Genomic DNA, 45,407 nt, shown 5'->3' on the forward strand with positions numbered 1-45,407 from the left:
GGGCTGCGCAGCAGCCCCTTGGGTTTTCAGGGCTGCTGCGCAGCCCAACGCGGGACAAGCCCGCTCGCCACAACTGTCTATCATTTCCCATAGGATTAGGTCCAACCAGCAATGTTGCGGTTGCGCATGGCCTCTGTGGGAGCCTGCGATGAGGCCAGTACAGGCTTGCTCTGCACCTCGGCCCGCTCCCACCGCAGGAGCGGGCTTGCCCCGCGATTTCTTCTGGCCTTAACGCTTGCCGCTCTTGATCAACTCAAGAAACACCGGCATCGCCGCTTCCTTGTCGGCCACGATCCGCGCCATGTGCGGGTTCTTGCCTAGCAGGTCCAACAGCGCTTTGGCTTCAGGGAAGTCTGCCAACCAGTCGACACCCAGCACCTTCTTGCCCACCAGGCACGCAAGGTCGACCGAGAAGCAGAACATCAAGTCGGCAATCGTCATCTGCTCGCCAGCAACGTAGGGCGCAAAGCGGCCATTGCGCTTGAGCGTGGCAAAGCCTGCCAGCAGGTCCGCCCGCGCCCGTTCCTTGATCAGCGGGTCGACCGCCATACCAAAGAACGCCTCGGCGTAGCAGGTACGCGCTGGCAACTCGATATACAACTCGATTTCCCGCAGCAGCTCGCGCACCTTGGCCTGGCCGAAGGCGTCGGCAGGCAGCAGCGCCTTGCCCGGTTGGGTCTGCTCGATGTAGTCGAGGATCACCCCGGTTTCGCTGAGAAAGCCATGCTCGGTCTCCAGCACCGGCACCTTGCCGCGCGGGCTGAGCGCGACCGACTGCGGCGAAGAGCCGCCGTAGAACAGCACTTCTTCGAAAGGCAGGCCTTTTTCCAGCAGGGCCAACTTGACCATGTTGTAGTAGTTGCTGACCGAGAATCCATGAAGCTTGAGCATTGAACAGCCTCCAGGCCGTGTGGGGATGGCCCGGCTGTTATAGCCGCCTGGCCCGCCGCTGACCAGCACCATGCCCGACGTCAATGGCCAGGCATTGCCGCCACGGGCGTGGCAAACTGTGTGCCTCAACACAGGAGTAGCGCCATGAGCGAGCAGCACGACATCGACGACAACGATGAAGAAGCCTTTACCGAGTCCACCCTGACCCAGGCGATCGAGAACCAGATCGAAAGCGGCGAACCGGCAGCGGCCAAGGCCACTTTCAACAAACTGACCCTGGTCGGCTACGAGCGTGAAGACATCCTCAACCTCATGGCCCACGTGCTGGCCATCGAGATCGACGCCATGCTCGATGAGGACCGTGCGTTCAACACCGCCTGGTACGAGGAGGCCCTGCGAGCCCTGCCCGAACTGCCACCTGAGGCGGATCAAGGCAATATCGAATAAGCATGACTACACTCCTGACTTCCATCCTTGTCTGGAAGTCAGGAGCCGTACCATGTCCTTTACCCCCGAACTGATCGCCGAACTCGAAGTGCTTGCACTGTTCAACCTGGACAGCCACCAGGAAGGCATCAAGGTCCACAGCAACGCCTCCCCTGCCCTGGTCGCCGCAGCCCAGCGCCTGCATGACAAACAACTCACCGATCAGCCCGATGGCGGCTACCTGACCAGCCTGGGGCTGGATGCCGCACAAAACGTCCAACAAGTACTGACCATCCTCAAAGCTGCACAGCCTGCCTGACACTGCCCCACGGCCCCGTCCCTGCGTGCCGGCGATGGGGCCTGTTGCAGCGCTGAAAAAATGACGTCAAAAACCCTCGCGCTACTTATCCGACCTGTCCACTCAGGCTAAACTCGCCACAGCTTCCCGGCCTGCCTGAGTGCGCAATGAACCACCCCCACGAAATCCGTCCCGATATCGAGCAGGGCATCGACCGCAAGGAGCTGTCGCGCCTGCGTGCGCGCTTTCTCAAGCTTAACCAGGGGCGTTTGCAGCGGGCCATGGGCGGGTTGTCAACGCGCCAGCAACAGGTACTGACCCTGTTGCCGCTGTGCCTTCACGTCAACCACCCGCTGCTGCCGGGCTATGTCTCCGGCAGCACCCCCGCCGGGGTCGCGGGTTTCGAGCCGGATGCCGAGCTGCTGGCCGAAGCCCAGCGCCTGACCCGTTCGTTCACCTACAAACCGCGCCACGGCAACCCACCACAACCCATCCACGGGCTGTTCCTGATGGGCAGCATGGGCACCCTGGCGCAGGCCGAACAGAGCGACATGGACCTGTGGGTGTGCCACGCCCCCGACCTTGGCGAACAAGCGCTGAACGAGCTGCGCCGCAAGTGCCAACTGCTCGAAGCCTGGGCAGCCAGCCAGGGCGCCGAGGCGCACCTGTTCCTGATCGAGCCGCGCAGTTTTGTGCAGGGTGAGCGCGACAGCCAGCTCAGCTCCGATGACTGCGGCACCACACAACACTATCTGCTGCTCGATGAGTTCTACCGCACCGCACTGTGGCTGGCCGGGCGCACGCCGCTGTGGTGGCTGGTGCCGGTGTACCAGGAGCACAACTACCACGCCTACACCCAGACCCTGCAGGCCAAGCGTTTCATCCGCGCCCGCGACGACCTCGACCTGGGCCACCTGGCGCACATCCCGCCCGGTGAATACGTAGGCGCAGGGCTGTGGCAACTGTTCAAAGGGCTGGACTCGCCCTACAAATCGCTGCTCAAGCTGCTGCTGACCGAAGCTTATGCCAGCGAACACCCCGCCGTTCGCTGCCTGAGCCTTGACTACAAGCAGGCGGTATTTGCCAACCAGCTCGACCTCGATGCGCTGGACCCTTACGTGATGGTGTACCGGCGCATCGAGCACTACCTGCAGCAGCGCGGCGAACACGCCCGCCTGGAACTGGTGCGCCGCAGCCTGTACCTGAAGGTCAACAAGAAACTCAGCGGCCTGGGCCGTGGGCGAAGCGGCAGTTGGCAACATCGCCTGCTCGGGCGACTGGTCGATGAATGGGGCTGGGACGAGCGCCAGCTGGCGCTGCTCGACAGCCGCAGCCAGTGGAAGGTACGCCACGTCACCGCCGAACGCCGCGAGCTGGTCGCCGAGCTGAACCAGAGCTACCGCTTTCTGGCGCAGTTTGCCCGTCGCCTGAACGCCAACAGCCGCGCCGATCAACGCGACCTCAACGTACTGGGCAGGCGCCTTTACGCCGCCTTCGAACGGCGCGCCGGCAAAATCGAGGTGATCAACCCAGGCATTGCCCCGGACCTGGCCGAAGACACCCTGACACTGGTGCAGTCGCCCAATCGCAAAGAGCCTGGCACCCACTACTGGAGCCTTTACAACGGCAACCTCGGGGTCACTGAGCTGGAATACACCAGCCCGCTCAAGCGCTGCCGCGAACTGTTGGAACTGCTGGCCTGGGCGCATCGCAATGGCGTGATCGACAACAGCACCCGCATCGCCCTGCACCCTGGCAGCAGCGACCTTGGCGAATTAGAGCTGTTCAACTTGATCGGCAGCCTGCAACAGGTCATTGCGCTGCCGCTGGGGCCCGTCAGCGAGGTCCGCCTGCTGCAACCCAGCGTGGCGGACGACATCCTGTTGCTGGTCAACGTTGGCATCGACCCGCTGCGCCATCACCGTGACCTGAACATCCTGATGACCACCGAGCGCACCGACTCGCTGAGCTATGCCGGCGTGCGCGAGAACCTGGTGCTCACCCTCGACCAGGTCACCGTCAACAGCTGGAACGAAGTGCTGGTGCAGCGCTTCGACGGCGAGCACGCGCTGGTGCGCTGCCTGCGCGACTTCCTCAACAGCCTGGGCACCCGCAGCCACCGCCCACGGGTCAGCGTGCGGTGCTACTGCCATAACCGCGCACCGGCCATCAGCCAACGGGTTGAGGACATCTTTGCCACGGCGCAGTCGCTGCTCGATCAGAATCTTGACCATCGCTACCTGCTGCAGGTAGCGCAGCACACCCATGTGCTCGAATTGCTGCAGGGCCAGGTCACCCTGACCACGCTGGCCAGCCACGACGAAACCGTTGCTGCACTTGGCGAGGAGCGCAATACCTACAGCCCGCTGCATCTGGATGGCAATGCCCTGCAGGACTACGACTTGCCGCTGGTTCTGGAGCAGGGCCAGCCGGGGTGCATCCAGGTGTTCTACCGCCTGCTCGATGGCTGGGCCGACCTGTACGTGCTCGATGAACACAACACGTTATGGCAGCAACGCCTGCCCCTGCAGGACGAGCAGCACCTGCTGCTGCCACTGCAGCGTTTCTTGCAGTCGACCGTGATGCGCCGTGACGCCCAGCTACCGCTTGATAGCCTGCAACAGGCTGCGCTGCAGATTACCTATCAGCAGTTGCTGCCCAACGGCATCGGCAAGGCGCGCAGCCTGGAGCCGCGCCCAGTCCCCCAGGAAAGCCCCAGCCAACCGTACTACGAGGTGCAGGCGATTCTGCAGATGGGCGCCGCAGAGGCGGTGCATGTCACGCTGTACTGCGACCAACAGGAATATTCCCAGCTCGAACACGGCGACCAGCTTTACCGCCTGGTCGCGCGGCAGATTCTCGACCAGCGTCGCAGCGCTGGCAGCTACCGCTGTTACATCACCGACCTCGACCTGTCCGAGTTGCTCGGTGACGAGGTGGGCTCTACCAGCCTGTATCTGCGCTACAAGCGCGAACTGGAGCAGGCCCTGAACGATGCCGTCGACCAGGCCGAGCGCCTTTGAGCCCGCGGGGCGAGCCTTCCAGGTTCATTACCCCGCCCCAACCCCGCACCCTCGCACCTCCTAACCAAAAGGAGTGTGCAACATGAATAAAGCGAACTGGATGGGCAGCATCCCGGACCTGGGCCGCCTGAAGATCCATGAACTGATTCTGCCCGGCAGCCACAACGCGGGGATGGACACGCAGGTCAACGGCGTGATCGCTCAGGAGCTGACCCAGGACGTCCCGTGTATCGAGCAGATCCGCGGCGGCGTGCGGGTACTGGACCTGCGCGTGCGGGCCTATACCGAGTACACCCCGGATCAGCCTTACCGCTACCAGCTTTACCACCTGAGCAGCTCGGGGCGGACATTGTTTGGCGACGTGCTCAACGAGCTGAAAGCGTTCTACCAGGACCCGGCCAACGCCAAAGAAATCGTGATCCTCGACCTGCAATTATTTGACCGCTTCTGGAAAGCGGAGCATGGCTGGCTCAGGGACGCCATGGAGAAGTACTTTGGCCATATGTTCATCCCCCTGTCGCTGTGCGAGCTGACCCTCACTGAGTTGTGGAGCCAACACCCTGGCAGGAACATCGTGGTGGCATACAACCACTATGACCGCGGCATCCACTGGCCAGGCGTGCGCCAGGTGTGGATCGGCGAAAACACCCCGTCGACCGCCGCGCTCAAAGCCTACCTGGACAAACAGCTGCCGGTGGCCACCGAGGCGGGTGAGCTCAGCGCGATCCAGTGCGCCAAATACAACATTGCCGAGCTGGGCCGGGCCGACGACTTCAGCGACAAGATCGATGAGTGGTTCCACTCGCAGGACCTGAACAGCTATATCCAGCGTTTTCGAATCATCCACACCGACTGGACGCTGCGCAGCCGTATCGTCGACAACTGCATCCATGCCTGCCAACTCAAGGCCGAAGACGCCGCGCCGGAGGCCTGACTGGGTCAGAGGTCGAAGTCGCCTGCGGCTTCTGGCTGATACTCGACAGCAAGCAGTTGCAACTTCAGGGTCTTGCCCCCTGGCGCCGGCCAGTCGATCTGTTCACCGACCGATAGCCCGAGCAGTGCGCAGCCGATCGGCGCCAGTACCGACACCTTGCCTTCAGCGCCTGCGTCTTTGGGGTAAACCAGGGTCAAGTGGTAGTCCTTGCCGCTGGCGATTTCGCGGCAGTGCACGCGCGAATTCATGGTTACCACGCCTGCTGGTACCTCTTCGTGGCCGACGACCTGCTCGGCACGATCCAGCTCCTCCTGCAAGGCGAGCACACCCGGCGTGCTTTCATCGAGACGGTCGAGCAACTGCTCGAGACGCTGTACATCCAGGCGGGTGAGGATGAGGGAAGGCTTGGTGCTCATGGTCCAGTCAGACTCCTTAGAACGTGCGGTTTTCCTGAGGCAGATAAAGCAAAACCCCGCCCAAGGGCGGGGTTTGTGAATGCTTTGGCGTCGACGACGCAGAACCCGACACTACCACAGCGGGGCAAATACTCAAGCCCACACGGTATTTGTGGCTAAGCCTGCGAGCGCGCCTGCAACGCCTGGGCCTCGCGGCAGATCTGCCGCCGCCGCTCGTCGTCGGCCGCCCGCCATTCGCGGATATGCTCGACATGCCGGTGGCAACCGGTGCACACCTTGTGTTCATCGAGCCGGCAGATGCTGATGCACGGTGATGGCACCGCAGGGCTGACATTGCTGTAGAGCGGCTTGGCTGGCCGAGGGGCGGTGGTCATCTCAGATCTCGTCGAAGTCCAGCTTTTCGCCGGCACGTTCCCAGACGATGCGCTCAAGCATCTCGCCCAGCAGCTCATCGCTCTTCTCGCAGGTCCACTTGCCGCTTTCTTCGTCGTAGTCGAAGTGGAAGCCGCCGGAGCGGTCGGCCAGCCACAGCTGACGCAGCGGCTCCTGGCGGCTGAAAATAAGCTGGCTGCCGTTCTCGAACTTGATGGTCAGGACACCCGCCGAGTTCTCCATGTCCAGGTCCATGCCGCTCTCGTCGAACAGGTCTTCAAGGGCCTGTTGGGTCGCGTCGACCAGGTCATGGAACCGCGCTTCACTCAAACTCATTGCTGGGGACCTCGAATAATGACTGCACACATGCAAGCCAGGCACGATAAGGGCGAAACCACAAAGCCACAAGTCTTGAGCTGCACGCCGCCCGACGGGGCGGCCCTCGCATAGGCAATCGGGTGGTCGCTCGGTATACTCCGGCGTAATACTGCATATTTCTAAGGATTTCACCCATGAAGCGCCTGATTTCCTCCCTCGCGGCGCTGGTCGCGGTTGCCTGCCTCGTTTCGGCCTGCGGTCAGAAAGGCCCGTTGTACCTGCCAGAAGACGGCAAGGACGGCAAAGGCCCGAGCTCCTCGCGTCAGCACCAGCATGCGCACCCCGCCGCTGCCCAACCGCAGGACGATGCGGAACAAGAGCAGCCCGAGGAATAAGGAAGTCCAATGGACGCATTCAACTACCGCGGCGGCGAGCTGTTCGCGGAAGGGGTGGGCCTGGCGGCCATTGCCGAGCGCTTCGGCACCCCCACTTACGTGTACTCGCGCGCCCACATCGAGGCGCAGTACCGCAGCTACACCGACGCACTGCAAGGCAGCGAGCATCTGGTGTGCTTCGCGGTCAAGGCCAACTCCAACCTCGGCGTGCTGAACCTGCTGGCCCGCCTGGGCGCAGGGTTCGATATCGTTTCCGGGGGTGAGCTGGAGCGGGTGCTGGCCGCCGGTGGCCGCGCTGACCGCGTGGTGTTCTCAGGCGTCGGCAAAACCCGTGAAGACATGCGCCGCGCGCTGCAAGTGGGCGTGCACTGCTTCAACGTCGAGTCCACCGACGAGCTCGAACGCCTGCAAGTGGTCGCCGCCGAAATGGGCAAGGTGGCCCCAGTGTCGCTGCGGGTGAACCCGGACGTCGATGCCGGTACCCATCCGTACATTTCCACCGGGCTCAAAGAGAACAAATTCGGTATCGCCATCGCCGATGCCGAAGACATCTACGTGCGCGCCGCGCAGTTGCCGAACCTTGAAGTGGTCGGCGTGGACTGCCACATCGGCTCGCAACTGACCACCGTCGAGCCGTTCCTCGATGCCCTGGACCGCCTGCTGGACCTGATCGACCGCCTTGGCGAATGTGGCATTCACCTGCGCCACCTCGACCTCGGCGGCGGCGTGGGCGTGCGCTATCGCGACGAACAACCGCCGCTGCTGGCCGACTACATCCAGGCCATCCGCGAGCGCGTGGGTGATCGCGACCTGGCGCTGGTCTTCGAGCCAGGGCGCTACATCGTCGCCAATGCCGGCGTGCTGCTGACCCGCGTCGAGTACCTCAAGCACACCGAACACAAAGACTTTGCCGTGGTTGACGCAGCCATGAACGACCTGATCCGCCCGGCCCTGTACCAGGCCTGGATGGGTGTCAGTGCCGTGCAGCCGCGCGAAGGCGAAGGCCGCAGCTACGACATCGTCGGGCCGATCTGCGAAACCGGCGATTTCCTCGCCAAGGAGCGCACGCTGAACCTGGCCGAGGGCGACCTGCTCGCCGTGCAGTCGGCGGGCGCCTATGGTTTTGTCATGAGCTCGAACTACAACACCCGTGGCCGCTGCGCCGAAGTGCTGGTCGATGGCGACCAGGCCTTCGAAGTGCGCCGCCGCGAAACCATTGCCGAACTGTTCGCCGGCGAAAGCCTGCTGCCGGAGTGAACCCATGCTGCTGCGTTTCACCAAGATGCACGGGCTGGGCAACGATTTCATGGTCCTCGACCTGGTCAGCCAGCACGCGCACATCCAGCCCAAGCATGCCAAGCAATGGGGTGACCGCCATACCGGTATCGGCTTCGATCAGCTGCTGATCGTCGAAGCGCCGAACAACCCGGAAGTCGACTTCCGCTACCGCATCTTCAACGCCGACGGATCTGAAGTGGAGCAGTGCGGCAACGGCGCGCGCTGCTTCGCCCGCTTCGTGCTGGACAAGCGCCTGACCGCGAAAAAACGCATCCGCGTTGAAACCAAAAGCGGCATCATCGAGCTGGATGTACGCAACGACGGGCAGATTTGCGTCGACATGGGGCCGCCGCGCTTCGTGCCGGCCGACATTCCGTTCGTGGCCGATGAACAGGCCCTGAGCTACCCGCTTGAAGTGGACGGCAAGGTCTACCCGATTGCCGCAGTCTCCATGGGCAACCCCCACTCGGTGCTGCGCGTGGATGACATCCACACAGCGCCAGTGCATGAGCTGGGGCCGAAGATCGAGCACCACCCGCGCTTCGCGCAGCGGGTCAACGCCGGCTTCATCCAGGTAGTCGACCGCCATCGCGCCAACCTGCGGGTGTGGGAACGTGGTGCGGGTGAAACCCAGGCCTGCGGCACCGGCGCCTGCGCCGCTGCGGTGGCGGCCATCGCCCAAGGCTGGATGGATTCACCCGTGACCATCGACCTGCCAGGCGGGCGCCTGAGCATCGAATGGGCTGGCCCCGGCCATTCGGTATTGATGACCGGCCCGGCTGTCCGCGTTTTCGAAGGACAGGTTCGTCTTTAAGCGAGTATCTGCCATGACCGATCAGCCCAAGGTTGTACCCGAGCTCGACGCCGATGCGGTGGTCGCCTACCTGCGCGCCCACCCACGTTTTTTTGCCGAGCATGACGAGCTGCTGCTGGAGCAGCGCATCCCCCACCAGCGCGGCGACAGCGTCTCGCTGGTGGAGCGCCAGCTGACACTGCTGCGTGAGCGCAACATCGAGATGCGCCATCGCCTGTCGCAACTGATGGACGTGGCCCGCGACAACGACCGGCTGTTCGACAAGACCCGCAGGCTGATCCTTGACCTGCTCGACGCCAGCAGCCTCGAAGAAGTGGTCATGGCCGTCGAAGACAGCCTGCGCCAGGAATTCCAGGTGCCCTTCGTCAGCCTGATCCTGTTCGGCGAAAACGCAGCGCCAGTCGGGCGCTGGGTGCCCGGCAGCGAAGCGCAGCAAGCCATCGGCGGGCTGATTGGCGGCGGCAAGACTGTCAGCGGCAGCCTGCGCGAGCATGAGCTGGCGTTCCTGTTCGGCGACGGGCAGCACAAGGAAGTGGGCTCCAGCGCCGTGGCGACCCTTGAATACCAGGGGCTGCATGGCGTGCTGGCGATTGGCAGCCGCGACCCGCAGCACTATAAAAGCAGCGTTGGTACGCTGTTTCTCAGCTATATCGCCGAAGTGCTCGGCCGCGTAGTGCCGCGCTTCACCAACACGCTACGTTCGGTGCGCTGATGGAACGCCAACTGGACGCTTATTGCGCGCACCTGCGCAACGAGCGCCAGGTGTCCGACCATACCTTGCAGGCCTACCGGCGCGATTTGCTCAAGGTCATCGAGTTCTGCACCAGCCAGCACATCGCCGGCTGGGAGGCGCTGCAGGTGCAGCAGTTGCGCCAGCTGGTCGCCCGTCAGCATCATCAAGGCCAGGCATCGCGCAGCCTGGCGCGCATGCTGTCGGCGGTGCGCGGCTTGTACCGCTACCTCAACCGCGAAGGCCTGTGCCAACACGACCCGGCCACGGGTTTGTCGCCGCCCAAGGGTGAGCGGCGCCTGCCCAAGGTGCTCGACACCGACCGCGCCCTGCAACTGCTCGATGGCGGCGTGGACGACGACTTCATTGCCCGGCGCGACCAGGCCATCCTCGAACTTTTCTACTCCTCGGGCCTGCGCTTGTCGGAATTGACCGGCCTTGATCTCGACCAGCTCGACCTTACTGGCGGCCTGGTGCAAGTGGTCGGCAAGGGCAGCAAAAGCCGCGTGCTGCCGGTTGGGCGCAAGGCCCGCGAGGCCCTGCAGGCCTGGCTGCGCCTGCGCGGTATCGCCGCCCCCGTGGACGGCGCGGTGTTCATCACCAGGCAAGGCAAACGCCTCAGCCCACGCGCTATTCAGTTGCGGGTCAAGACTGCCGGTGAGCGCGAGCTGGGCCAGCACCTGCATCCGCACATGCTCCGCCATTCCTTCGCCAGCCACCTGCTCGAGTCGTCCCAGGACTTGCGCGCGGTGCAAGAGATGCTCGGCCATGCCGACATCAGCACCACGCAGATCTACACCCACCTGGACTTCCAGCACCTGGCCGCGGTGTACGACAGCGCCCACCCTCGGGCCAAACGCAGCAAAGGCACCGACTCATGAGCATTCAGCTGATCACCTTCGACCTCGACGACACGCTGTGGGATACCGCACCGGTGATTGCCAGTGCCGAAGTCGTCCTGCGCGACTGGCTTGCCGCCAATGCGCCGGTACTGGGCGGGGTGCCGGTTGAGCACCTGTTCGCTATCCGCGAGCGCCTGGTGCAGGCCGAGCCTGGCCTCAAGCACCGTATCAGCGCGCTGCGTCGGCGCGTGTTGTTCCATGCCCTTGAAGAGGCCGGGTACAGCGAGAAACAGGCGACTGAGCTGGCCAACGAAGGCTTTGAAGTGTTCCTGCATGCCCGCCACCAGGTCGAAGTGTTCCCTGAAGTGCAGCCGGTGCTGGAGGCCCTGCGCCACAGCTACAGCCTGGGTGTGGTCACCAATGGCAACGCCGATGTGCGCCGCCTGGGGCTGGCGGACTACTTCCGCTTTGCCCTCTGCGCCGAAGACCTGGGCGTTGGCAAACCGGACCCTGCGTTGTTCAAAGAGGCGCTCAGGCTTGGCCAGGTGCAGGCCGGCGGCGCGGTGCATATTGGCGACCACCCCGGCGACGATATCGCCGGGGCTCAGCAAGCCGGGCTGCGTGCGGTGTGGTTCAACCCGCAGGGCAAGGCCTGGACCGCTGAACGCGCCCCGGATGCCGAGATCCAGCGCCTGTCGCAATTGCCCGAGCTACTCGCCCGCTGGCACTGAAACGCGAAAGCGGGCTGGCCCAAGCCCGGAAAAGCGCCCACAAAAAAGCCCGCAGCGACGGCGGGCTTTTTTGCATTCAGCCACTTAGATAGGGCGGCTGCCGTACTTGTTGTCAGGCTTCTTGGGCGGGTCAGCGACCACATTGGCCTCGACTTCCTGCACCTTGCCGCCGCGCGAAAGGAATTCCTCCATCGCCCTGGCCAGTGCATCACGCTCTTTCTGCTTGGCTTCGATGCTCGGCATGTCATCTACCGAAACAGCCGCCTTGGACTTGCCCTTGGCCGCAGGAGCCGGGCTGCTGTCGTCATCGCCGGAGTCTTCAGCGCTATCGTCAGCTGCAGCTTCCAGACCGTCATCAGCCTCGTCATCGTCGCCTACTTCGAGGTCGTCGTTTTCCAGATCGTCGTCGCTCATGTTCTACCTCATGACTTGCGAAAGCAGGTTGGTTATAGACCCGTGCAGCCGTAGACCGGCTGCTACTGGTGAAAATTCAACTGGCCGTGGGTTGGCCATTAACTGGGCTGCCCGCCTCGGGATATGAGGCCGGGACCCTACAGGCCCTGCTTCGCACAGGACCTGGCCGTAAATACGCCCTGCTGGCCACAGGCTACTGCAAGCCTAGCAAAGGGTAGCGAAGTGTGTGGCTACGCGTGCAGCACTCTTCGGCGCGCATTCTAGCGCGCCCGCAGAAAAAGCAAAGCACCACAAACGCCCTATTGGTTGTAAGTTTTTGGCCGAGGTTGCGATAAGGCCATAGAAACCGTTTGCCCGCTACGAAACAGTAAATAACAGGCAAAAAAATGCCCGGCGAGCCGGGCAAGTTTTTTTAGCGTGGCAGTTACAAGTTGTAACCGCGCTCGTTGTGCTGAGCCAGGTCGAGGCCGACCGCCTCTTCTTCTTCGTTGACCCGCAGGCCCATCACCACATCCAGCACCTTGAGGATCACGTAGGTGATGATGGCGGTGTAGACCACAGTGAAGATCACGCCCTTGGCCTGAATCCAGAACTGCGCGCCAATATCGGTGACCGCGCCGAAGCCGCCCAAGGCAGGCGCTGCGAACACACCGGTGAGCAGTGCGCCGACGATGCCGCCGATACCGTGCACACCGAAGGCGTCGAGCGAGTCGTCATAGCCCAGCTTGCGCTTGAGGCTGGTGGCGCAGAAGTAGCAGATGATGCCCGAGGCAAGGCCGATCACCAGGGCGCCCATCGGGCCCACGGTGCCAGCTGCCGGGGTGATTGCCACCAGGCCCGCAACCACACCCGAGGCGATGCCCAGGGCGCTGGGTTTGCCGTGGCCGATCCACTCGGCGAACATCCAGCCCAGTGCGGCGGCGGCAGTGGCGATCTGGGTGACCAGCATGGCCATGCCGGCAGTGCCGTTGGCGGCAGCGGCAGAGCCTGCGTTGAAGCCGAACCAGCCGATCCACAGCATCGCGGCGCCAATCAGGGTGTAGCCCAGGTTGTGCGGCGCCATCGGCGTGGTCGGGTAGCCTTTGCGCTTGCCCAGTACCAGGCAGCAGACAAGGCCCGCGATACCAGCGTTGATGTGCACCACGGTGCCACCGGCGAAGTCCAGTACGCCCCAGTCCCACATCAGCGCGCCGTCACCGCTCCAGACCATGTGCGCGATAGGCGCATAGACCAGCACGAACCAGATGCTCATGAAGATCAGCATGGCCGAGAACTTCATGCGCTCGGCGAAGGCGCCGACGATCAGCGCGGGGGTGATGATGGCGAAGGTCATCTGGAAGGTGATGAACACCGCTTCCGGGAACAGCGCCGTGGCGGAGGTCAGGCTGTCAGGCGTGACGCCGTTGAGGAACGCCTTGCTCAGGCCGCCCACGAAGGAATTGAAGTTGAGCACGCCCTTTTCCATACCGGTGGTATCGAAGGCCAGGCTATAGCCGAAAATCACCCACAGGAGGCTCATCAGGCCGGTGATGGCGAAACACTGCATCATCACCGAGAGCACGTTCTTGGAACGCACCATGCCGCCGTAGAACAGGGCAAGGCCCGGGATGGTCATGAACAGCACCAGCGCCGTGGCAGTGAGCATCCAGGCGGTGTCACCGGAGTTCAGCGCCGGGGCAGCTTCCTCGGCCAGGGCCAGCCCTGGCATTGCGAGGGACAATAGGGCTCCTAGCCCTGCGATCTTACGCAGAGTCATGTTGTTTTCTCCTGGGGCGTTGGGGTTTGGTGAGGCTTTTTTTGTTGCGCTTAGATCGCGTCGGTATCGGTTTCGCCGGTACGGATGCGGATCGCCTGCTCCAGATTGACCACGAAGATCTTGCCGTCACCGATCTTGCCGGTGTTGGCCGCCTTGGTGATGGCTTCGATTACCCGATCAAGGTCTTTGTCGTCGATGGCGACATCGATCTTCACCTTGGGCAGGAAATCGACCACGTATTCGGCGCCGCGATACAGCTCGGTGTGACCCTTCTGCCGGCCGAAGCCTTTGACTTCGGTCACGGTGATGCCCTGCACGCCGATTTCCGACAGCGACTCGCGCACGTCGTCCAGCTTGAACGGCTTGATGATGGCAGTGACTAGCTTCATGAAACTCTCTCCCGATTTGGTGGACTTGCCCCAGGAAAACAAACCCGTCTCAAGTCTAAGCGCAGCGCCTGGCTTTGTAACGCATCGTCGGCTCCATCCTCCCCGCCGACATGCATCGCGGCTGTGGCGAAGGGCCTTGCGCACCGCATGCTGTCGATGGACTGCATCAGTGCACGGCTCGAACAGGTCATTGCAGAAACCTTGCCACATCGCGCAAACGCCCCAAAAACAAGTAGTTGCGTAAATCACTCAGGCTTGGCCAGTCGCCATCAGCGAAAACCTGCACCGTTTCGGTGCGCGACCTTTGGCCACGCTGCGCAAAAAGCGTGCAGGCCAAAGCCGCATGGCCTGCGTGTTACACTGCCGGCCTTTCCAACGATCAGCGGATAGCCAGACATGCTCGCGCCCAAAGCCTTTCTCGATGCCCTGAGCGACCAGGCCTCGCGCCTGTTCAACAGCGACACCGCACAGCCCCGCGCCGAACTCGAAAGCCAGTTCAAGGTGTTGATGCAGGGCGCGTTCAGCAAACTCGACCTGGTCAGCCGTGACGAATTCGACAGCCAGATGGTCGTGCTGGCCCGCACCCGCGCGCGCCTTGAAGCGCTGGAAAAACAGTTTGCCGAACTGGAGGCACGGATGGCGCCGCCTGCTGCGGAGTCAGTCCTCGCCGAGCCTCAGGAAGACCGCACCCCTGCAGCTGAATGACACCGGCTGCCTGGGTATCGCAACTCGCGATGTTGCAATGTGCTCCAGGCGCCTGATGCCTTCGTCAACGCGCCGGGCGCGCACGGCGGGTGCCGAAATACACCCCGGCGGCCAGCCCAGCCAACGCCAGAATCGGCAGCGCGATCACAATTAGCCTGATCGAGTCGTTGTTGGCCTGTATTACGCGCTGGTAAAGGCCATCGTCATAAAGCACCTGCCCTTCAAGGGTGGCGAGCTCACGGATGATCACTTGGTCTGCGTGTGGTTCGGCAACCAACCTTACTGGAGTGCCCTTGCGCAGGCCGGCCGCGTGGAAGGCTTGTGTATCGGCGTACACGGGCCTGACCTGGCTGGCTGAGTCACCTGGCAGGGTGAACCGCACGCCAAACTGGGTCAGGGAGCGGTCCGGTTTCCAGGACGAACCATTACTGTTGACCGTTGCGCCCAGCCCGACCCAACTGGCCGGCTCCTGTGCTCGATAGGTCTGCCAGGTCAGCAGGTATACACCCGCAACCAGCAAGGCAGTCAGGGCAAAGGACCAACAGCCAAGGGCCTTTGTTTTGCTGGGGAGGTGCCGGTGGGCACTGAGCAGATGCAGCATGGCATTCCTTGGCTTGGCTGAATGGGCGCACAGGGTTTGAGGTCCGGATTTTGACAAGATTCGCACCTGTCTGCGAGCAAACGCCCAAATCGCCGGTGCCGCAGCACGCTCCGAAAGCGTAAACTAGCCAAAAATTATGATCAGGGCAGAACTTCATCAAAGACCGAGCGTATCACGGCGCTTTCAGAAGTAACCGTCCTGACTACCGGAGCAACAGCCATAGCTATCCTGATTCGCACCCGGGAACTCCAGCGGTCCGATATCCACCCGTCCAATCGGCCCCTCGGGCAACTGCACGATTGCAGGTATCGTACCCCCTCCGCCGTAGTACACAGCGCCCCCTAAGCCGCCCCCAGATCCCGGATCATCGACGATCTGGACGCGGCTGGCAGTCACACTGTTGTTGTCAGGGTTCCAGTGGACAGCCGCGACATTCCCCGAATAAACCCCAGTGATCATTTGAAATGGCACCAACTGAAGATCTGGCGCCAGCCAGTAATCGGGATATGTAGCTTCCGGAGTGTTATTGAAATAGCGCTCGATCACGGGTGAAACCAGACTGGTATACAGGTTTTTCACTGCGTCGGAGCTGAGAATGCTGGCCACGCTTAAAACCGCACCCGCACCGAGCAGTAGCGTCGAGGCAGCACCAGTCCCGACTGCAAGTAGGGTAAAGCCCGCTGCAATACCTACCACGTTGCCTACCAGACTGATGACGTCACCGATCTGAAAGCTCCCGTCCTGTTGATAATCCGCGCTAATTTTGAGGAAGGCCACGGTGCCAGCCAGCGTATTGGTGGGGATGCTCAAAAATGGCACCATCCCCTTAGTTAGTTCCACCACGGAAGTGACTGCTGCGGTCACCGCTACCCCGGTCTGTGTGCTTTGGCTAACCAGACTGAAGCCCGTTTTGTCGGTATTGAATTGGTCAACCAACGACGTACCGGCATAGACCTGCCCAACACCGTTGCTGGCCTTGTCGACAACGCCAACGATTACTTCGAGTTTTCCTGCCATGGATGAGGCTCCTTTCAGATAAGTGTCTTGAACGCCAAGGTCATGCGTAGCCGGTCACACGTTGCGGCAGGAGACCTGGCGCTGTGAGGCACGTGACCGTTAAAGATTACGATTCGCCCAGGCTTGGGCAGCACTGACTTGATGATGTTTTCCTTGCGATGGTCGTAGAACACCAGTTCACCGCCCCATGACGAAGCCCAGTATTCGTTGCAAAACATAACGATGGTCAGGCCGTGTTCGTTGGCTTTGTTGTCACGATGGATGGGTGAGTCCTGACCAAAGGTCTGCCCATTGGCGTAAATACCCAACAATTTCGCCTGGGGCATATGGACGACTTTGACGCGCTTCCAGAAGTCGGCAAGAAAGCGCCACTGTTCGATTGCCAGCAGTTCGTCCTCCGCACAGACCTGCTCCATCCGCTTGCTGCCGACCACGAAGCTATGCCAGCAAGGACGCACATATGGCGCGTCGTTGACCGGCCAACCGTAGCGCCAGCGTGCTCCGTTGAGCTGCTGCAGGATCTTGCTCTGTTCTTCTCCAGTCACTGCATCGTCGATGACGCAGATGTCGTCTTCGCTAAAGACGAGGTCCATTCCTTCACTCCTTTTCCGGTCATGCCCCTAAGGGCAACACATAGACGCATCATGCGCTGATGCACATTTCATCTATATTTTTGTTATTTCAACGCATTAATTTGCATTTATGCATTAAAGAAATTGCATGCTTCGCGTGCCCGGCGCATTCCTGATACGCCTTCGAGAATCGCTTACCGACTGCCGAGTTAAGCATTGCACCTGCCTGCTCTTCCTTGAATAGAGCAGGATTGCCAGGTGGTAAACAGCCTTCAGAAACTTCCTACATATAATTCTCAACATTAAACAAGGTGAAACTTTCTTAAGTAACACCTTGCCTGTTGACTTGCCCGCTATGCTCTCATAAAGTTCACCCGCCCTTGAAACGGGCCTTTATTAATTCCACGAAGAATTCAATGGACACAGTATCTAGTCGCTGCCTGGCCGCTCACTGCTGCCAGGCACCTGAATCAGAACGCCAGGCCCGCCCCCAAGGCCGGTCAAGCCACGCTAGAGCCTGATGCTCCGCCGTAGCTTGCCGCCCCAGGTGCCAGCCCGGCAGGAGGCAAGCTCATGAACTACATCGCAGACATCTGCCGTCGCCTGCACGCCCGCCTAGCGGCGCTGCAGGCCACGCGGCCCAAGGCCTCTGTGCCTAACCCCACACGTCTTCCAGGTGGCTCGCGACTGCGCGCCACCTGGCTGTCGTCGCCTGGCCATCACGGCCCGCGCCTGCACTGGCAGCAAGACGACAGCCAAAAACCACCGAGCCGCTGGGCCGGCCTGTTGTGCTTCGGCTGACCGGTACGGCGCTATTCGAAACCTGACAAACCCACCTTCAAGGCACGGGCTTTTATTATTAAAAGCCTGACGGCAATTTATTACCCATCACTTATCGGGGCAACTAAACCCATGGACTCAGCCAGTAGAAAGTTCGCTGCCGAGAATAACCCCGGCCTTCGCCAGCGAACGGACACTTGCCGGAATAACTTGAATTCAAACCGATCGAAAGATCGCGGTTCGACGCACGTCCATTAATTGGCTTTGTGCGCCGCACCGCCTCCTGCGGCAGGAGCACAGCCAATGACCGTAAAAGAACGCAACACCCACACCACCGAAATGCACGCCGCCCGCGAAGCACGCAACGGCCTGGGCGTGACCTTCGCCAACCTCGACACCAGCGAACGGGGCCTGACCGACCACGAAGCCGCCAAGCGCCTGCTGCGCGACGGCCCAAACGAAGTGGCCCATGACCAGCCGCTGCCCGCTGTCGTGCAACTGTTGAAGGCCCTGCACAACCCCTTCATCTATGTGCTGCTGACGCTCGCGGCCATCAGCTTCGTGACTGACTACTGGCTACCGCGCCGAGCGGGCGAGCTGGACGACATGGACCTGACCAAGGTGATCATCATCCTCAGCATGGTCAGCGTCAGCGGCCTGCTGCGCTTCTGGCAGGAATACCGCTCGGCCAAGGCTGCCGAAGCCCTCAAGGCCATGGTCCGCACCACCGCCACGGTGCTGCGCCGCCAGCGCCACGACTGGCCATCGCGCCTGTGCGAGGTGCCGATGAACCAACTGGTAGCCGGCGATATCGTGCAACTGAGCGCCGGTGACATGATCCCCGCCGACATCCGCCTGATCGAGTCCCGCGACCTGTTCATCAGCCAGGCCGTGCTCACCGGCGAAGCGCTGCCGGTAGAGAAATACGACACCTTGGGCAACATCGCGCAGAAGTCTGCCGCACACAGCGGGCAAGACAGCGCCAACCTGCTCGACCTGCCCAACATCGGTTTCATGGGCACCAACGTGGTCAGCGGCCGCGCCCGGGCCGTGGTGGTCGCAACCGGCAAGGGTACCTACTTCGGCTCGCTTGCCAAGGCCATCTCCGGCTCGCGCAGCCAAACTGCTTTCGACCGTGGGGTGAACAGCGTCAGCAGCCTGTTGATCCGCTTCATGCTGGTGATGGTGCCGGTGGTGTTCGTGCTCAACGGGGTGGTCAAGGGCGACTGGAGCGATGCCTTCCTGTTCGCCCTGGCAGTAGCCGTGGGCCTGACGCCCGAAATGCTGCCGATGATCGTCAGCGCCAACCTGGCCAAAGGCGCAGTGGCCATGGCCCGGCGCAAAGTGGTGGTGAAACGCCTGAACGCCATCCAGAACTTCGGTTCGATGGACGTGCTGTGCACCGACAAGACCGGCACCCTGACCCAGGACCGCATCATCCTCGAACACCACCTCGGCGCCGACGGCCTCAGCGACCCGCAACTGCTCGAACTGGCCTGGCTCAACAGCCATCACCAAAGCGGTGTAAAAAACCTGATGGACCAGGCCGTGCTGCGCTTCGCTGGCGAAAGCCAAGGCTTCCAGGCGCCGCTGGGCTTCGCCAAGGTCGATGAACTGCCCTTCGATTTCCTGCGCCGCCGCCTCTCGGTGATCGTCAGGGACCCTCAGGGTGAACACCTGCTGGTGAGCAAGGGCGCAGTCGAAGAAATGCTCGCCATTGCCACCCATGTGCAGCGCGGCGGCGCGTGCGTGGGCCTTGATGATGTGCAGCGCGAGCAACTGCTGGCCACCGCCCGCCGCTACAACCAGGACGGTTTCCGCGTGCTGCTGGTCGGCACCCGCGCCATCGAAGCCCACCAGCACAAGGCGCAGTACCACACCGATGACGAGCAAGGCTTGGTGATTCGCGGCCTGCTGACCTTCCTCGACCCACCCAAGGACAGCGCCGGCCCCGCCATCGCAGCTCTGCGCGACATGGGCGTGCAGGTAAAAGTGCTGACCGGCGATAACCCGGTGGTCACCTCCAAGGTTTGCCGCGAAGTCGGCCTGGAGCCGGGCGAGCCGCTGCTGGGCCAGGACATCGAACGGTTGGACGATAGCCAGCTCAGGGCGCAGGTCGAAAGCCGCAGCGTGTTCGCCAAGCTCACGCCCTTGCAGAAGTCGCGCGTGCTCAAGGCACTGCAAGCCAATGGCCACACGGTCGGGTTTCTCGGCGACGGCATCAACGACGCCCCAGCCCTGCGCGACGCCGACGTGGGCATTTCAGTAGACAGCGGCACCGACATCGCCAAGGAATCGGCCGATATCATCCTGCTGGAAAAAAGCCTGATGGTGCTCGAAGAGGGCGTGATCAAAGGCCGCGAAACCTTCGGCAACATCATGAAGTACCTGTGCATGACCGCCAGTTCCAACTTCGGCAATGTGTTCTCGGTGTTGGTGGCCAGCGCGTTCATCCCCTTCATGCCCATGCTGGCGATCCACCTGCTGCTGCAGAACCTGCTGTACGACTTCTCGCAGTTGTCGCTGCCCTGGGATCGCATGGACAAGGAGTTCCTGGACAAGCCGCGCAAATGGGACGCGCGCAATATCGGCCGCTTCATGCTGTGGATAGGGCCAACGTCGTCGATCTTCGACATCACCACCTTTGCGCTGATGTGGTACGTATTCGCCGCCAATAGCGTCGAAATGCAGGCGTTGTTCCAGTCGGGCTGGTTCATCGAAGGGTTGCTCTCGCAGACGCTGGTGGTGCACATGCTGCGCACCCGGCGGGTGCCGTTCTTCCAGAGCACCGCAGCACTGCCGGTGATTCTCGCCACCGGGTTGGTGATGTGCCTGGGTATTTATATTCCGTTCTCACCGCTGGGGGCGATGGTCGGGCTGGTGCCGCTGCCGTGGGACTATTTCCCATGGCTGGTGGCCACCCTGCTCGGCTACTGCGTGGTGGCACAGGGCATGAAGACCTTGTACATCCGCCGCTTTGGGCAGTGGTTCTGAACGGTAGGTGCTGATGGTCACCACAGGCCGGGGCCAACCTGCCCCGGCTGCATCGCAGGCGCTGATGGCCCGGAATATCAGGCTGTTGTGGTGAGCGGGCTTGCCCCGCGTTGGGTTGCGTAGCAACCCCAGCCATGAACAACGCGATGCATCTAACGCGCTTTTGATGCGGGTTTCAGGGCTGCTTCGCAGCCCAACGCGGGGCAAGCCCGCTCGCCACAAGAAGGTTTCTGCTCGCCTCCCTACCCCTCCACCCGAAACTCCGTGACTCACTTTCTGGAAAGCCCGACAGCCCAGCCAATCTATGCTTCGCCCTGCCGCAGGAAGCGGCTTCATTTCTGGCCAACATGGAGTGCCCAATGTCCCTCGCCCTCGTTCACAGCCGCGCCCAGGTGGGCGTGCTGGCGCCTGCCGTCAGCGTCGAGACTCACCTGGCCAACGGCCTGCCCGCGCTCACGCTGGTCGGCTTGCCGGAGGCCACGGTCAAGGAGAGTAAAGACCGCGTACGCAGCGCCATCGTCAACTCTGGCCTGGACTACCCGGCGCGGCGGATTACCCAGAGCCTGGCGCCGGCAGACCTGCCCAAGGACGGTGGGCGCTATGACCTGGCGATCGCGCTGGGCATCCTCGCGGCCAACGGCCAGGTGCCAGTGGCGGCGCTTGAAGACATCGAATGCCTCGGTGAACTGGCGTTGTCGGGGGCGGTGCGGCCAGTGAATGGCGTACTGCCTGCTGCGCTTGCGGCACGCGATGCCGGGCGGGCGCTGGTGGTGCCGCGCGAGAATGCCGAAGAGGCAAGCCTGGCCGGTGGCCTGGTGGTGTACGCGGTGGGGCATCTGCAAGAGCTGGTCGCTCACCTGAGCGGCCAGCTGCCGCTGCCGCCCTTTGCCGCCAACGGCTTGCTGCTGGAGCAACGGCCTTATCCCGACCTCAGCGAAGTGCAGGGCCAAAGCGCCGCCAAGCGTGCCTTGCTGGTGGCCGCTGCCGGTGGCCACAACCTGCTGTTTACCGGCCCGCCAGGCACCGGCAAAACCTTGCTCGCCAGCCGCCTGCCTGGGCTGCTGCCGCCGCTGAACGAGCGCGAAGCGCTGGAGGTGGCAGCCATTCGCTCGGTCAGCGGCAGCGCGCCGCTGGACAGCTGGCCGCAGCGCCCCTTCCGCCACCCGCACCACTCGGCCTCGGGGCCGGCACTGGTGGGTGGGGGCAGCCGCCCGCAACCCGGTGAAATCACCCTGGCGCACCATGGCGTGCTGTTTCTCGATGAGTTGCCGGAGTTCGAACGCCGGGTGCTGGAGGTGCTGCGCGAACCGCTGGAGACTGGCGGGTGGTATTCTCACACTTTCTAAAACGTCACAGGAAGCCCGGAATGCCTACTGCCTACGCTTATATCCGCTACTCATCTAAGGCCCAAGGTGAAGCCGGTAGGGACTCCGTAGACCGTCAAATGGCTTCAATCCAAGCCATTACAAAGCAACAAGGTATTGAGTTGCCGCCTGAGAATATCTACTCGGATACGGGCATATCTGCACACGATGGAAGCAACAAACGAAAAGGAAAACTAAAAGAACTCATTGATATGATTAGCGATATGCATATCAAAGAGGGCGATTATATATTCGTTGAAAGTATCGACCGGCTTAGTCGCCAAAGACTTCTACAAGCAAAAGAATTAGTCAATGGCATCCTTGAAAAAGGGGTTATTTTAATAACCACCATTGATGGTCAACGGTATGAAAAACCAAACGAAAAAAACCGTATTGATGACTTACAGCAAGATATCCTTTTAAGTGTTATCGCAAAGCGAGCATACGAAGAAAGTAAGACAAAATCAGTTCGCAGAAAATCCGCATGGAATAGAGCCAAAAAACTAGCGGAAGAAGAAAAGGTCATTTTTAACGCCCATAACCCACCCTATGGCATCCGATACAATACAGAGCTTAACTGCTTTGAAATCGAGGAAGAAGAAGCTCAGGAAATAAGAGACTTCTTTGAGAGCTTGAAATATGTTGGCGTGTCGCTGTCTATTAAAAAGCTCAATGCTTATTCAAAACGAAAATGGTCAAATAGAAATATAAAGCATCTAATAGATACGAAATACGTTCTCGGTGCCTACATGGCTCAACGAAGAGACGAAAACAAAAAGAAAGTATTTGAGCGATACATTGAAAACTATTACCCGCAAATTGTTTCATACGAGCTATTTAATGAAGCAATAGCCGCAATGAAAAACAGAGCACATAGAAAAAATTACGGCAACCAAAGTGTTGGAAGCTTGAACATTTTCCGCCATAGCATCAAGTGCGATTGCTGTGAAGCATCTATGCTTTTTGAAAAACAAACAAACCCCAAAGGTATTGTTTATCCGTATTTTCATTGCTACACACGCAAAGAATTAAAAAATGGATGTAATCAACCACGTTTTCGTTTTGACCTAGCTTTTGGGTTATTTCTTGAACTCATATATCAATCAACAACAAATGAAGACTTCGACGTTCACCCATGGCAAAACGAAGACCCGAATCCCGAACGTCAATATGAATGGATAACTCGTGAAAGCGGGATGACTTATCGTCTCCCAACACAAGAAGACATTGATGGAGAGGAACGGGTAGAGAATTTTAGAGAATTATTAATCAAGCTTCTGTCGAACAGAGAGAGCCAAACCAAAGACAACAAGAAAATTGTGGAATTGAACAACCTTTTGCTTGAACAGAAAAGTTATAGAGACAACCTAATGAAATCTTTTGCCGGTTTCACTAGCGGTATTATCCCAAAAGAATTCTTAGAGGTAGTTAGCAAAACAGAAGCGAATATCAATGACATTGAACAAAACCTTGCAGAATTACAAACACAAATAAATATCAAGAAAACCACCATAAACATTTACTCGGAAAACGACATAATTGATTTGTATAAAACAGAAGATGGCCGTTTAAAAATAAATCAATTCTTTGTTGCTAATGACATCACTTTCAAATTCAACTTCGACAAAACCACAAGAACTTTGTTCGCTAAGATTTTCCAGAATGGCTTTGAAATTGACCGAGTAGCAAAACAGTTCAGCCTACACAATCCACTTAAAGAGTTTGGCATCAACAATCTCAACGAATACTTTAATTGATACCATCACAATCAAAGTAGGCTGCCTAATCAGGTGGCCTTTTTTGTGCTCGCTTGAAAATAAAACAATTCATGGTAACTTGTAGTTAAACAACTCAAATACTTAAAGTATGAGTTTTTATCAACCCGCTGATGAAATCCTCACACTTTCCTGCGGAAAGACGCTTCGCTTGCGAGTATTTCACGGGTTCCTGCCGGAAGGGCAGAAGCAAACAGCAAAATACAACAACCTATGAGGACTAAATGAATGAATTAAAAAATACCACTATGCTATGGAAGAGAATGAACTACTCCGCCCAGCAGGGCAGAGTAAAAAAGACTGCCGGATTGTCTCAATTAAAGAGTTCACTTAATCACAGCCTCCGCACTGTGATGAAGAAAGAGCTCGAATTCAATCAAGACCTGTCTCACCGCAATTTCATCATCCACAACAACAAGATGATTAGACTTGACAGTCTCACTCTTGAAGACAGGCAGGGGCTTGTCAATGAGATAATGTCATCGGTTCAGAGTGACATAGGCACACATGAAGACCTATCAAAACTCAAAGACGACCGTTCAAAATACGCCTACAAGCTTAAAAAGCTGTTAGCCAAGGCTGACGAACCGGAAGCCCTCAAAAACCTTCTAACGAGTGTTCTGGAGGCCCAAAGCAGTCCCCTTTCCCCTTCCCTTGTCGATCAAATTGATTTGATAGGCGTTAAGCGAGCAAGTGACAAAAAGAAGGCCATAGGTACCTATATAGAGCTACACAATAAGATTATTGCACTCGGCAACAACTCATTACACAAAAGCAAAACAGTTGTGCAGGAATGCTTTTTCAAATTCCCAACAAGAAACAACATAAACGAAGTTAGGCCGGTTGACTATTTACGTATAATTTACGACTTCCACAAGAAGCACCTACCTGAATACGACATAAAAACCTGTGTATTTCATGGCGATGAAGTATTAAGTCAGAGCCAAATAAATACTGGCGTGCACCCACACATCTTTATATCTGGAAAGAACTCAAAGACTGGTCAATATGACTTGGTGCAAGCTCAGCTTGATTTAGTTAATAGATATCTAAAAAGCAAGGGAGAGCCAGCAATTGAAAATAGCTCATTCAAAGCATCACAGAAAATAGGCGAAACTTACCAGTGTCTTGTCTATGGATATGTTAACAAAAGGTTGAAAGAATTTGGCTACAACATCGAAGCGTCCATACATGAGAAAACAAAGGAGCACAAAGAAAAACTTGAAGCAATAGCAAAAGACGCTCACAAGGCCAAGATAATGAGGGGCTTTAATTTATTATCACAAACTGAGTCGGCGATTGCTGACGCTGAAAAACACATACAAGAAATAAAACCTATTCTGGAAGAAAGCAGAGCAGATAACAAAACACTTCAAGAAGATAATGAAAATCTCAAGACCGAGGTTAAGGCGAACACTACAACACTCAACAAACAGAAAAGAGAAATTGAGAAGGGCGTCAATGAGCTAAAAAGCCTTGATGATAGATGCAAAAAAACTTTGAAAAACTACCAAAAACTTGAAGAGGCAATCAAGAACAGCCAAGACAAATATCAAGCAATCCAAGATGTTGACATAGCTATTGATGTCATTGCTTTCCGACAAAGTGAGAAAAGGGACATACGAATGGCCTTTTATGCTTACAAAGAAAAGAATTTAGACGCATTGAAGCAGATGACACGAAAGGAGAGGATCGACTTCTTAGAAGCGAATGCCGAACGTTTTAAACGTGAACAACTGGATGCTTTAATATCTACACGCCTTACTTTTGGAGAAAAAACAAGCCTTGCGATTCACGACACTACGCAGGCTATTAAATCTGCTACTAATAAGGTTAGTGCAAGGGTTTTCGGCCCTTGATTTGACTTTATCAAAAAAAATGATACAACATAAGAAAAGGTGAACCCCGAATGTAGTTGCATTCAGGGTTCGGCGTTGATACTGATAGCAGCAGTTTCAACTTGTAATTTAAGTTATATCACATAATTTCATATCTTCAAGTCTCTCCTGCGTAAAAATCACATAACCATAATAAATTCAGTATTCACGCCTGCGTTCAATGTAGGAAATTCAAGAGATTGTTCCGTTGTAGCAGCCTAGATGAATAGAACGGGGATGTTAGGCAATTCATCAGCCCACTAGCCGTGTATGAAAATACATGTTGAACAGGGTGCCAGCGTGGCGTAAATAGCTTGTATAGCCACTAAGTGTTCAATGCTTAAACTTAGTATTTGAGAATTTAAGCCCTGAGAGTAAAACTCAAAAATCAGGTAAGGCGTCACTTGTTTTTTAGACAAAAACGAGGAAGACTAGCTTTGCCTGAGAAAGCAAAGGCGTAGCCTGCTTTCGCAGGCAATGCTGGAATTAAAAAACAAAGCGAAAACCCCCTAGGGTTTTCAAGACACGCACATATACACACACACACACACACACACATACACACACACCCACACCCACAGCCACAGCCACAGCCCCCACGAACACACATCCGCCAAGCCAATACTATCTAAAACCTTCAAAATCGGCTCATTATCGAGTGCTTAACATTTGCTTGGCACTTTGGGTATCAAAAACTAAAACAGAACTTTAAATGACCCATTTTGATTATCACATCAATCTAAAAGTACCGCTTCTTTTAAAAATATTTTGTCCAAAACTTCTTGGCTGTTTTTTGATGTTTTTTTAGATAGTGGAAAAATGGCAACTCAAAAAAAGGCCGTTTTTAGAGGGGGTAATATTTTTCCTTTACTATAGTTCACAAGAAACATAATCGGCGGTTTTTGACCTAATTCCACGAACGCACTAAAAAAGTGCATGCTATTTTTTATATGTTTTCATATCATTTTTTTGATATTTCAATTTTCGAGAAGTTTGTTTTATGGCTTAAATTCAACAAAAGAACGTGTCAATAGTGAGGTGAAAATATTTTTTAGGTCGGACGATAATGATGATTTATGGTTGGACCTTAATCAAGTGCTTTATACTAAAATTTATATAGGCTCATTTTTAACGCTTGGACAAGTCCAACCGTTAAAAACAAGCTTGACGACAGACCACTATCCTAACGATTTTTTCTCCGGGCAGTTTTTTGTTGCTTATTACTTTTTTTCTTCTGCCTTCTTAGCTTCGACAGCTCAGTTTCTTCGGTCTTAATCGTGTATTTCAAAATAGCTGATTTAATGTTTTTCAAAAGCCCCAGTTCTTCTCGCAAGAACCTTGCATTCTGGAATTCTTCTTCTGTCCACTCATTCGTATGGACATAAATCAACTCTTCGCTTGCACCCTTATTATTAACTGCGTCCACTGCGATTCCAACTATCGTCTCAAACTGTGGAAACGCATCTTTGCAGGCCATGCAATAGGATGTAATCATCGCTTTGCGATGCTCACGGTATTCGGCATAATCCTTTTGCAGCTCTGAAAATTTAAGAACTAACCATACATAACCTATTTCCGGGTTCGTGGGCGACCCGCAAACTCGAACTCTCGGGCGTGTCTCACTGGATGGGAATGGCTTCCGGGTAACATCCAAAAATGCGTCAGACAGGGTGGCACGAGCCATTCGGCTTTCGGCTGCCATATATTTTAATACTGTAATTTCCTCATCATAATTTTTACCATTTGTTTCGTGCCATTTTCCAGTGAACGCGGCACCACCCATCAACTCAATACATCTATCCCAGAAGTAGGAGGTTCGACCTATCTCCTTCAACAGCTTATATTCTTCTGTTTTCCTATGCCCTTCATAAAATCCAGTTTGAACGGCTAAAATCTCATCTTTCCGTTGTTTTGGTATTATGAACTTAGGGGAACTGATGTGTTCCGAGTCCTCTCTACTTGAAAGGTAATAACCCAATAGCTCATCTTCTCCCGGAGCGACTAAAAGCATTCCGGCGTTTATTAAATCTTCTTTTTGTGACAAATAATCCGTAAAGTCTTTGATGGTGTCTAGTTCATCGAAAACCTTATCGATACTTTCCTCATCAAAGAAATGCACGTACCCTTTTTTTGAGTCCGCTGTCCCAATCATGAATGGGTTTTCAAAATGGTCCTTACCAACAATATCGGGCCTAATGAATAAAGTCCCGCTATCATCTTTGTAATACTTTTTTGAATGCTCTGTGATTCCGCGTGCCACAGCAATTCTATGGACTTTCATCGTATTTTTATCAGGTATAGCTATAGGGAATTTCTCGGAACATTCTTTATCGAGAAATATCCTATGCGGCATTTGCTTGATCCATTTTTCAGCCCGATAGGTAGAATAAGCCGATTTCAAAAATGCCCGATCTACCCAACGACGCCAGCCCACCTTAATATCATCCGTTGGCCTATATTCAATCTGTCCTTTATCCGAAAAAATAAGAACGTGATTGCCAAACACAACCAACAAGTCACACAGCTCTTCTCCTTGACCCTTTCGCTGACCTTTTTCATCTATCTTTAAACCTTCATCGGTATAAACATTTGCAAAAGACCAGAGTGACAAAAATGCTTTATCACCTAATTTAGCAAGGAGCTTTTCAGACTTATTGAATGTTTCCGATTTCTTTATATTTCTCATGAAGGTCTCAATCCATAGAGGTCTGCTTCATCTTACCAGTCAAGCAGCTAGGCAACATCATTGAGCCAGTATAAATGTGTGATAAATACCCCTACCATTCGAATCGGGCGAAATCGTTATCGCCCGGGCCAAGGACCGGGTGCGTTTTCCGGCGCGCTTTCAGTTGGTGGCAGCGATGAACCCCTGCCCCTGCGGCTATTTTGGCGACCCCAGCGGCCGCTGCCGCTGCAGCCCCGAGCAGATCCAGCGTTACCGCAACAAACTGTCGGGCCCGCTGCTGGACCGCATCGACCTGCACCTGACCGTCGCCCGCGAGAACACCGTGCTCGGCAACCAGCCCAGCGGTGAAAGCAGCGCCAGCGTGGCCCAAGTGGTGGCTGAGGCGCGGGAGCGCCAGCAATGCCGCCAGGGCTGCGCTAACGCCTTTCTCGACCTCAAAGGCTTGCGCCGCCATTGCGCGCTACCGCAAGCCGATCAAACCTGGCTCGAAACCGCCTGCGAACGGCTGACCCTGTCACTGCGCGCCGCCCATCGCCTGTTGAAGGTGGCGCGAACGCTTGCCGACCTGGAGCAGCTCGATGCCATTACCCGCGCGCATCTGGCCGAGGCGTTGCAGTATCGGCCGGGGTCCTGAGTGCAGGTGGTAGCAGCAGGAGGGCCGCCACCAAGGCCACACAAGCGCCGACCACAAATGGCGATGCCGCGCCGAGCACCGGCAACGTTGGCACCAGCGTGCGGTCGAGCGAGCGGCTGGCGAACAGCTCGGCCCAACCTTGGCATACCGCACCCGCCAGCACCGCCACAGCGGCCACCACCCACGGGCTGCGGTGCAGGCGCATGGCAGCGCATACCCCGCCAATGAACAAGCCCGGTAGCCCGTAGGTGACCAAGCCGCCAAGCATCAGCAACATGGCCAGGCTGCAATAGATCGCCACCGCTTCGGTAGGCCTGCCCGTCAGTAGCGCCGACAACAAGCCACCAAGTACCGCCGCGAGCCCTGTAAGGGATGGCGCGCACACAAAACCCAGCACTACCCGCCGAGTTGGATAATCCCGCTCCATCACTGATCCGCTGCCGGCAAAGATGGCTTGCGCGGCAACAGCAAAAATCCCATCACCAGCGACACGCCAGCGGCGAGCACGGTCGGGGTGGCCTGCTCCAGTACCGGCAGCGTCGGGATCGCCCTGTCGGTATCGATCAGGATGCGAAGCAATTGGCCCCACCCGTAGCCCACAGCGGCGCCTACCAGGCTCAGGCCAGCCAGCGCGGCCAGGGTGCGGCGCAAGCGCAGCACCACGCACATCACCCCGATCAACCCGGCAGGCAGGCCGTAGTACAACAGGCCGAACAGCATGAACAATGTGCCGAAGTTGAAATAGAACGATGGCTCTTCAGTGGTACCGGTGGTGACCAAGGACGCCAACAGATCGCCTACTACCAGGGCCAACCCCATCAGCGCCGGGGCGAAGACGAACCCGGTGATCACCTTGCCACGCGGGTAACCGTTTTTGCTGGTCATGGCACACACCCTTGCCCGGACGAATAGTTGAGCAGCTTGCAGCCATATTTGATGCGGGAATCGTAATTCAGGATTTCAATGCCGCCGGGCATGGTCTGGTAGTCCTGAAGGGCGCCCTTGACCAGCCCGTTATCGGAATTGGTCATATCCTTGGACCTGTTCACGAACCAGGTGCGGTCCTTCAGATACTTCTCATGCACCGGCTGCAACACCCGCTGCTCGTTCTTCAACTGATTGATGTCCCACTGCACGGGGTCTGCGCCATTGTTGTACAACGACTTGAAGTTGTCGAAGCCTGCCTCGATCAGCGCGGCGCCCGCAGCTTCCCGCCATTCATAGATTTTCGGCGCATGGTAGCCGGTCAATGTCACTGCGCCGGCAAGGAACGACAGCGACGAACCGTGCCCGTCCGCACCAAGCCCCGTCCAGCCCGCACGCGATACCAGCTCTGCGCCATAGAACCATTTGGCCCCGGAGCCGAGGTTGAACTCGTACTTGTCGCTGGCACCGAAGAAGTCGGCGCGGTTGTCGATGCTATTGACGTAAAGCGGGAAGACGTCCTTGGCATCCTTACCGTTGTACAACTGGTCGAAGGTGACCCCCGAAGAGCGGCCAACATCGCTGTTCATGTAGTCCCAGGCATCCTGCATGGCGACATACTTGATCGCCGTGGTCATGGCGTTACGGCAAGCATCACTGCTCGGCGCCACAGTGCACAAGGACTTCATTTCTTTATCGAGCATCTTGCTCAGCGCTTCGGCATCATTGATTGCCTTCTCTTTCTGCGCCTGGGTCGAGCAGGTATCACCGGCCAGGCACGCTTTGACCTCGTCCATTTTCTGGTGGGTGAGGTAGTTGTACTGGGTCGAGTTGGCCGCCACCCAAGCGCCAGTCTGCAGGTTCTTCGCATCGTCGCCCTGGGTTGACGCCACCAGCACGCCGATCACCTGGGAGTTCATGGTCAACAGGCCTTTGCGCTTGGTGTCGTCCATGTCGGCGTATTGCTTGGCCAAGGTATCGACCAGCGCCTCGTTGACCCCAGCTGCCAGCGCACCGGTGCGGAAGTCGCCACCGGCCGCTTCTGCCGCCAGGCCGCCCATTACCGCGTGCATGGCGACCTTGCTGACGCTGCCGTTCTTGATGTCCCAACGGTCCGGGCTGCTTACATCGCCGATCAGGTTGAACCCGGCCGCAGCAAAGCTGTTGGCCAGGCTGCTGCGCAGCGCATCACTGAACGAACTGTCGCCGCCCAATGCACGGTCGAGCACAGTCGAGGTGCCGTTTTGCAGCAACTGGTTGCCGGCAAAGCGGCCCATGCCTTCAAGCGATGCCAGGCCGCCAACAGGCGCCACCGGCGCGGTGTCGGGCACAACGCCTGGGGCGCCGGTTTCGGTGCCGACCCAGCTGTCATACACCCCAGCGGTCAGGCCGGCGGTGATGCCGGTGACCAGGTAGCCCCGCACCGCATCCTTGGACGTGACGTCCTTGAGCACCAACTCCAGGTTGCCCTTGTTGTTGATGGTGCTGACCGCAGCGCTGCCGGCAGCCGAGGAAATCACTGCCGTGGCCGCCACGTTGGCCCAGCCGGCAGCGGTGGTCGCGGTGGCCGCTGCCCATACCGAGGTGGTGGCAGCGGCGGTCCCGGCGGCCGTGCCAGCTGCGGTACCTGCGGCAGCGGCGCCTGCGGTTGCGCCCGCGGTTGCCCCGCCGGCACCGGCCGCACCGGCTACCAAGCCGCTGGCCGCGCCTGCGGTGAAGTAGGCGACCACAATGGCGATCACCATTGCCGCTGCGCCGCCGAGGCTGGAATTGTTGTACTTGAACGAGTCGTGGACTTCCTTGACCCGCTTCCAGTCAACGTCGCCGCGCTGCTCCATGTCCTTGAGCCAGGCCATGCTTGGGTCAGCCTGCACCATCGCGTCGATGGTCTGGCTGACCGACTGCTGGTTGACCTCCTTGAGGTCGATGGAAAGGCCGTCGACCGCCTTGACGATGATGTCGCCTCGGGCGCCAAGCTGGCTCTGCAGCACGGTTTCGTCGGTGTTGCCCTTGCCCTTGGAAGACTGCCAGACCACGCTGCTCTTGCTCTTCTCGTGGCTTTCCTGGTCGAGGTCCTTGACCGCCTCGAAGGTGATCGCGCCGCCGCTGTCGAGCAGCAGCCCACCGCCACTGTGCAAGTTGGCGCGCTGGTAGCGCTGGTCGCCACCGCTGGCCAGCACCAGGTCGCCACCCGTGGTGATCTGGCTGCCCACTGCTCGCACCTGGGTGACTTCGTCGCGGCGGGTCTTCTTGCTGCCCCAGGAGCCTTTCTTCTTCATGTCGTAAAGGTGGTAGGTGGTGTTCTGCCCCGCCAGCAGCTCCAGTTGCTTGCCGGCATACAGGTACGCCTCGTTGCCGGCTTTGAGCTGGCTGGCCATCACCAGCAGGTTGCCATCGGCGAGCACGCCAAGGTCGCCACCGGCTTCGATGACGGTCGCTTGCTGCTGCAGGCTGCTGTCCTGGCGCTCGACTTTCTTGCCGCTGCGCTTGTAGCGGTACTCGCTGCTGTCTTCGTTGGCGGCAGCGGCGAGGGTGATGTCCTTGCCGGCGCCCAGGGTCACGTCGCCACCGGCCTTGACCTTGCTGGCGATGATCGCCAGGTTTTCTGCGGCGCTGGCGGCCAGGTTGCCACCCACACTGACGTCGCTGCCGTGCTGCGTGGTCTGGGTGCTGTTCCAGTAGTGGCGCTTGTCCTGGCGCAGGCGATTTTGCTCTTCGACCGCCGAGGTGATGATCAGGTCGCCGCCCGCCTTCAGCTCGGCGTTGCCGCCCGCCTGCAAGCGCGAGCCGACGTTGAGCAGGTCGCCACCGGCCTGCAACTTGAGGTCGTTGCCGGCCTCGATCACCGACGCCTTGCCGACCACGCTGGTGGTCTGCGCGTAGCCCTTGCCGCTGAGGGTCTGCTGGCTGACGCTGCGCTCGTTGATGATGTCGCCGGTGATGGCCACGGCGCTGACGTCCTTGCCGCTGATAACACCGGCCTGGGCGTTGTGGATGCTTTGCGTGGCCAGCAGTTGCAGGCGCTGGTCGGCCTGCATCAGGCCGGTGTTGAGGATGCCGCTGGCGCTGGCGTCGAGGTTGGCGCTGGCGCGCAAAGTGCCGCTGTTGCTCAGCGAGCTGCCGCCGATCAAGGTCAGGTTCTGGCCCTGCATCAGCGCGCCGGTTGGCGCCAGGCGGTCACCGGCCTGGGCCAGGTATACCACCGGGGCCAGCACGCGCTGGCCGTTCACCTCGCGCTCTTCGAGCCAGACGATATCGTGGGTCAAGGCCGCGACCTGCTCGGCCGACAGGCCCACGCCCAGCGCCAGGTTCAGCGCCTCCTTGCTGGCCACGGCGTTGTCCATCAGGTAGCGGAACTGCTCCTCGTCACTCTTGAAGCCATCGAGCAGGCGCTTGCCGGTGCGCGCGGCCACCGCCTGTTCGATCAGGCGCTGTTCGTACAGGCCGTCGCCCAGGCGGCGTTGCGCCTGATCGGGGTCGAAGCCCAGTTGGCCGAGCATGTAGTCGGAGCTGACAAAGCGGCCCAGGTCGGCGAATGCCGGGTTGGTTTCTACCAGGTAGTTGTGGCCAGGGTTCTGCACCACCTGGAACAACCCGTGCTCGCCACCCGGCAGGCTGAAGCCCGGCAGCCCCAGCGGGTCGACCGCCTGCTGCGCGGTGTCGGCAGGCAACTGCGGGTTGAGGCGAACCACCAAGGTGTCGGTGGCGCTGCCCACGCCTGCGTCAAGGCCTTTGCCGCTGCCGTCCTGCGGCGCCTGATGGGCAAGCACGGCGGTGTTTTCCAGCGGCTGGCTGGCCTGAATATGCACATTGCCGCCGGCCTGGATGATCGCTGGGGCCGCGATGCCGAGCGGGGTTTCACGCTGCACATCGGTGACCAGGTTCCAGCGCTCCAGCGCGGTCGGCATGGGCGCAGGTTCGGTCAGGGCGTTGTACGGGTTGATCCAGGCTCTGCGGAAGCGCTTGTCGGTACCGTCGGTGATGCGCCCGGTGTTGAACGTGCGCTCACGTTCCACTGTGGCAAACGCTGCACCGAGGTTCTCAAGGGTGGTGGCTTCGATGCGGATGTCACCACCGGCGCTCAGGGTGCTGTAGTGGTTTTTCACCGCGCCGCCGATCAGGGTCAGGTTGGCGCCGCTGTGGATTCGCGAAGCAGCCGAGTCCGCCAGCACGCGGGTTTCGAATCGCTCGGTGGCGATGTAATCGACGTTGTGGTAATCGCCGCTGCAGTCGTAGCACTTCACATCGACGCGGCCAGCGGTCTGCACCAGGCCCCAATCGAACACATCCTTGCGGTTATCCAGGCGCGCCGCGCGGATATTCAGGTTGCCGCGTGATTCGATACTGCCAGACAGGTTTTCCACAAGGGTCAGTGCGCTGCCAGCGTCATCACGGGCAATGTCCAGCGCGCCCAGGCTGTAGATATCGCCCAGGCGGTTGGTCAGGCTAGCAGTGCGCAGGGCCATGTCGGCGCCGCTGAAGATCAACCCGCGCTCGTTGCGCAAGGCATCAGCTTGCAGGCGCAGGGCGCCGGCGCTGCCGAGGGTGCCGAAGTTTTGCAGGCTGGCGGCTTTGGCCAGCAGGCTGTCCTTGGCGGTGATGCTGCCTTGGTTGCTCATTACCCCGGTGGTCACCAACTCGGCTGACGCGCCGGCGCGAATGTCGGCAGATGCACCGAAGCTCGCACTGGCGGCCTCGAACAGCAGCTTGCCCAGGCTGTGCAAGCTGCCGTTGCCGCTGTAGTCGCCGCTCAGGCGCAGTTGCAGCGCGCCGTCGGTGGCGATCAGGCCGTCGTTGACCCAACTGCCGCCGGTGGCGACGATGTCCTGGCGCGAGACCAGCGCACCGCTGCTGGTTTGGGTGAACTGGCCGATGTTCAGGGTCAGCCGCTCGGCCTGTAGTTCACTGGTGTTGGTCCAGCTCGCGGCATCCACGGTCAGTTCGCCATTGCTGATAAAGCGCCCGCCCGCCTGGCCGAGGTCGGCCAGGCCCAGGGTGAAGCCTGAGGTGCCCAGGTGGCGCAGGGTGCCGCCTTGGTTGGTAAGGCTGGCGCTGGTCAGCTTGAGCCCGGCGTTGCCCACCTCGACCAGGCCGGCATTGTTGTTGAACAGGCCGTCCACTTGCAGTTGGCTGCTGCCATTGCTGCTCAGTGCGCGCAGGCGGCCTTCGCTGTTGGTCAGGCTGCCAGCGGCCAAGGTCAGGCTCTGCGTGGCTTCGACCAGCCCTTTGCTGTTATCCAGCGCGCCGCTCAGGGCCAGGTCGATGTTGTCCGCCGCCAGCGTGCCGCCTTGGTTGTCCAGGCTGGCGCCGTCGACCTTGAGGGTGTGCTTGGCAAGCATTTCACCGGCCTGGTTGGCGACCGCGCCCCCCGTGATGGTGAGGTTTTTCTGCGAAATGATCTGGCCGTTGGCGTTTTCCAGCCGCTCGGCCTTGAGGGTGCTGGTGCCGGCGCTGACCAGCTTGCCACCGTTGTTATCCAACGTTTTCACGTCGGCATCGAGGGTGCCATGGCTGACCATCTGGCCGCGGTTGGTCACCCGTTCAGCCCCCAGCAGCAACCTACTGTCGGCCACCAACGTGCCGTCGGCCTTGACCCCGGCTTCGACCACACCGGCGTTGTCCAGCGCGCCGCCTTTGACCTCGACCTGCTTGCCCGCCGCCAGGCTCTTGCGCACCACTGTCGTGTCGCTGGCCTGAACCGTGGCCTTGTTGCCGGCATAGGTGTCTTCGCCCAGCTCGATCCGTTGCGCAGTCAGGTTGATGTCACGGCTGGCGGCGACGCGGGCCATGTTGAGCTGGCCATTGGCGTCGATCTGGATATCGCCTGCGCTGGCCGCCATGTCGCCGGCAAGCTTCACGCCCACGCCTTTCTCGGTGCCCACCAGGCGGATGGTGTTGGCGTACATGCCGCCCAGTGCCGAGCTGTCGATGGCCAGGGACGGTTTTTCGCGGCCATCATCGGCCTTGGCGGTGGCGGCCAGGGTGTTGGCGTCGACCTCGTTGCGCCCGGTAATCACGTTCAGTTCGCGGGCATGCAGCTCGGCGTTGATCTGCGTGCTGCGGGTGATCAGGTCGAACTGGTCGACATTGCCCGCATTCAGGCCCCGACCTTCGATGGCAATGGCGCCGCCATCGACGTCGAAACGTTGCAGGCGGCCATCATCGAGCACCGGTTTACCGGTGGTGAGGGTGACCCGCGGCGTGTTGATGAAGCCGCAACCGTCGCAGGAAATGCCGTGCGGGTTGGCCACGATCACCCGCGCCGAGCGCCCGGCAACTTCGGTGTAGCCCTTGAGCTGGGTGGAGTTGGCCCCCGTCACCTCGTTGAGGATCACCCGCGCGCTACCGTTCTTCAGGTTGGCGTTGCCATTGACGTACCCACCCAGCTGGGTCTTGGTCAGCGTCTGGCTGTTGTTGAGGATCAGGCCCTGGCTACCGACGTTGTAGTCGTTGAACTTGTTGTGCGACAAGCCGCTGCCGTTGGGCGTGGCGATGTTGACCACAGGCACGCCGTTGTTGGCCTGGCCCACGCTGGTATTGCCACCGGCGCCACGGTCAACCGCCAGTTGCGCCGCCGTCGCCAGCACCGGGTTGAGTGTCAGCACGCCTGTCAAGGTCAGGGCGATATGCTTGAACAGGGGACTACGCACGTCCATGTCGGTACTCCAGGCGGCCATCCGGCCGGCTTGTCAGAAAAACACGTCGAATCGGAAATACACCGGGCGCTCACCGCGCTCCAACGCATCAGGGCGCTCCAGCGAGCGGGCAAAGCTGACCGACGCCGCCACGTTTTCACCCCGGGCGGCCAGCTCGATGGCGTTGCCGGACATGCGCCCGGACTCGCCCTTGTTGTAGCGCCCGTGCTGAATCACACCGACGTCATAGGCAAAGGCCACGCTGTATTCGTGAACGAACGGGCGTAGCGGCTCCCAGGTGACGGGCCGGCGCCAGCGCAGTTGGTTACGCCAGTAGCCGCCGCTGTCGCCAGACAACGACTCATCCTGAAAACCACGCACCGAGGCCAGCCCGCCAATGCTCACGCGCTGGGGGCTGTACAGCACGTCTTCACTTTTTTGCCCGTAGGCGAGGCTGTCGAAGCTGAAGGCTTCGCCCCACAGCGCGAACGGCTGCAGGTAGCTCAGGGTCAGGGTGTACTTGTTGTAGCGGGCAACCGGCGCGCCGCCACGGGGGTTGCCCTCGCCCTGGGCGTCGAAAGCGCCGATCCCGCGTTGCCAGCCGATATCGCCGTTGACGTAGGCGCTGCCGATACGGCGGCCATGGTTGAAACCCACCTGCATTTCGCTGAGGCGGGTACTGGAGGTGTCGATGCGGTTGCCGAGGATGAAATTGTTGGTGCGCAGGTGGCTCAGGCCCAGGGTCATGCCGGTCTTGCTCACCCCGTCGCGGTGCAGCACGCGGTCGGCGCGCAGGCTGTGGATCTGGCTGTCGCCATCGAATTCGATGTCCGGGCCGTTGTCCTTGAGCACGGTGCGGTAGTAGCTCTGGCTGTAGCTGTAGCTGAGGTTCCACCAGCCATAGGGCACTTGGTACATCAGGCTCTGGCTGTGCGAATGGCGGTCATGGTCGCTGACGGCATCACCGCTGGCGCGCAGGCTGAGTTGGTCGGCCAGGCCCAGCGGGCTGTCCCACTCCAGGCCCACGCCCCATTGCTGCTCGCCGGTACTCTTTTGCCCGTCGTTGTGGCGGCTCAGGGCCACGCGCCAAGGCTTGTCGCGTTCGCCTTGCAGGCCAACGCGGCTGCCACCGACCGCCTCGCCCGGCAGCAGCTCCAGCTGCGCAGGGCGCGAGGGCAAGCGGTTGAGCTGGTCGACCAGTTGCTCCAGCTCGCGCAGGTCGAGCGGCTCGCCCACCTTGCCAGGGAAGGCCATGGCCAGTTCCCGGTCACTGGCCATCGCCGAGCTGTCCAGGCCTTCCAGGCGCCCTTCGACCACGACGATGTTGAGCACGCCGGTGGACAGGTCCTGCTGCGGCAAGTAGGCGCGGGAAGTGACGTAGCCACGGTCGATATAAGCAGTGGTGACCGCCTTGAGCACGTTGTTCAGTTGCCCGGCGCCCAGGCACTGGCCGACAAAGGGCTGCAGCAGTTGCTGCTGCTCGGTTGGGCTGAGCAAGGTGACGCCTTGCAGGCGGATCTCGCCGATCTCGAAACAGCGCTGGTCATCGGCTGGGGCCAACGGTTGCGCGGGGGCTTCACCGGGCAGTTGGCGCAACTCGTCCAGGCGCTTTTTCTGCTCGTCGAGCAGGCGCTGCTGGCGGTCGCGAATCAGGTCGCGGTCGCCGGGAGTTTGGGCCAGGGCCAGTGTTGGAATAAAAAGAGAGAGGCAGACGATGAGTCCACCGAAACGGGCAAACATGCCTTCAGTCCCTTGAATAGCATTTGTGTAGGAAAATTCGCGAGGAATTAGACACTAAGAAGTTTGAACTACGAGATAGTTCCAAGTGCGGGGGATAAATTGTTTAGATATCAAAGTGCCGGTATTGGTAATATTGTTTTGATATTATTTTGATTGCCGGCGTGCAGACTGCGCGGTCTGGTGTAGGAGCGGCCTTGTGCCGCGAAAGGGCTGCAAAGCAGCCCCGGCGATAGTGCAGGTGGCTAACATCCTGGGGCCGCTACGCGGCCCTTTCGCGACGCAAGGCCGCTCCTACACGAGACGGCGCGAAGTGCAAAAACGCCGGGGCAGGTTAAAAACCATCACTTGGCCAACGCCACCGCCACCGCCTCAAGCAACGCCTCTTCAGTGAACGGCTTGCCCAGGCACGCAATCGCGCCCTGCCCCAGCGAGGCATCGCGCGCCGCGGGGTCCCAGTGCGCCGACATACAGATCACCGGCAATGTACAACCCAGCCGGCGCAGCTCGCGCTGGATATCCTGGCCGCTGCGGCCAGGCATCTTGAGGTCGACCAACGCACAGTCCGCATCATGCGCCTGGGCCGATGCCAGAAAGGTATCGCCATCGGCGAAGGGGTAGGCCTCGAACCCCGCCGAGCGCAGCAGGTTGGCCAGGCTTTTACGCACCGAGGCATCATCGTCGACAATGCACACTCGCACTTTGTCGCGCTGCCCCGGCCTGCTCATGCGGCGCCCTGGTCTTCGGCCCGGCCATCGCCTTCAAGCAGCCGATGCATGGCCACCAGTTCCACCAGCGAGCGGGACTGCATCTTGTTCATGATGTTCTTCTTGTGCACCTTGGTCGTCACCTCGCTGGTGCCGATGTGCCGGGCAATCTCCTTGTGCGCCAGCCCCGCCACCACCAGTGCGAACACCTCGCGCTCACGCGGGGTCAGGCGCTGGTACTTGTCGCGCACCTGGCGCGCATGGCGCCACTCGCGCCCGGCGCTGACTGCGCGGGCACGCACAGTGCCCAGCAGCGTCAGCAACTGGTACTCGTCGAAGGGTTTGGTAAGAAACTCCAACGCCCCGGCGCGCATGGCCTGGACGGTTAGCGGGATGGTGCCGTAGCCGGTCATGAACACGATTGGCCACGGCAGGTCGAGCCGGCGCAGCGCCCGCTGCAACTCAAGCCCGGACGCTGCTGGCAGGTTGATATCCAGCAGCAGGCAGGCATAGGGAGTGTCCCACTGCTGCTCAAGCAACTCTTCAGCCGAGGCATACAAGCGGTGGGGGATATCTTCGGCGCGGAACAGCCGGCCCAGCGCTGCGCGCACCGACGGGTCATCGTCCACCACCAGCACCGGCACGGCCTGGCCTGCGGGCTCCAGCGCGTGGCTGTCGAGCGGGTAGGCTGCACGGCCAGCGGCCAGCACCGAGGTGTCTGGCGCCAGGTCGGCCTGCAACCGATAACCGCGGCGTGGCACGGTCTGGATCACCTGCTTGTCGCCCAGCCACTTGCGCAGCAACGACACCTGCACCTGCAGGTTGTTGTCCTCGACCACGGTGCCCGACCAAACCTGGGTGAACAGTTCATCCTTGCTCACCACCCGCCCGTTTGCGCGCACCAGCGTTGCCAGCACCTCGAACGCGCGGCCGCCCAGCGGGATCGGCTGGCCGTCACGAAACGCCTCGCGTCGCTCCAACGACACCATGGCTTTGCCTATGCGGATCATCGCGTCCTCGACTATCACTGGCTGGGCAATTGCGCGGCCCCGCCACTGTAGGCCGGCACACACGCAGGAACCATTATCCCGAGGGATAACAGGGTGATTTGACTATACACAGCCGCACGCCCCCCGCCGTCTGGCGAGGGGGCCATTACGGTCAGAATGGTTCCCGTTCCTGCCAAGCCGCCGCGCACCGGCTTTGCACGCCTGAGCGCTCCGTATACTCAGGCTCGCAAGCCGTCTGGAGGGGCCATGATGCTCGATGAACGCCTCGTTCTCGTGCCCATCGACAACGATCCGTCGATAGACGAACACTGGCTTGGCCGCTGCACCTCGGTGCCCCTCGGCCAGGAGGGTGAGCTGTGCCACTTTCGCCTGTTCGACGCCGCCCGCCGCCAGGCCTGGATCGCCATTCGCGCCCCGGTAGAATCGCCGGCCGCCTGCCTGCGCCTGGAGCGCGACTACCGGCTGGCGCTGGACCCGGCCTGGGCGGTGTTGCCCGCGGCCTTCGTACGCTCGGCAGAAGGCCCGTTGCTGGTGTATCCGGCGGGCCTGTCACTGGCCGACCTGATCAGCCAGGGCCGCCCTACCCTCGACACCTTCTTGCAACTGGCGGTAAACGCAGCCAGCACCCTGGCCCTCGCCCAGCGCGGCAACGCCCTGCACGGTGCCCTGCAAGCACACCATTTTCTGATAGGCGAACAGGCCCAGGTGCGCATCGGCGGCTGGCGCGCAGAGGCTGCCGAAAGCATCGGCAACCCGCTCGGCAACTGGGCGTACCTGGCACCGGAGCAAGTGTGCCCACACGGCAGCAATACTGACCGGCGCAGCGATATCTATGCCCTGGGGGCGATCCTTTATCAGTGGCTGCTCGGCGAGTTGCCACTGGCCGGGCGCGACACCCAGCACTGGCGCCAACTGCACGCCGGCGTGCAACCCCGCCCTGCTGGCGAGGTAGACCCGACGCTGCCTGCGCCCATCAGCCAGATCCTTGCCAAGGCCCTGGCCAAGGAGCCAGACGCGCGCTACCAGAGCGCCGAAGCGCTGGCCATCGACCTTGCCCATTGCCAGCGGCAATGGGCGGCAAACGCCGATATTGCGCCGTTCACCCCCGGCTGCGCCGACCTGGTACCGGCGGCCGGCGAGCGCCTGTACGGGCGCGATGCCGAACAACAGACCATCGCCCGCCTGCTCGACCCGTTGCGCCGCGACAGTACCGCGCAAGGCCTGCTTGTCAGCGGCGCCACGGGCATGGGCAAGTCGAGCCTGGTGCAGGCATCGCTCAAAGCCAGCGCCAGGGGCTACTGGGCCACAGGCAAGTGCAACAGCCTTGAACAGGCGGTGCCCTACGCGCCGTGGGTCGAAATTCTCGGCACCTTGGCGACCCAGTTGCTGGCCCGCAACAGCACCGACCTGGAGGCCATCGGCGAGCACCTGCGCCAGCGCCTCAAGGGCCGTGACCAACTGCTGGCCAAACTGGCGCCAGAGCTGCAACTGGTCATCGGCGCGAGCGCGGGCTTTCCCGACAAGCCCACGCGCCTGGCGCTGGAAAAAGAACACCACGCCATCGTTGATTTTCTCGAAGCGCTCAGCCCACCCGGCCGGCCGCTGGCGATCTTCATCGACGACCTGCAGTGGGCCGACGACGCCAGCCGTCAGCTGCTGCACGCACTACTGGCACGCCCGCCACGCGGCCTGTTGCTGATACTGGCCCGGCGCTGCGACGACGCGCACCCCACTGCCACGTTCGCTGAGCTGCCGGGCGGCGTGACCGCGCTGCATTGCCAGCGCCTGGCCTTGCAGCCGTTGCCGGTTGCGGCGGTGGTCGAACTGATCTGCACCCGCTTCCACGTCGAGCCAGCCGCTGCGCAGCCGGTGGCCGAGCTGGTGCACGCTAAAACCGCCGGCAACCCGTTTTTCATCCGGCAGATTCTGCGCGCGCTGGTCGAAGACCGCCTGTTTGCCTTCGACACCCACGCCATGCGCTGGGCCTGGTCGCTGGAGGCGGTGGCCGCCCACCGCTATGCCGACAATGTTGCCGACCTGATGATCCAGCGCCTGACCCGCCTGCCGTCCGGCCAGCGCGAGCTGCTGCGGGTAGCCGGCGCCACCGGCGGGCGCTTCGACACGCAGTTGCTGCGCCGCTTGATCACCCAGCCTTGCGAGCGCCTCGACGGCCGCCTCAAGGCGCTGACCGAAGCAGGTTTTCTAGCCGCTGGCGCCCAAGGCCTGGGCTTTGCCCATGACCGCGTGCAGGAGGCCGCCTACCAGCTGACCCCGGCCTGCGACCGCGCCGCACAGCACGCGCGGATTGCCCGGGCCATGTGGCAGATGGGCCGCGAACACCCGCATGAAGCGGTGTTCGAGCTGGCCAACCAGTTGCAGCGCGCAGCACCTGGCAACTTCACTGCCCAAGAGTGCGAAGGCTTTCTGCCGGTGCTGCTCGAAGCCGCTGCGCAAGCCCGCGACGCGGTGGCCCATGAGCAGGCGGCAGGCTTTCTGCAAACGGCTCGTGCGCTGCAACTACGCTGCCCGCACGCCGATAGCCATGCCTTTGCCCTGGCCTGCCTGGCCGCCGAATGCGACATGCTGCTGTCACGCATGCCCCAGGCCGAGGCCGGGATCCGCGACTGCCACCACCATGCCAGCACCGCGCTCGAACAGGCCACGGCATACCGCCTGCAAGCCCGCCTCAAGACCCTGTGCTCGGACTACCACGGCGCCATCGACGATGCCCTGAGTGGGCTGCGCCTGCTGGGCATTGAGCTTGCCAGGGGCAATGACCCGCAGCAGGTTGAAGCGCACTACGCGCGGGTGTGGGCGTTGATCGACGCGCAAGGCCGCCACTGCCTGGAGGCACTGCCACGGGCCGAGTGCGCCGAAGTGCAGGCGGCCATTGCCCTCCTCGCAACCCTGTCGGCGTCGTTCTTCGTACCGGATGATCTGCGGTTTGTGCACCTGGCGCATATCCTCGAATTGTCACTCACCCACGGCGTCGCCCCCGGCAGCACCTATGGCCTGGCCTGGTTCGGGGTGATGTGCGCCGAGCGCTTCGGCGCCTATCACGACGCCCACGCGTACTGCCTGGCCGCCGTCAAACTGATCGAGCGCCACGGCCTTGAATGTGACTTGACCAGCGCCCTGTTGGCCTTGGACCAGGTCAGCGCCTGGACCTCGCCGATGGCGTTCGCCCGGCGCACGGCGCTGGATGCAATGGCGTCGGTGGGGGTCTCCGGCGACCTGGCCATGGCCTGCTATGCGCGCAACCACGCGGTGTCCGACGCCTTGGTGATGGGCCAGCCTCTGCCCGAGGTGGGGGCCGAGATTGCCCAGGGCCTGGCCTGCGTGCGCGGCTATGGCTACCGCGATATCGAGCACATTCTGCTGGCCCAGCACGCCTTCGTCGCCGACCTGAGCGACGGCCCGGGCGCCCGTGGCCGCTGCGAAGAGACCGGGTCGTGCACCACGCGGTTCTTCCAGTGCCTGTTCGCCGGCATGGCGGCGTTTTACCTGGGCGATATCCGCCAGGCCAGCGCCACGCTGGAACGCGCAGGCACCTTGGCATGGGCAGCCCCGGCGCATATCAACCTGGCCGACCTGTACCTGTTCCAGGCCCTCACCCTGGGCAGCCCGGAAGCGGCCGGCACCCAGCAGCACAAGCTTGCGCGCCTGGCCGAGCTGCGCCAGCGTTTCAGCGACTGGGCGCAGTTCAACCCGGCCACCTTCCGCAACAAGGTACTGCTGATCGAAGGGCTGATCGCCCGCCTGCAAGGCGACGGGCTTTCGGCCATCCGCTGTTTCGATCAGGCGCAAATTGCCGCCACTGCCGCAGGCTTCATCCACGAGCAGGCGCTTGCCCACGAGCAACTGGCCGAGGTGTGCATCCCCAGCGGGCTGATTTCGGGCGCCAACCTGCATCTGCGCATCGCCCGCGACTGTTTCCACTTGTGGGGTGCGGCCGGCAAGGTGCGCCAGCTCGAAACCCTGCACCCGTTCTTGCGCACCCAACCCGTACAGGAAACCTTGCGCAGCGGCACGCAGGCCAACCTCGACCTGGAAGCCGGCCTGCAAGCGGCACGGGCGCTGTCGGAGGAGGTGCTGCTCGAAGGCCTGATCGAAACACTGATGGGCCAGTTGGTGCAGCATGCCGGCGCCGACCATGGCGCGTTGCTGATTGTCAGCGGAGCCGAATTTCAGATGGCGGCGCTGGCCGACATTGACGACGACGGCTTGCGGGTCAGCATGGAGCACTGCCAGAAGTTCATGACCCAGGCGCCGCGCTCGATCATCAACGCCACCTTGCACAGCAAGAAAGCGCTGCTGCTGCACGATGCCCAGGCCGACTGCCCGGAGGCCTTCCGCCAGGACCTGCACGCCCGTGGCGCCCGCTCGGTGCTGTGCCTGCCGCTGGTGATCCAGGGCGTGCCGATTGGCCTGGTGTACCTGGAAAACCGCCTGGTGCCCAACCTGTTCAGCGGCCAGCGCCTGGCGATGCTGGAGATTCTGGCTGCGCAAGCGGCGGTGTCGCTGCAGACGGCCAAGTTCTACACCCGCCTTGCCGAAGACAACCAGACCCGCGCACAGATGGAGGCCGAGCTGCGCCGCTCGCGGGCAGAGCTTGCGCGCAGTGCGCACCTGCAGGTGATGAACGAGCTGTCGGTGTCCATCGCCCACGAAATCAGCCAGCCGCTGCTGGGCATCGCCTCCAACGCCGCTGCCAGCTTGCGCTGGCTCAAGCGCGGCAAGCCGGACCTGGACGAGGCCATCGCCGGGCTTGAAGACATACGTGCTGACAGCGAGCGCGCCGCCAACATCGTTCGCGCCTTGCGCGCGCTGGCCAAGCAGGCGCCGATGCAGCTTCAGGCGCTCAAGCTCGACGAGGTGATTGTGCAGGTGGTTCGCCTGGTGTCGGCAGATGCGCACAAGTGTCAGGTGAAGGTGCAGGCGCAACTTGACGCCGAGGTGACGGTGCAGGCCGACCCGGTGCAGATGCAACAGTTGGTGTACAACCTGATCACCAATGCGCTTGAGGCACTGGCCGGCTACCGCAGCGATGGCGTGCTGCGCATCAGTTCGGTGCTGAGCAATGGCGAGGTGCTGGTGCGGGTCGAGGACAACGGCCCCGGCATCGCCGCGGATGCGCGTGAGCAGGTGTTCGAGGCATTTCATACGACCAAGAGCAGCGGCCTGGGCATGGGGCTGGCGATCTGCCGGTCGGTGGTGCAGGCCCATGGTGGGCGCTTGCAGGCACTGGCGTCCGAGCTGGGTGGGTGCTGCATCTGTTTCAGCGTGCCGGTTGCGCAGTAACGGCCCCCGCAGGCCTGTAGGAGCGGCCGTAGCTGGATTCAGCGCGCAGTCAGCGCCGAAT

General features: G+C 60.4%; 33 protein-coding genes and 2 pseudogenes. 18 read left to right on the forward strand and 17 right to left on the reverse strand.

Annotation, left to right across the window (positions count from 1 at the left end; genetic code table 11):
* Positions 1-228: 228 nt before the first annotated feature.
* Positions 229-891, reverse strand: coding sequence for a glutathione S-transferase (locus HU720_RS11860; protein ID WP_186520120.1), 663 nt, complete (start codon positions 889-891; stop codon positions 229-231).
* Between the two features lie 144 nt (positions 892-1,035).
* Between HU720_RS11860 and HU720_RS11865 the strand changes: the two genes are divergently transcribed.
* The 4 genes from HU720_RS11865 to HU720_RS11880 all read left to right on the forward strand — a co-directional run bounded on the left by HU720_RS11865 (position 1,036) and on the right by HU720_RS11880 (position 5,572).
* Entirely contained in the window at positions 1,036-1,338 is a 303-nt protein-coding gene (locus tag HU720_RS11865) for a hypothetical protein (protein ID WP_186520121.1), read from the forward strand.
* A gap of 52 nt (positions 1,339-1,390) precedes the next feature.
* Positions 1,391-1,636, forward strand: a complete 246-nt coding sequence (locus tag HU720_RS11870; RefSeq protein WP_186520122.1) for a TIGR02647 family protein — start codon at positions 1,391-1,393, stop codon at positions 1,634-1,636.
* Positions 1,637-1,782: 146 nt separating this feature from the next.
* A complete protein-coding gene (locus HU720_RS11875) occupies positions 1,783-4,638 on the forward strand; it encodes a class I adenylate cyclase (protein WP_186520123.1) in 2,856 nt (951 codons plus the stop codon).
* Between the two features lie 82 nt (positions 4,639-4,720).
* Positions 4,721-5,572: a hypothetical protein gene (locus tag HU720_RS11880; RefSeq protein WP_186520124.1), complete on the forward strand. Its 852-nt coding sequence runs from the start codon at positions 4,721-4,723 to the stop codon at positions 5,570-5,572.
* A 5-nt stretch (positions 5,573-5,577) separates the two neighbouring features.
* Here the strand turns inward: HU720_RS11880 and rnk are convergent, their stop codons facing one another.
* The 3 genes from rnk to cyaY all read right to left on the reverse strand — a co-directional run bounded on the left by rnk (position 5,578) and on the right by cyaY (position 6,696).
* Positions 5,578-5,988, reverse strand: coding sequence for a nucleoside diphosphate kinase regulator (gene rnk / locus HU720_RS11885; RefSeq protein ID WP_186520125.1), 411 nt, complete (start codon positions 5,986-5,988; stop codon positions 5,578-5,580).
* Positions 5,989-6,143: 155 nt separating this feature from the next.
* Positions 6,144-6,362 carry a DUF1289 domain-containing protein gene (locus tag HU720_RS11890; protein ID WP_186520126.1) on the reverse strand — a complete coding sequence of 73 codons (219 nt, stop codon included), beginning with the start codon at positions 6,360-6,362 and terminating at the stop codon, positions 6,144-6,146.
* A gap of 1 nt (position 6,363) precedes the next feature.
* A complete protein-coding gene (gene cyaY / locus HU720_RS11895; RefSeq protein ID WP_186520127.1) occupies positions 6,364-6,696 on the reverse strand; it encodes an iron donor protein CyaY in 333 nt (110 codons plus the stop codon).
* A gap of 176 nt (positions 6,697-6,872) precedes the next feature.
* Here cyaY and HU720_RS11900 point away from each other — a divergent pair, with 176 nt between their 5' ends.
* From HU720_RS11900 to HU720_RS11925, 6 genes are read left to right on the forward strand one after another with little or no spacing between them, the layout of a single operon-like run.
* Positions 6,873-7,073: a lipoprotein gene (locus HU720_RS11900; RefSeq protein ID WP_186520128.1), complete on the forward strand. Its 201-nt coding sequence runs from the start codon at positions 6,873-6,875 to the stop codon at positions 7,071-7,073.
* A gap of 9 nt (positions 7,074-7,082) precedes the next feature.
* The gene (gene lysA / locus HU720_RS11905) at positions 7,083-8,330 is read left to right on the forward strand and encodes a diaminopimelate decarboxylase (protein WP_186520129.1); all 1,248 of its coding nucleotides are present in this window, start codon (positions 7,083-7,085) and stop codon (positions 8,328-8,330) included.
* A gap of 4 nt (positions 8,331-8,334) precedes the next feature.
* The gene (gene dapF / locus HU720_RS11910) at positions 8,335-9,165 is read left to right on the forward strand and encodes a diaminopimelate epimerase (protein WP_186520130.1); all 831 of its coding nucleotides are present in this window, start codon (positions 8,335-8,337) and stop codon (positions 9,163-9,165) included.
* Positions 9,166-9,178: 13 nt separating this feature from the next.
* Positions 9,179-9,877 carry a DUF484 family protein gene (locus HU720_RS11915; RefSeq protein WP_186520131.1) on the forward strand — a complete coding sequence of 233 codons (699 nt, stop codon included), beginning with the start codon at positions 9,179-9,181 and terminating at the stop codon, positions 9,875-9,877.
* Positions 9,877-10,776, forward strand: a complete 900-nt coding sequence (xerC, locus tag HU720_RS11920; RefSeq protein WP_186520132.1) for a tyrosine recombinase XerC — start codon at positions 9,877-9,879, stop codon at positions 10,774-10,776. Before HU720_RS11915 ends, xerC begins: the two co-directional genes overlap by 1 nt.
* A complete protein-coding gene (locus tag HU720_RS11925; RefSeq protein WP_186520133.1) occupies positions 10,773-11,468 on the forward strand; it encodes an HAD-IA family hydrolase in 696 nt (231 codons plus the stop codon). Before xerC ends, HU720_RS11925 begins: the two co-directional genes overlap by 4 nt.
* Before the next feature lie 84 nt (positions 11,469-11,552).
* On the opposite strand, the gene sutA is transcribed toward HU720_RS11925, so the two are convergent.
* The 3 genes from sutA to glnK all read right to left on the reverse strand — a co-directional run bounded on the left by sutA (position 11,553) and on the right by glnK (position 14,027).
* Positions 11,553-11,882: a transcriptional regulator SutA gene (gene sutA, locus HU720_RS11930; RefSeq protein WP_186520134.1), complete on the reverse strand. Its 330-nt coding sequence runs from the start codon at positions 11,880-11,882 to the stop codon at positions 11,553-11,555.
* A gap of 424 nt (positions 11,883-12,306) precedes the next feature.
* Complete coding sequence (locus HU720_RS11935) at positions 12,307-13,638, reverse strand: ammonium transporter (protein ID WP_186520135.1); 1,332 nt, start codon at positions 13,636-13,638, stop codon at positions 12,307-12,309.
* 50 nt (positions 13,639-13,688) lie between these two features.
* The gene (glnK, locus tag HU720_RS11940; protein ID WP_002555808.1) at positions 13,689-14,027 is read right to left on the reverse strand and encodes a P-II family nitrogen regulator; all 339 of its coding nucleotides are present in this window, start codon (positions 14,025-14,027) and stop codon (positions 13,689-13,691) included.
* Between the two features lie 396 nt (positions 14,028-14,423).
* On the opposite strand from glnK, the gene HU720_RS11945 reads away from it, so the two are divergent.
* Entirely contained in the window at positions 14,424-14,732 is a 309-nt protein-coding gene (locus HU720_RS11945) for an accessory factor UbiK family protein (protein WP_186520136.1), read from the forward strand.
* Between the two features lie 64 nt (positions 14,733-14,796).
* On the opposite strand, the gene HU720_RS11950 is transcribed toward HU720_RS11945, so the two are convergent.
* The 3 genes from HU720_RS11950 to HU720_RS11960 form a co-directional block, all read right to left on the reverse strand.
* The gene (locus HU720_RS11950; protein ID WP_186520137.1) at positions 14,797-15,333 is read right to left on the reverse strand and encodes a hypothetical protein; all 537 of its coding nucleotides are present in this window, start codon (positions 15,331-15,333) and stop codon (positions 14,797-14,799) included.
* Between the two features lie 183 nt (positions 15,334-15,516).
* A complete protein-coding gene (locus HU720_RS11955) occupies positions 15,517-16,350 on the reverse strand; it encodes a hypothetical protein (protein ID WP_186520138.1) in 834 nt (277 codons plus the stop codon).
* A 14-nt stretch (positions 16,351-16,364) separates the two neighbouring features.
* Positions 16,365-16,943 carry a 2OG-Fe(II) oxygenase gene (locus tag HU720_RS11960; protein WP_186520139.1) on the reverse strand — a complete coding sequence of 193 codons (579 nt, stop codon included), beginning with the start codon at positions 16,941-16,943 and terminating at the stop codon, positions 16,365-16,367.
* 552 nt (positions 16,944-17,495) lie between these two features.
* Between HU720_RS11960 and HU720_RS11965 the strand changes: the two genes are divergently transcribed.
* The 5 genes and pseudogenes from HU720_RS11965 to HU720_RS11985 all read left to right on the forward strand — a co-directional run bounded on the left by HU720_RS11965 (position 17,496) and on the right by HU720_RS11985 (position 25,694).
* Complete coding sequence (locus HU720_RS11965) at positions 17,496-17,723, forward strand: hypothetical protein (RefSeq protein WP_186520140.1); 228 nt, start codon at positions 17,496-17,498, stop codon at positions 17,721-17,723.
* A gap of 282 nt (positions 17,724-18,005) precedes the next feature.
* The gene (mgtA, locus tag HU720_RS11970; protein WP_186520141.1) at positions 18,006-20,696 is read left to right on the forward strand and encodes a magnesium-translocating P-type ATPase; all 2,691 of its coding nucleotides are present in this window, start codon (positions 18,006-18,008) and stop codon (positions 20,694-20,696) included.
* Between the two features lie 359 nt (positions 20,697-21,055).
* Positions 21,056-22,018: pseudogene (locus HU720_RS11975) on the forward strand (YifB family Mg chelatase-like AAA ATPase); the annotation flags it as partial.
* 44 nt (positions 22,019-22,062) lie between these two features.
* A complete protein-coding gene (locus tag HU720_RS11980; protein WP_186520142.1) occupies positions 22,063-23,817 on the forward strand; it encodes a recombinase family protein in 1,755 nt (584 codons plus the stop codon).
* Between the two features lie 242 nt (positions 23,818-24,059).
* Positions 24,060-25,694 carry a hypothetical protein gene (locus tag HU720_RS11985; RefSeq protein ID WP_186520143.1) on the forward strand — a complete coding sequence of 545 codons (1,635 nt, stop codon included), beginning with the start codon at positions 24,060-24,062 and terminating at the stop codon, positions 25,692-25,694.
* A gap of 1,201 nt (positions 25,695-26,895) precedes the next feature.
* On the opposite strand, the gene HU720_RS11990 is transcribed toward HU720_RS11985, so the two are convergent.
* Positions 26,896-28,398, reverse strand: a complete 1,503-nt coding sequence (locus HU720_RS11990; protein WP_186520144.1) for a hypothetical protein — start codon at positions 28,396-28,398, stop codon at positions 26,896-26,898.
* 100 nt (positions 28,399-28,498) lie between these two features.
* Here HU720_RS11990 and HU720_RS11995 point away from each other — a divergent pair.
* Positions 28,499-29,032 (forward strand): annotated as a pseudogene (locus HU720_RS11995) (ATP-binding protein); the annotation flags it as partial.
* On the opposite strand, the gene HU720_RS12000 reads toward HU720_RS11995, so the two are convergent.
* The 6 genes from HU720_RS12000 to HU720_RS12025 form a co-directional block, all read right to left on the reverse strand.
* Complete coding sequence (locus HU720_RS12000; protein ID WP_186520145.1) at positions 28,983-29,459, reverse strand: hypothetical protein; 477 nt, start codon at positions 29,457-29,459, stop codon at positions 28,983-28,985. The pseudogene HU720_RS11995 and the gene HU720_RS12000 overlap by 50 nt on opposite strands.
* Positions 29,459-29,917 (reverse strand): hypothetical protein, encoded by a 459-nt coding sequence (locus tag HU720_RS12005; protein WP_186520146.1) that lies wholly within the window; start codon positions 29,915-29,917, stop codon positions 29,459-29,461. Before HU720_RS12005 ends, HU720_RS12000 begins: the two co-directional genes overlap by 1 nt.
* Positions 29,914-36,612 (reverse strand): DUF637 domain-containing protein, encoded by a 6,699-nt coding sequence (locus tag HU720_RS24515; RefSeq protein WP_186520147.1) that lies wholly within the window; start codon positions 36,610-36,612, stop codon positions 29,914-29,916. The genes HU720_RS12005 and HU720_RS24515 overlap by 4 nt, the downstream gene beginning before the upstream one ends.
* 33 nt (positions 36,613-36,645) lie before the next feature.
* Positions 36,646-38,331, reverse strand: coding sequence for a ShlB/FhaC/HecB family hemolysin secretion/activation protein (locus tag HU720_RS12015; protein WP_186520148.1), 1,686 nt, complete (start codon positions 38,329-38,331; stop codon positions 36,646-36,648).
* A gap of 341 nt (positions 38,332-38,672) precedes the next feature.
* Complete coding sequence (locus tag HU720_RS12020) at positions 38,673-39,056, reverse strand: response regulator (RefSeq protein WP_189672685.1); 384 nt, start codon at positions 39,054-39,056, stop codon at positions 38,673-38,675.
* Complete coding sequence (locus HU720_RS12025) at positions 39,053-40,045, reverse strand: response regulator (RefSeq protein ID WP_186520149.1); 993 nt, start codon at positions 40,043-40,045, stop codon at positions 39,053-39,055. The genes HU720_RS12020 and HU720_RS12025 overlap by 4 nt, the downstream gene beginning before the upstream one ends.
* A gap of 249 nt (positions 40,046-40,294) precedes the next feature.
* On the opposite strand from HU720_RS12025, the gene HU720_RS12030 reads away from it, so the two are divergent.
* Positions 40,295-45,346 (forward strand): ATP-binding sensor histidine kinase, encoded by a 5,052-nt coding sequence (locus HU720_RS12030; RefSeq protein WP_186520151.1) that lies wholly within the window; start codon positions 40,295-40,297, stop codon positions 45,344-45,346.
* The last annotated feature ends 61 nt before the right edge of the window (positions 45,347-45,407 follow it).

The sequence above is a fragment of the Pseudomonas sp. SWRI51 genome (assembly GCF_014268825.1).
Taxonomy (GTDB): Bacteria; Pseudomonadota; Gammaproteobacteria; order Pseudomonadales; family Pseudomonadaceae; genus Aquipseudomonas; species Aquipseudomonas farsensis.

Bases quoted from the DNA above. Each gene is read 5' to 3' on its own strand.
- HU720_RS11860 (WP_186520120.1), bottom strand. From the start codon at position 891: ATGCTCAAGCTTCATGGATTCTCGGTCAGCAACTACTACAACATGGTC.
- HU720_RS11865 (WP_186520121.1), top strand. From the start codon at position 1,036: ATGAGCGAGCAGCACGACATCGACGACAACGATGAAGAAGCCTTTACC.
- HU720_RS11870 (WP_186520122.1), top strand. From the start codon at position 1,391: ATGTCCTTTACCCCCGAACTGATCGCCGAACTCGAAGTGCTTGCACTG.
- HU720_RS11875 (WP_186520123.1), top strand. From the start codon at position 1,783: ATGAACCACCCCCACGAAATCCGTCCCGATATCGAGCAGGGCATCGAC.
- HU720_RS11880 (WP_186520124.1), top strand. From the start codon at position 4,721: ATGAATAAAGCGAACTGGATGGGCAGCATCCCGGACCTGGGCCGCCTG.
- rnk (WP_186520125.1), bottom strand. From the start codon at position 5,988: ATGAGCACCAAGCCTTCCCTCATCCTCACCCGCCTGGATGTACAGCGT.
- HU720_RS11890 (WP_186520126.1), bottom strand. From the start codon at position 6,362: ATGACCACCGCCCCTCGGCCAGCCAAGCCGCTCTACAGCAATGTCAGC.
- cyaY (WP_186520127.1), bottom strand. From the start codon at position 6,696: ATGAGTTTGAGTGAAGCGCGGTTCCATGACCTGGTCGACGCGACCCAA.
- HU720_RS11900 (WP_186520128.1), top strand. From the start codon at position 6,873: ATGAAGCGCCTGATTTCCTCCCTCGCGGCGCTGGTCGCGGTTGCCTGC.
- lysA (WP_186520129.1), top strand. From the start codon at position 7,083: ATGGACGCATTCAACTACCGCGGCGGCGAGCTGTTCGCGGAAGGGGTG.
- dapF (WP_186520130.1), top strand. From the start codon at position 8,335: ATGCTGCTGCGTTTCACCAAGATGCACGGGCTGGGCAACGATTTCATG.
- HU720_RS11915 (WP_186520131.1), top strand. From the start codon at position 9,179: ATGACCGATCAGCCCAAGGTTGTACCCGAGCTCGACGCCGATGCGGTG.
- xerC (WP_186520132.1), top strand. From the start codon at position 9,877: ATGGAACGCCAACTGGACGCTTATTGCGCGCACCTGCGCAACGAGCGC.
- HU720_RS11925 (WP_186520133.1), top strand. From the start codon at position 10,773: ATGAGCATTCAGCTGATCACCTTCGACCTCGACGACACGCTGTGGGAT.
- sutA (WP_186520134.1), bottom strand. From the start codon at position 11,882: ATGAGCGACGACGATCTGGAAAACGACGACCTCGAAGTAGGCGACGAT.
- HU720_RS11935 (WP_186520135.1), bottom strand. From the start codon at position 13,638: ATGACTCTGCGTAAGATCGCAGGGCTAGGAGCCCTATTGTCCCTCGCA.
- glnK (WP_002555808.1), bottom strand. From the start codon at position 14,027: ATGAAGCTAGTCACTGCCATCATCAAGCCGTTCAAGCTGGACGACGTG.
- HU720_RS11945 (WP_186520136.1), top strand. From the start codon at position 14,424: ATGCTCGCGCCCAAAGCCTTTCTCGATGCCCTGAGCGACCAGGCCTCG.
- HU720_RS11950 (WP_186520137.1), bottom strand. From the start codon at position 15,333: ATGCTGCATCTGCTCAGTGCCCACCGGCACCTCCCCAGCAAAACAAAG.
- HU720_RS11955 (WP_186520138.1), bottom strand. From the start codon at position 16,350: ATGGCAGGAAAACTCGAAGTAATCGTTGGCGTTGTCGACAAGGCCAGC.
- HU720_RS11960 (WP_186520139.1), bottom strand. From the start codon at position 16,943: ATGGACCTCGTCTTTAGCGAAGACGACATCTGCGTCATCGACGATGCA.
- HU720_RS11965 (WP_186520140.1), top strand. From the start codon at position 17,496: ATGAACTACATCGCAGACATCTGCCGTCGCCTGCACGCCCGCCTAGCG.
- mgtA (WP_186520141.1), top strand. From the start codon at position 18,006: ATGACCGTAAAAGAACGCAACACCCACACCACCGAAATGCACGCCGCC.
- HU720_RS11980 (WP_186520142.1), top strand. From the start codon at position 22,063: ATGCCTACTGCCTACGCTTATATCCGCTACTCATCTAAGGCCCAAGGT.
- HU720_RS11985 (WP_186520143.1), top strand. From the start codon at position 24,060: ATGAATGAATTAAAAAATACCACTATGCTATGGAAGAGAATGAACTAC.
- HU720_RS11990 (WP_186520144.1), bottom strand. From the start codon at position 28,398: ATGAGAAATATAAAGAAATCGGAAACATTCAATAAGTCTGAAAAGCTC.
- HU720_RS12000 (WP_186520145.1), bottom strand. From the start codon at position 29,459: ATGGAGCGGGATTATCCAACTCGGCGGGTAGTGCTGGGTTTTGTGTGC.
- HU720_RS12005 (WP_186520146.1), bottom strand. From the start codon at position 29,917: ATGACCAGCAAAAACGGTTACCCGCGTGGCAAGGTGATCACCGGGTTC.
- HU720_RS24515 (WP_186520147.1), bottom strand. From the start codon at position 36,612: ATGGACGTGCGTAGTCCCCTGTTCAAGCATATCGCCCTGACCTTGACA.
- HU720_RS12015 (WP_186520148.1), bottom strand. From the start codon at position 38,331: ATGTTTGCCCGTTTCGGTGGACTCATCGTCTGCCTCTCTCTTTTTATT.
- HU720_RS12020 (WP_189672685.1), bottom strand. From the start codon at position 39,056: ATGAGCAGGCCGGGGCAGCGCGACAAAGTGCGAGTGTGCATTGTCGAC.
- HU720_RS12025 (WP_186520149.1), bottom strand. From the start codon at position 40,045: ATGATCCGCATAGGCAAAGCCATGGTGTCGTTGGAGCGACGCGAGGCG.
- HU720_RS12030 (WP_186520151.1), top strand. From the start codon at position 40,295: ATGCTCGATGAACGCCTCGTTCTCGTGCCCATCGACAACGATCCGTCG.